We start from the raw sequence: 57,495 nt of genomic DNA, 5'->3' as shown, positions 1-57,495 counted from the left end.
ATAATAGCTATGTTATATAAGGGGTGAATGATAAGGGCAAACCACCATGAGTCACCGTGCAATTCTTGTGAACTCCGCTTTAGAACTCCCATATTGTTAAGGAAGGATTAACCCTATCCATTCCAGGTCCGCTATCGTCCTTTATAGTCATGGGACATTTCCCTTCTCAGTTTCCTCAAGCTCTCTAACCTTACTCTTGGGGCACTCACTAGCGAGGGCGAAAGGCTAGAACAGCATATCCCATTCCTGGTCAACCTCCTCTTATTCTGGGAAGACCCATCCCGACCCAACAGATAATATTTCTCATAATCTCGTTGCTGCCCATTGCAATACTCAAACCCTTGCATATCTGATAGCTATTCTCGAAGTAACCCTTAAGCGGTGCCCATTTGGAATCCTTTAGTGTCCCATAATGTCCCATGATTTGACAGCCGGTATTGGTAAGGTGCTCATTTAGCTCGGTGACCAAGACCTTAGCGGTGCAGGCCGGAGTTGCAACGTCTTCAATAGTTGTAACTGTCATCTGCTTCCACAGCACATGTAGAGAAAGGCTGCGGGCTACCTCCATTTCGACTGCTAACTCCCCCATTCTATTCCGGACAAGGGGGTCTTCAGCCAGGATTCTACCATCCCATTGTTTCTCCCCGCAAAATTCCGCTAAATCATCAAAGATGCGTCTCAGCCCGGAAGTCAGCATAACCATAGATCGCTCGTAGTTCGAGGTGATTTGGGAAACAGTCCAACCATTGTTCTCCTCACCAACGAGGTTACGTACCGGAACCCTCACATTATCGAAAAAGACCTCGTTGAACAGGTGGGCACTGTTCATACTGAGTATAGGACGTACCGAAATGCCTGGCGTCTTCATATCGACAAGGATAAATGAAAGCCCCCGCCCCCTTCGGTGAATCTCGGGATCAAACCCGGTCCTGAAAACTCCAAAACCCCAATCGGCATGGTGGGCCCCACTGCTCCAAGTCTTTTGCCCATTTATTATATAGTAGTCCCCCTCCCTTACGGCGCTGGTGGTGAGGGACGCAAGGTCCGAGCCTGCATTGGGCTCGCTCCACAACTGAGCCCAAAATAGCTCTCCCCGTGCCATGGGAAGCAAGTATTCTTTCTTCTGCTCATGCGTCCCCCAGAATACAAGGGTCGGGGCGAGCATAAGTATGCCCATTGGGTCGACCCCTGCCCCAAGATTATATCCCTGCACATCGCTGAAGATATACTGCTCCGTCAGGGGGGCATCCACCCCTCCATATTCCTTGGGCCATGGACGGGAGAGCCACCCCTTATCTCCAAGCTTCCTGGCCATCTCCTTAAAGAAGCCCCAACATTCTTCGCTGAAAATAGCCTCCATCGATGCGCCCCATTGACTTGGGGCATCCTTCATCTCCCTCTTGAAGAAATCATCAAGTTCCTTCCTTAATGCCTCTTCCTCCGGGGTAAACTGGAAGTCCATCCTTTAACCTCCTTGACTAAGCTATGACGCCATGTCCTCTCAGTTTAGCAATTTCCTCTTTGCTGTAACCTAGTAGGGAGATAAGTATCTCTTCAGTATGCTCACCCAACCTGGGGGCGGGGGTCCTTATTATGGAAGGTGTCTCCGAAAGCTTGAACGGAATCCCAACCACTTTAACCTTGCCAAAATCAGGGTCATTTAGCTCGAGCAGCATATCCCTTGAGCGAAGCTGGGGGTCTTCCTCCACTTCCTCCAGGGTGAGAACTTTGGCACAGGGAACTCCCGCCTCCACCATCGCATCTACGATTTCATCCCTCGTGTGGTTACTGGTCCAACCCTCTATTATAGAGCTGGCAGCTTCATCATTCTGCGCCCGACTAAGTATGTTAGCAAACCTTTCGTCTTCCACCATCTGTTTTTCCCCTATTACATCTGCTGCTGCTGCCCACTGTTTCTCTTGAAGGAAGGAGTTCACTACATACCCATCCTTACACTTGAAGCTACCCAGTAAGCACCTTGGCGGGTGGCAAGACATGTCTATTATGAAATTGGGTAGGCCTTCCCAGACAATCTTCAAGTGTTCCAAGTAGTTCTGGCTAAAGATAGCATCGTTCATTGATAGGTCGATATATTGTCCCTGCCCGGTTTTCTGTCGATAGAGTAAAGCAATCATAACCCCCAATACCCCGTAAACAGATGATACAATGTCGGCAAATATAGGGGGCGCTACCTCGGGATGCTCGCGTAGAGTGTGCATACCCGATGTGGCTTGAACGCCACCATCATATCCTATATCCCTGGAATAAGGCCCGGTTTGTCCATACGCTGTTTGCGACAAATATACAAGCCTTGGGTTGACCTTCCTTAGGCTCTCGTAATCAAGACCTAGCGTGGCCATTGTCCCCGGCCTGAAAGTCTCTACCAGCACATCTGCCTTGGCTGCCAATTCCTTGAATATATCCTTGCCATTTTTATACTTCAGGTTCAAGGCCACACTCTTTTTATCGTGGTTTACCAGCGAAGACAGGGGCAGCACTCCCGGTTCAATTGAAACTATTGACCTCATAAATGATCCCGTTACGGGTTCGACCATAATTACCTCTGCCCCAAAGCTTGCTAAGATCCTGGTGCCGTAGGCACCCGCTATGAACCCTGATAAATCGAGTACTCGCACATCTTCTAGTGCCATTGCCATTGCTTTCCGCCTATATAACCTCTTGCTCTCTCAGTCTGACTATCTCCTCCTTGCTGTAACCTAATAAGGTGGTAAGTATCTCTTCGGTGTGCTCACCCAATTTGGGGGCTGGTGATTCTATGCCGCCAGGTGTCTCTGAAAGCTTTATTGGCACGCCGGGTATCTTGAACTTGCCGAGGTCAGCACACTCCACTTCAACCAACATCTCTCTGGCATTAAGCTGCGGATCTTCTTTCAATTCATCCTCGGTAATTACTGGTTCGCAAGGTACTCCCGCCTCATCCATTATCCTCTTCACTTCATCACTGCTCCTAGCAGCTACCCAATGTTCTGCAATGCGAGCACCCTCTTCACTGTGCCGTGCGCGCAGCATCAGACTACCATACCTCTTTTTATCCATAAGCTCGTTACTTCCGATTGCATCCACGAATCCCTCCCAGTGCTCCTCCTTAAGGGGCGCAATAAATAGGTAATTTTCATCCCTGGTCTTATAGAAGCCATAAATAAGTTTGGGATATTGTCCGTGGGGGTAGACGCCAGCTATGGAGTTCAGTGTAAACTCATCTACATGACCCTTTAGGCAATTGTAACTTGTAGCCAGAAAGTTAGTTGAATACATCACATCCTGGCAGGATAGGTCAATGTGCTGCCCTATGCCGGTCTGCTGCCTGTAGTATAGTGCCAATAGAACGGCAAGAGCGGCATAAACCGGTGATGTCAAGTCTGAGATGGGTAGGAACTGCATTTTTGGAGGAGGGTCATAATAGCATAGCATCCCTCCCATCGCTTGGGCTATGATATCGAATCCTCTAATCTGGTGATAGGGTCCGGTTTGACCATATATGGCTATGGAGAGGTATATTATGCCGGGATTGATCTTCTTCAAGGTTTGGTAATCGATACCCAGCTCCTTTGTGACCCCTGGGCGGAAGGCTTCAACGAATATATCTGCCTTTTTAACCAACGCCATAAGTATTTGCTTGCCCTTTTCAGTTTTCAAGTTCAGGCGGATTCCCTTCTTATTGCGGTTTGAAATGGAAAGCTGTCTCTCTGCCCCGGGCATAAGATTACTATATGATCTAAAAAACTCCCCTTCCGGTGGCTCAACCTTGATAACTGTAGCTCCCATATCAGACAAGAACATGGTTGATCTGGGTCCTACCTCATACATGGAGTCATCTAATACAACTATACCTTCCAATGGCTTTGCCATGTTCTAATCCCTTTCCAAAGCGATCTATTTTATAGCTTCACTTGACCTAAGTTTATCAATTGCTTGCCTGTTGTAGCCGAGCTCCAAAAGGATTTCCTCGGTGTGTTCACCGCGGTGAGGAGGCGGCCGTCTTATGGCTCCGGGCGTCTCCGACAACTTTATAGGGATTCCCACTTGCTTCACTTTGCCCAACGTGGGATGGTTAATCTCAACAACCATATCGCGCTCAGTAGAAAACAAAAATCAGTGGTGAATCTCAAGGGTGCCTGCATTACTAACAGCCCTATTTAAAATTCTGCCAAAGCTTCAGGGGGAAACCCAGGGAATGGATCAGTATATGGGTAGCGTGCTGGTGTTGGGACTCCACCCAGTTCCCAGGCACGACGACCATCCCGGTAATCCTCCCTTTCCATAATGACTGCCGTTCCTTGACCCCAGCCACCACATATAGATGAACAGCCATATCTGGACCTCGTGCGGTTAATTTCATAAGCAGTAGTTCCAAGCACTCGCATCCCGCTTGCACCTATAGCGTGTCCAATGCAACATGCGCATCCATTAACATTCACCTTCTCCGGGTCTATGCCCAAATCTTTGCATAGTGCTAGAGGGACAGTGACAAATGCCTCGTTGGACTGCCACACATCTATTTCATCCACCGATAAATTCGACCTCTCTAGAGCCTTCCTCGTCGCTTTGATAGCGCTATATCCCATTAGCCCTGGTTCACATGCTACATGGGCCATCTCCTTTATGGTACACATTGGCACCAATCCCAATTCCTTCGCTTTCTCTTTGGACATGTATACACCGAATGCGGCCGCATCATTCTCAGTAGATGCACTGGCAGCAGTTATAACCCCATCGGCCGAATAGAGTGGCGGCAGGCTGCGTATCTTCTCAATGCTTGAATCAGGTCTCACAGTTTCATCATAATCAACAGTCTGTATAGTCCCACCCGCTGTTTTCGCCTCCATTGGGATTATCTCGTTTTTAAACCGACCTTCTCGATGAGCCGCCGCGGCCCTCATATTGCTTCGCAATGCCCATTGGTCATGGTCCTCCCTGGTAAGGTTATAGTCTTTCGCCAGCCTTTCAGCAGTTAGACCCATACCTACCAATATACTGATATCAACCATGCTGAATAGCTTTGGATTTGGCCAGTAGCGCTCCCTACCAAACTTCTCCAGCATTGCGGCTATATCGGAGTCAGGAGTGATTGTAGGAATGGGAAAGCTAGAGCAGCTCTCTATCCCACCGGCGATATAAATATCTCCGTAGCCCAACATAATTTCCATTGTGGCAATCATCCCGGTGGTCATGCCGGAAGTACAAGCCCGGTCAACAGTCAGACCAGGTGTGTCATAACCACAGGTCATTAAGGCCATTGCTCTACCCATATTACCCTGTATGTAACTCAGGTTTGGTGAGCCCGAGTATATGCCGTCAATTGTGCTACGGTCTATGTTTGTTCTCCGTATTAAATCCTCTATTACAACTATGCCCAAATCATCGGAACGGCAAGCATCGAAAAACCCTGGCTTTCCCTTTGCTGCTCCTCTTCCTTCTGGAGTTCGTGCATAGTCTACCAGTACTACTTCTCTTGTCTTCATATTATGTTTCGCCATTCCCTTTCAGCTAAATCTAACAAAGACTCATGAGATAGGTTAAATACTGCACTGCCAGCGCGGAACAGTCTGTGGGTTGTAATCACATACTGCTGGCACAAACGGCATTTGAGCTTCTTTCTCCACCTCCAAATTAGACCTGCATCACACTACCCTAACTTTTTATTAATCCTGAATCCAAACCGTCGAGTTCCCCTCATACGGGTGATCGCTTGGGGTAAAGACAGAATGCTGAACCTGCTCATCCTGCTTTAGAATTTCGGCTATATTTTACCATCAGGGTCTAATGCCCGGCCACAGTTGCTGGGCTACCCTTTCATGGTGGAGATCAGTATCCCCAAAGATTACGTCTGCTGCTTTAGCTCTCCTGTAGTAAAGCCCTATATCGTGGTCTCTGGTCATTCCAATGGCACCGTGAATTTGCACTGCCCTTTCGGTAACGAACTTATATGCCTCATTAGCCCAGGCTTTAGCTGCTGAGACCTCTACAGTGCATGGCATACCCTGTTGAACCATCCAGGATGCCCTATAGGTCATGCCCTTAGCTGTAAGGGTGCGGGCGGTCATGTTGGCTAGGTAGTGCTGAATAACCTGGAAAGAAGCGATAGCCTTCCCATATTGCACCCTTTCCTTTGCGTATTCGGTGGTCATATCCACTACCGCCTCCATCGCACCCACCGACTCGGCGCATTTTAACACAGCAGCCTGCTCCAAGATTCTATCTACTATCTTCCAACCTCTGCCTTCCTCTCCCAAGATATCCCCTGGGTGTACCCTGACGTCACTGAAAGAAACCTCACATTGCTTATCACGAGCTATAGTGGGCATTACTTCTATCCTTATCCCAGGGCTTTCAGCATCCACTAGGAATAGCGTGATCCCTTCCTTGGGGTCCGCTTTCTCGGCAGTCCTGGCCACTACCGAGAGGTAATCTGCCACCCCGGCATCGTTTACAAAAAGCTTGATGCCATTGATAACATAACCGCCTTCCTGAAGCTCTGCCTTTACTCTGATCGACGATGGCTCATAACTGGCAGAGGATTCAATAAGAGCCAGGGACATAATAGTCTCTCCACGAGCTATGCGGGGAAGGAACTTCTGCTTCTGCTCCTCATTTCCATATTGGAGTATGAGCAGAGCACCAAGAACCACTGTAGAAAAAAGAGGAGATGGGAAAATGTTCCTTCCTATCTCCTCGAAGAGGACCACAAGGCTTGTGAACTCCGATCCAGAACCCCCATATTGTTCAGGAATGATTAACCCAATCCATCCCAGGTCCGCTACCTTTCTCCATAGTTCTGGATCGTGTCCCTTCTCACTTTCCTCAAGCTCTCTAACCTTACTCTTGGGGCACTCACTAGCTAGGAAATCTCTTGCCGCAGCCCGAAACATTTTCTGCTCTTCACTGAAGTCTAGGTTCATTTCTTCACCCTTATTTAGTTGATACTGCTCTCTATCCTCTCATTTGTAAAAATAGATTTAAGTTTGTTCAGCTTAGCTTGTGTGGTAGCGTAGCTCTTTTCACATTACTTGTCAATGGAACTAATTGACAAATTGATTGTAATGTGATATTACGGTCACATCAAGAATAATCGTTCTATTCCTCGCAATCTAGTTTGCCAATTTTTCGCTCTGCTTTCGCTAAGGGGCAGACCATCGTGCAATATATGGGTGCAGTTAAGCAGCAAAGGCGTTATAAAACCAAGCTTTTTAAGTTTATGAACTACCAAGGAGTGGTCGTCTCGGTGGATATATAGCTGATTCAATATTGATTCTGTTGTCTGAGGGGGATTATTATGTATAAGGAAGAAAACATAAGATTGGAGGTAGGGAAATGGCTATATTCCCGTCAAAGGAATGGGTAGAGGGGGTGTTGGAGCTCGCAAAGAGAAGCGAGGAGTACAAAGAAGCGTCAAAGGATTGGGAAGGTGACTTCCTGTGTATCATCGAGTGCGACGACGAGTTTATGGGGGATCTGAGTAGAAAAGAGGTAATTGAAGGCTTCATGAGCTTCTTGAATATGATACCCGAAGAGAGCCGAAAGAAGTACAAAGGCTCTCCTATGGGCGATTTCATGGAAAAGAAGCTGGGCATATCGTTGGATGCTTCCCTCACAAGGTTGGACCTAAATGAACTGGTGGCAAGAATCTCAAAGCTATCTGCTGAGGATTTGAGCAATGCGGCCCTGTATTTCTGGGCGGATTTCTGGCATGGCAGCATCAGAGACATGATTGGTGTGGCTCCGGGTGAGCACGAGGATGCCGCTTTCAAGCTCTCTGGGAAGTACAGCTCCTGGAAGCTGCTGGTTTCAGGGCAGCAGGATACTATGAGACTGGTAATGAGCAACCGCTTGCAGCTCGAAGGCGATATGCAGTACATGATGAAGCGGATGAAAGCGGTGGTAGCGTTAACCAAAGAGGTGCTTGCTGGAGTTCCGATCGACTAATTTGACTGAGCGATAGAAGAGAGGTTACTCTGAACGTGAGGAGGGAGCCCCATGTACTTTGAAATAGACCCCCTAATCACAGAGGACAAGGGGTTGTCATTACTAAGACGGGAAACACATAGATTCGCTGAAGAGGTAATGAGGCCTGCTGCGGCGGCATTAGATAGTATGTCCGACCCGGCCAAGGTGATAGAAGAAGACTCACCATATTGGGATGTCTTAAAACAGATGAAGAGGTTGGGGTATCACAAGATCTTCATAGACCCGGACTACGGTGGTCTGGGATTGAGTGCAACGGAAGCTCATATAATTCTGGAAGAGCTCGGCTGGGGAAGTGTGGGGCTGACAACGGCGATAGGCGTGGATCAGGTCCCGCCTGGAGTGGCTTCGATATTTGGCATGGGAGATGTAATTGAAAAAGTGGTGAAGCCCTTTGTAGAAGATACAGAAGCCGAATACCACAGCTGCTGGGGTATGACCGAGCCCGAGTGTGGCTCAGATTACATCTTTCTTTGTGAAGAAAGCTTTCTTCCTCATGTAAGAGAGCTTCATCCCGGCCAAGTTAGAGCTGTGAAAGATGGCGATGGGTGGATCATAAACGGGCCCAAATCAAGCTGGATATCTTCAGCCCCTGCAGCGACACATGTAGGTCTCCACGTTACCCTGCCGCCTCATGATTGTCTTTCCAATGGGGCGTTTTGCATTGTCTCGCTTGATCAAGAGGGTGTGACCAAGGGGAAACCTATCGACAAGCTTGGGCTGAGGGACTCTCCACAAGGAGATCTCGCTTTTGATAATGTGCATATTCCGGATGACTACATGATCATCAGGCCCCCCTTCTATGAATACCGCGTAGGCCAGATAATCTGCGTAACGAGCTGTTTCATGGCGGCAGCATTTACCGGCCTAGCCCGGGCTGCCTTCGAGGAGGCACTGAAGTACTCCAAGGACAGGGTTCAGGGCGGCAAACCGCTATGCGAGCACCAATCGGTCAAGCAAAAGCTCTACCGGATGTTCGAAATGGTCGAGAGCTCTAGGTACTACACGAGAAAGGTAATGGAGCACGTCTGGAGCAAGATCTATATCGAGAAAACATTTGATGCTTCTTCCCGACATGCTCTTTCCGCACAAATATATGGCACAAATGCAGCCTTCGAGGTGGCTCATGAAGCTTTGCAGCTCCACGGAGGATACGGTCTCACCAAGGACTTTCTCATCGAAAAGCTCTTCAGGGATGCGCGGGCTTCATTAATAATGGATGGAGCCAACGATATCTTAAGCATTGCAGCTGCATATAACATTGTCGATGAGTATAAGAGTTAATCCCTCATATGTTCTCACATGGGATAACCCAATAAACAAGGAGGTATATCAAGATGGTTTTAAAAATAGGTGTGTCCACCCCTTTCGATGCTCCACTCTATGATTTGAACCCCGAGAGAGGTATTGAGTACAGAAATTGCGAGGCGCTAGCTGCCGTTTTTCTGATCGATGGAAAGGTGGATGATATTCTGCCGGAGGGGCTTGAGCCATACAGTGATCCTCCCCAAGGCGCGATATGGATATCCAGGTACCCTTTCAGCACTGTAGGAACATACAATGAGCACATTTCGATGATCATAGTAAGAGACGTACATGGAGAAATGGGATACTACATCCCCTATATCTATGTGACCAATGACGCTGCTATGGCCGCCGGAAGGGAGTGGGCGGGAGCGCCCAAGAAGATGGCGGATATAAGTCTTGAGAATGAATATGACCTTATACAGGGAACCCTGGAGCGGCCATCAGGTAAAAGGCTGATCACCTTTACCTTCAAGCCAGTAGAGCGGGCAGGTGGCAGTGTAGTAGATGCGTACATCCCGTATCCAATCCCCTTACTGTCCGTCAGACATGTTCCTTTTGTGAAGAATCCTAGCGGGGGTCTAACGCATCTTACGCAGTTGATAAGCTGGTATGCGGAGGTGGACTTCCACAAGGATCCCAAGGGGGAGAAAGCGGTATGGATTGGCCCGGCATCTATTACTTATGACTCACCCTCTCTGTCTGATCCTGTCCACAAACTCAAGATTGATGAGGTATTGGCTGGTCTCTACTTTCAGTTTGACATGAAGCTGAACGTTAAAGAGGTGCAGAAAGAGTACTAGAGAACTTTGCAGGGCTCGTTTTTTCTACGGCAGGGGTAGAATGTACAGTTTGAAGGTATCACATCTCAGGATAGAAAAGGGTGGATGCTGTGCTACCACAGTAGCTCTCTTCACAGTTCTGCCTCCGGATAACTGACGATTACCTCAGGATGATCATTCGGGGTGCACCTTTGTCCAAAGTGTTCAATAAACGATCATATCCATATAGAATCCTCAGCTTCTATTCACGCTTAAATCATGCATCTTGACTACTGATGGTTATGGTCTTAATATTAGATAGCAGAAAAAGAAGTCGCAGGATGTGAAAAAGGAGTGCTTGCTTAGTCAATTTTTCGGCGCAAATAAGTTACTCAAACTGCCGAAATCAGCTACGGATTTTGCGGGTGTAACTCAGCGGTAGAGTACTTGCTTCCCAAGCAAGGGGTCGTGGGTTCGAATCCCATCACCCGCTCCAGCTAGTAAAACAGGGGATTTTTAAGAAGAAGTCCCCTTTTTATTTTCCACCCAGGCAAGGAGTCGATAATTGTATATTTTACGACTCCTTGCCTCGCCTCATTTTCTTAACATCATACCGAGCTCACATGAACATCACAGAAATTGCAGAAACCTGCCTGTAACAAGGCATGGGGTCGAAAACTCGTTTTTCGTCCTCTGTAGATATAAAAAGTAGACTCGCCAATTTCTGATTATGGTGTTGCGGGTTCGAAGCGCATATGGCAATTTGCGATTATGGGAGGATCAGGGGATATGGAGAGAGGTGCTCCCTGAATTATGGACATTTCAAACTTGGATTTGGAATAAACCAACCACGATGTATATCGTGTACGTTAGGATACAAGGTTCAGGTTATTAGTCTTGACTTGCTTCCACCGAGAGGATGTCTGCCCTTTTCCTATATATCATAGTAATTCCGTCTGTTGTGCTTCTCAGTACTTTTGCCATCCTTTGCCTTGGCGTAGTCCGCGGACATAAGCCGCTTGGCCCGCATGTAGTAGACTATCTTCTAAGATGCTGATTAGACGGACGCCAACCGTGGGTAACGGCTGAAACCACGGTTCATCAATCTTTTGGTCAAGGTCAGTTATTGATAGAGTAAGGAAGTACTGTTTTGAGCGTTCTAGTACCGCGCGATGGTAGTCAAGTAGCGTCTGAATATCGGGAGATTCAAACGCTGCCACCTGCCCCGGTGTGTGACCGAATCCAATATCCTGAAGGTCAGCTGATCGATTGAACTTGGCGTACCATTTCTCCTCGATCCACAATTGCTCCTTCCCCATCAAAGAAGCCATTTGGGCATCATGCTGACGCGTCAGATGCCAAGTCAACCAGCCAATGCTATTGCAATCCTGGTGGGGCTGCCAGTTCAATTCGTCCTTATTAAGTCCGTCAAGCACATTCTCGAGGAACTCGAGCACACGCCCATAACCGTCAGCCAGCAGATCGTACCATTCCATTGATACCTCCTTTTCTCGCTACATTAGTTAGGATATGTGACAGCTTCATTGGTTGCAATTGTGCAACCGTGTCCCATTATATTAAAGGGTAGAAATAATAGCGAGAGGTTTTAACCGCCTACGCTATTTGGGGTGCATGATCTGGTTGTGTCGGCGCTATCCCCATAAAGGCCCGCCACGATAAACCTAATAGGCTTATTGGTCAGGAAGAAAGCCATAGCACATCACCACAGAGCCCTGCAGTTGGGGCGCGGCTTGAAAAAACGGCAAATTCTTGTTTTTCCTTACCCAGGATGGTATCTTCGCCATGGCCGGGATAGACCAGTGTATCATCGGGTAGGGTAAAGAGTTTTTCAGTGATCGAATTAACGATCTGCTCAAAGGCTGCGGGTGTCCCCGTCTTACCCGGGCCCCCAGGGAAAAGGGTATCACCGGAGAAGAGGTGCTTCCCAGTGAGCAGGCACAGGCTGCCCGCTGAATGGCCAGGGGTATGCAGCACCTTTAAGCTCACCATGCCGAAGTTCACAACATCGCTATCATCCAAGGTGAGGTCAGGTGGTGCAGGAAGAACTGCTGCTTCTAAAGGGTGAATGGCTATAGGGGCCTTGAGCTTATCCCTCACCTCGCTAAAAGCTCCTAAGTGATCGGGATGGGTATGTGTAATTATTACGTATGTTACCCGCATGTCCTTCGTTTGGGCTAGAATCCTAGAAGCCTCTCCTGGGGTATCTATGATCACAGCCTCCCCACTTATAGGGCAAACCACAATGTAGCAATTCGTGCCGAAGGGTTGGATCTCCAGCTTCTTGATTCGAACTTCTCCGTTGTACTGCCAGCTCATTTCACTGCCCAAGTCGTCATAGCCGACAGTGTAACTATAAGACACAAAGGCCATACTGTCAAAAAGCTAATTGGCATAAAAGTGTAGAGATGCTATACTCGAAGGGCGATGGGCTATTCCATTGTGCTGGAGAGTTTCACCGATTTGGAAAAGACGTGGCGCGAGCTTCTGGCGGCTTGCGCCACAAATCATATCTTTCTAATACCCCAATGGCAGAGGGCATGGTGGCAGGCCTTTGGCAACGGGAGCGAACTATTGCTCCTCTCGGTGAAGCGGGATACAGAGCTTATTGGTATCGTTCCCTTGATGCGCCATGGTGAGAATATATCCTTCATCGGCAGTAGTGATGTTTGCGACTACATGGATTTCATAGTTCGACGAGATGAGGAAGACACCGTTTTTTCGCAGCTCTTGGATTATCTTGAACCCATGAATTGGAACGTTATCGATCTCCGGTCATTGCTTCCCAACTCACTCGCCCTGCGCTATTTTGCCTTCCTGGCGAAACAGAGGAACTATCTGGTCGAGGTGACGAAGGAAGATGTCAGCCCTCAGGTTTTCCTTCCTTCAAGCTGGGAGAAGTACCTATCTCAGCTGGAGAGGAAAGATCGCCACGAGCTCAGACGCAAGCTGCGGCGCCTCGAACGAGCGAAGTCGGCCCGTTTCTATACTATCCTTAAACAAGAGCAGCTGCGCCAGGCTTTGGAGGGTTTCTTTGAGTTGTTTAAAATAAGCGGAGATGCTAAGGCGGGGTTCATGTCCGACCAGAGGAGGGGCTTCTTTGAAACAATGGCACACTCTTTATCAGAGGAAGGCCACATCAGATTGTCCTTCCTCGAGTTAGGAGGGATTCCAGTGGCCTCTGCACTATGCTTCGACTATGAGAATGAGCTTTATCTATATAACAGTGGGTACAATCGAGACTATGCTTCCTATAGCGTGGGCTTGATAGTCAAAGTATTCTGTATCAAAGAGGGCATCTCTGAGGGAAAGAAGCGCTTCGATTTTCTCCGGGGTGCCGAGCCCTATAAATATGACCTCGGTGGCCAGGATGTGCCTTTATATCGCTGTTTGATTTCGAGGGGCTGACTCTATGCGAATCGCAAAGATATGTGTTAACCGCTGCCCGCTGAGGCCTTTGGGAGGCAAGGATACTGGAGGTATGCACCTTTACATACGAGAGCTCAGCCAGGAACTGGGGAGGCTGGGAGTGGAGGTGGATATATTCACCCGCTGGCATGACGACAGTGAGTCTGAGGTGGTGGAGATAGGCGAGAAGGCTCGTCTCATCCATATAGCGGCTGGTGAGCAGGAGGATATATTGAAGACGGATATCTATAATATTCTTCCCCAGTTCTCCATGAATCTCATCCGTTATATAGAGAGCGAAGGTTTAGTATACGACCTGTTGCACAGTCACTACTGGCTCTCGGCGTTGGCGGCGGAGCAACTCCAGGCTCAACTCATGATACCGCACGTTGCCACATTCCATACGTTAGGGGAAGTTAAGAATCGGGCTCGGCCTGCTGAAATGGAGCCAGAGCTGCGCATCAAAGCGGAAAGAAAGGCAATAGCGACAGCAGACTGTATAATCGCCGTTAGCCCCGATGAGAAGGATAACCTGATATCTATCTATGGCGCACAGCCTGACAATGTCAAGGTCATCCCTTGTGGAGTTGACCTTGGGCTTTTTCAACCCATGGATAAAGAAAAGGTGCTATGCGAGCTGGGTCTTTCAGAACACTCCAATATCCTACTTTACGTGGGCAGGATCGAGCCCTTCAAGGGAATCGATACCCTTCTACGTGCCATGGCACGCCTTGAGGACAATAAAGACCTGCGTTTTCTCATCGTGGGAGGAGATTCAGATAGCGATGGCGAATTGGTGCGTCTGCGTTCCCTGGCCAGTAAGCTGGGAATTGAAGGAAGGGTTATCTTTTGGGGTGCGGTGGAGCATGAAAAAATGCCAATATTTTACAATGCTGCCCATGCCTGCGTTATTGCCTCATATTATGAGAGCTTTAGTCTAGTGGCTGTTGAGGCTTTGGCTTGCGGCACACCGGTGGTAGCCCCGAGAGTGGGTGGCCTGGCGACAATTATCAAGGATGGGGAGGCAGGATATCTCATTGACGAGTTCTCGAGTGAGGTCTTTGCCCAGCGCTTGGAATGGCTACTGGGCGACAAAGAGCTCAGGCGGCGGATGGGAAATGCGGCACGCCCGTCAGTAATTGATTATGCTTGGTCTATAGTGGCACGTCAGGTTCTCGGCGTCTATGAAGAGCTAATAACCACAAAGGTTCCTTTGATACCATAGCGTTACCCCCTTTTTTTGGAATCCCACAGACTGGTAAAGGCGCTTGGCGCTTTGGTTCCTGCTATCCACCAGAAGCTCTAGCTCCTTCTTTCCGCATTTCTTAAGATGCTTGATTCCAGCCACTAGTATCGCTTTACCCAACCCTTGATCTCGATAAATGGGATTGATACCCATCATTCGTATGTATCCCTTTTTCTTATCGATAGGGTGATCCATCATCCAGCAATAGCCCACCTTGCTTTGGCCCTCACAGATAAACAGGATACCATCAGGACGACACCAACCTGTGTTTACAAGGTAACGGATCTCTTCTACTGTATTAGGGCGAAATCCCCAGCTACCTGTGAATACGCGGTTCTGAAGCAAGCACAGGCTTTCCTCATCACCAGGGCGGAAGTGGCGAAGCTCGAAGCCGCTTGGAATCTGGAGCGCTCCTACTCCATATTCGGTTAGGCTCATCTGCCAGTGACGACGCGTCACTCGAAAGCCTCTTTTTCGAACGAAGTGCTCACCAGGCTGCACCCCTTGAGCTATAGGGATATGGATAACCTTCGCCCCCAGCTTGCGGCCATGATCTATATCACTTTCTAGTAGCCTGCTGCCTATCCCCCGACCACGGTATGTCGATCTAACGGCAATGTCGAGGATTACCCTGCCGATTTCCAGTTCACGCACCATATCGGCATAGCCAACTATAAGGCTATCTATTTCTGCGAGAATCAAGTCCTCATCCCAGTTATACCCCGGTTGCTCCAGGCGCTGCTTGAATTGTGCCACAGAGGTAGATTTACCTAACCCATCTACCTCATCTATCTCGTTGACTAGCTGAACATAGGGGATTAGGTCATGGGTATGGAAGTTGCGGATAGTAAACAATTATCTGCCTTTATCGGTTCAAACAGTAGTCTGTTTCATTGTAGCTTATGGATTGCTGTGATACAATCCGGAAGAACGTCTGGGGAGGAAGTTCCTCAATGGAAGTATCGGTGATCAAAGTGATGGTAGTCAGCCCTCATCCCGATGACGCAGAGATCGGTGCTGGGGGAACCATAGCCTCCTGGGTTAAGCAAGGGCGAGAGGTATTCTATGTCGTCTGCACCAACGGCGACAAAGGGAGCTCAGATCCAAATATGACCTCGGAGACCCTGGCTAAAATCAGGCAGCAGGAGCAGATGGAAGCCGCCAAAATACTAGGTGTAAGCGAAGTTATATTTCTCGGCTACCCTGATGGAGGTTTGGAAGATACCCCCGCTTTTCGAGGGGAAATGGTGCGACTAATTAGAAAGCATCGTCCCGATGTCGTGCTAACAACTGACCCCTACCGTAAATACTGGTGGCACCGGGACCATCGTATTACCGGGACTGTCACAATGGATGCCATCTTCCCCTACGCCCGCGATCACCTATCCTATCCAGAGCATATAGCTGAGGGGCTGACACCGCACAGGGTAAGTGAGATCTACTTCTGGGGTTCGGAGGAGCCTGATACCTTTATCGACATCGGCGAAACCTTCTCTATCAAGCTGGCTGCTCTTAGCTGCCACGTCAGTCAGATAGGCCAACATGCCGAGATGTTAAAGCAGCGAATCGAGGAGAGGGATTCAAAGATAGGGCAAAACCAAGGGGTTCCAGTAGCAGAGGCATTCCGCAGGGTCGAATTACTATACTAGGGCCGCGGTAAGCTATCCTACTGGCTACGCAGGACACAAGAGGTGGTGGAAAGGGTGGAGGGGTGATGCGGGTTTACATCACACAGACATCACACATATTGTGTAAAATGCCGTTAAGTCATAGAATATCCTTAGTCGAGGGTCTTGGTGGTGACTCATTGACTAGTCAGTATATAGGAGCCAGAGAGACACCAAGGCAGGGTATTGAAACGGGGATTTTTCCTCAATCTACGTTTGTGAACTGCCCCCGGTAATTCCCAAGCAAGGGGTCGTGGGTTCGAATCCCATCACCCGCTCCAGAAATCAAATACAAAATAGTTATCCACTGTTAACAGAAATTGTTAACAAATTCCTCTGCTCAAAGGAATCACAACTAAGACAAAGCACCAAACAGCTTTATGAGTATTGCCTCACTAATTTCGCTTACAGCTACAGTTTAAACCCCGAAGGTATTAACCAATTCTTAAGTCGACCTCAGCTAGGAAATGGTAAGTTTGTTTACTAACGAGTGATTAAAATGCTCCTCCGCAGGCTCGAAGATAAAACAGGGATTCGTTATAACCCTCACAGCTTCAGAAGGGGCTTTGCCTGTAGACTTCATAGAAAAGGTTTAGCAAGGCTTGGTGGTTGGGAATCCCTACAGATGGTGCAGAGATACACGGCATCTATAAGCTTTGAGGATTGCCTTACGCATTATAGAGAGAAGTTGGGATAAATCGTGTTTAAGGCCTGGAGATGGTGCAGCGATATGCCAGGTCGGTTACATTTGAGGATAGCTTGAGGTTTTACAGGGCGCCATTGGGGTGAAATTTGGTCTAATAGTAACTATGTATCTGAAGTACACCATTTTTATGGGGGTATTACACTAGGGGACATATTCGTATGCTTGTCGTATTAATTGCATCGCATAGTTGAGCTGGTCTTCCTGGATAATATTAAATTGAGTATTTAATTTGCCATATCTCCAACTTGTAGGGATCTGTGATGACCATCTTTTAGGGTCTCCAATTCTCTTATCGCCCATTTTGATGTAAATAACAAGTCGATTATTCTTAGACTGAGGTAATATCGTAGCGAATGTAGAGGTTTTTCGATAATCAATGTACCAACCACCGACTTTTTCACGGACTTCATCGCCAAGTTCCAAGATTCTATTGCGTAACTCATAAAATATACCTTTCAATTCGGGCGAAGCTTTCTCGATAATATCCTCAATAGTTTTCTCTACTACCTCTTCTTTTGGTGGTTCTGCCCCTTTGGGGAGCTTTATTTTTCTAGGTACTGTAACATCTTCAATGCTGAGGAGATTCCCATAGAAAGAATACCTCATAAGTTCTACTGAAGGTAATACCATATCAGTTGCAGACAACTCTTTAATGTCATAACTCTTTGCTATTATCAATAGCCTTGGCGCAGAGGACCAGTTGACTTTTATAGGTCCAAATTTCTCTTTTGCCAATAGCTCGTATGTTTTGCGGTTTTGTGTTAGCCACTGTAGATAGAATAAACCTTGTATTATCGCTCCAGGGTCGTGACCCCACTTGTATTCAATTACGACGGGAACATTGTGCTCATCTATACCCAAACTATCTATACGCCCATTGGGAATGGGGAATTGGCTCGCTATCAGACGAACACCTGTAATCTCTTCTAGATTCTTATCGAATAGTGTTTGAAGTTCTGCTTCGTTAGAAAATTCCTTCGTCTGAATAGTTTTGGCTTTTCCCTGGTCAATGTTAAACAGTGGCATCCAATTAACTCCTTTTAGAGTTTATCAACATTGAGCGTTGCTTGCGGGTGTGATAATACTTCTTATAGCTTTGGCTGTCAATGCTGTGGTTAAAAGAGAAGGGGCCACCCATTATCGGGTAGCCTGCGTGACGTGGTTAGCCTAGCTAATTGCAAAACCTAATACGAACTTCGAGGCCTATTAAATTATGATTCTATTTGTAGAGTGCTATAATAGTCCCAGAGAAATCCCGATTTCAAGTTATATAGACGATTAGTGAAGATCATGTGGGAATTTGCGAATGATAAGAGAATGCCAAAATCAGGCTTAGGGAAGTTCTGGGATTGTTATAACTACTTGAAGGTAATGCTATTCGGTTATATTAAACATTAATTTGAGTTGGTAGACTGGTCTAACCAGCTAGTACAAAATGGTAAGGGTGATAATATCTACAGCGAACTACGAAAGCGCTGGAACGAGATAGTAAATAATCCCAATTTGAAGCAGCACTTCCCGAGACTGAATGGTGTGTTTTATGAGGCCTTATTTTATTACTGTGTAATAAAGCAGGTTTGCTTATATAGACAGGGCACTTGGTTTGTTCTACAGGGATGGATGGAAATGCCACAGGAAGGCCCCATCGATTTGGAAATTGTACCAATTTTTGAAGTTGTTCCGAGGTTGCTTATAGTAGATGGCAAGCGTGTAGCTCCTCAAGTGAATGCGGATTTTCTTATACTGTATCCCAGTAAGGAAAATCGAACACCAGTCTGGTTAATTGACGTTAAATCAAGTAAATCCTTCTTAAATAGTATTAAAGAACTTGAGAAATTAGAATGGCAATTTACAGGAGCAAATTACTACGGTGGAAACTTCCAAGTAGCGTATCCAAAATCAGATCATGCATATCCCAAACACCTTAATGATTGGATAGTGATACCTAAAGGTGCCCAGACTGTCGATGAGCTAGTAAGACAATCTATGCAACCTCATAATAAATAACGCCACTAGAACAACCGAAGTATTGACCGTTACTATGATAAGCTCGAACTATAAAGATTAGAATTAATAAATTATGGCGTTGGTGTTTATGAAATGGATGATGAACTAACGAAACAGGAACGAGAACGCTTTAGTCCACTAGGAGTTGGCATCCTCTGGTTTGGAATAGGAGCTACGTTACTGGCACGTGGCGAACTGGATATTTACAGTATAGTGTTGGCATGGATTGCATTATCATTTGCAATAATCCTCATGTCGGCTGTTCTGTGTTATCATTTCGCAAATTGGTTAAATAATTGGCGCTACAGAACAAGAGTATCACTGATATCATTAGAAATATTCTTATTAGCTTTCATTATTAGTTGGATAGGAGGCTTTTCAGAAGTTGAGGGCATTATATTTCATTCTTTATTCTGGATTGGGTTAGCGTGGTTCGCAGTAATTCTATTGGTTTTTGTTAGTCAAGCGTCCCATAGGTACCGTTCGCTAGTATTAGTTTTACTCATTTGTCTCACTATTATCGGTACAGTAATCCTATTTGACGAAAAATGGCAGGGAGGTGTCTTCTTAATTATTATCACTCTATTGGCCTTTCCCGTTGCTATAGGGAGGTGGAGGATATGGGATACTTTTACTCTTTAAACTAATCTCTATGACATTGGTTGAAGTTTAAAGAGTCGCAGGGATGTTAGGCTCAATGATGAGGGCAGGCAGTAGTAAATGGGTAGTAAAAGTATAGTCATCGAGATATCAGTCCATCAATCCGCTGCTCCAATCACACACGAGTTGGCAGTTTAGAGCCATACCCTAGGCTAAGTTTGCCATGCGATTCTTTTTAGCATTCCTATGGCGCAAATTCTCCAGATGAAAAAACTAGATAGACGAGGATTAAGCTTGTCGAGCTTTTAATATGGTGGGGAATAGTCAAAGATGTGGTTAATTACAACAGGAAGCGGGATTTTGGGTCTAGTTTACCCGGTCTTATCTACCGCGGAAAAAAACTCCCAAATATGGCTTTTCCAATAAGGGGCTCTCAGCGAGCCTCAGGGCTAGATTGATGTTGTCGGGATCGTGGAGCCATGGCTTCTCTTTTGACGAATCTGGCAACTCCACCGGTTCTCCCTCTCTCAGGTAGCTTGCTCTCTCTTTCAGTAGGCTGAATAGAAACGGAGGATCGAAGGTAGCACAGGGAGTCAGCACGAGGATGAAGGAAAACCCTTTGTGTTTAATCCCTTCACCTATTAGCCCGGCGAGATGGGGGACATTGGTAGCAATTCCCTGGGCAATAAAGCTTGACAGCGTGGAAACATTGTAGCTTAGCATATCTAGCATTGGGTCTACTGGCGGATAGAGTTGCCAGGATAGAAACGGACTTTCACCCCTTTCCAGATGAGGAGTGGTAGGGCTGATCTGGCCTTTGGTCAGGGCGTACACAAAGTTATTGACCATGATACAGGTTATATCGATGTTCCTCCTTACCACATGGGGAAGATGTCCTGCTCCAATACTGAATAAATCACCATCCCCGCCTATAGCTAGCACTGTTAGTTCAGGACTGGCCAGTTTTGCTCCCTGTGCAATTGGCACCGCCCGCCCGTGGAGAGCATTGATGCCGTAACTGTCAACATAAGCGGGGATCCTTGATGAACAACCGATACCGGAAACAATGAGAGTTTTATGTTTGGGTATCCCAAGGTCAGGCAGCACTATTCTGGTGAGGGCGCTAAGTATGCCGAAATTACCGCAGCCCCGGCACCAGACGGGCTTCAATTTTGTCCTGTAGTCAGCGGTTTTCCTCACCTGGTTAACTCCGTTATGGGACCAGCCAGCTCTTTCCGCCGGAAGGTTTGACCGCCGGCTCTGGCGTAAATTTCGGTTGACTTGGGTAAATCTAGTTGAGAGCGGAGGTAACGATGAAGTTGCCCAGAGTAATTCATCTCTATCACCAGCATTTTCTCTGTCGATTTTATGAACCCCTTGACTCTCTCCGGTAGGGGGTGAATTAGCTCGGGAATGCATATCTTAATCGTGTCCTGTAGTCCCAGGTCTTTAACTGTTTCCAGAACCACCTGGGCGGAGGAGCCCCAGGTTATTACTCCCCTGCTTGATTCTTCTTTTCCTAAAACCTTTACCAGCTCATCCCGGTGGCAGAGTGGTATGAGCTTGCTCCACCTTTTTAGGTGCATTATTTGATTGGTCTCGAAATCGAAAGATGGTTCGCCCTTCTCGTTGTGAGCCAGGCCAGTGGTTTGATATGCCAGTCCTTCACTACCAACATCTGCCATGGGTGAAATAGAGTCCTCGGTTAATCTATAGCGATAATATTCATCAAGGGTGTTTGTGGCACGTTTTGCGCTCTCGGCGGGGTAGTATTTTCTTAAAAACTCATCGCTTGTGGAAATAAAGGTTTGTCCTAGATACTGGTCGGAGAGGAGAATAACCGGTGTCTGAAATTGCTGGGCGATGTTGATGCTCTCTATAGCTAAGCGGTAACATCCCTCCATGTCGTAGGGAGCAATAACTACCCTTGGGGCGTCACCATGACCACCGTAGATGGCATGGTTGAGGTCTGATTGCTCGGACCTGGAGGGTATTCCCGTGGACGGTCCACAACGCTGAACATCGATAATCACCAACGGTATCTCAGCGGCTGTGGCTAAGCCCAGCATCTCGGTCATGAGGTCAAATCCTGGACCGCTGGTGGCGGTCATTGCTTTTGCACCGGTTAGTGAAGCCCCGAGAGCCATCCCGGATGAAGCGATTTCATCCTCCGCCTGAAGAAAAACACCCTTTCCAAGGGAGAGCTCCAGCTGCATTTCATTCATAATTTCTGCTGCCGGTGTGATGGGATAGCCAAAGAATACCCGGCAACCGGCACGGATCGCTGCTCGCGCCATGGCGGCATTACCATGCATAATCAGCTTGGTGGAATTATCCCGTGCTGGTGATAATCGTAGCTCGGGAAAAGAGAAATCGGTAAATAGTTGCCCTCCCGCTTCGAGAGCCGGTATATTCTGCTTCAATAGTTTCAGCTCTTCATCCTCATCAATCGCTATCTTCACCTGGTCTTCGTCAAGGGCCAGTATTCTAAGTAATACGCCGAGCGCCACGATATTTTTATCTATGGTGGAGCCGGTTACCTCGTGACTTCTCTTGGAAAAATCGACCTGATAGGAAGTCTCAGGTAAATTGAATTCGGTTGAGGGATTATTTTCGAAAAGTACCAGGCTTTCTCCTTTTAGTTCCAGCTCGTGCTCAAACTCCAGATATTTTTCCCAGTTAAAACATACCAAGATATCCAGACTGTCTTCGGGTAGGGAGAGACATCTACCATCGAGACCTAGTTTTACCGCTGAGCCTCCACCCCTGATCTGGGCTCCATAATAGCGGGGCATCTGGCTGAAGTACCCTTGCCAGGCAGCAAGCCTTTGCAGCAGGCTGCCCAGCACCACTACTCCATCGCCGCCAGCGCCCACGATTCCGATGGTTAAACTATCTCTCATCCGTCTGCTTTTGTGCTACCCTGCTACGGTAGGCCCTTACAATATCATGACGGCGTAAAACTCCAAGCAAGCGACCCGGGTCCTGGGGATCAACGACGGGTATACGCCCGTAATCTTTCTCGCTAGCCTGTAATACCTCATAAAGGGTTTGGTCCGGGTAAGCTACTATTGGTGCTTGAGTGGCAACTTCGCCTACCGGACGGTCAGTATTCCCACTCTGTATTGAACGTTCTAGGTCTGCCAGTGTAACCACGCCAAACAGACGCCCCTCATCGTCAAGAATGGGGAAACCATGATGACCTGTGTTGCGAGCCAGGTTAGTTACTTCCTTCAGTGCCATGATGGAAGAAATTGTGGGGAAATCGCGGGTCATTACCTCTTTTACCCTGACTATCTTCATCACATCAGCTAGCTCTTCGCGGCGAATCTTCAATTCCTCCTAGCTGTTATTCACTGTGAACCTTCGATCCACCTTGCCTCCGACCTCTTTAACTACCATGTTGGAATACTGCTTGCGGTAATCTATACTAATGTAATTCATAGCACCCTCCTTCCTGTTTTTCTCTGTTACGGTTAGAGCCTTGGAAGCGGTACTACGCTCTCAAGTTGCCTCTTCAGGAAAATCCATATGTTGGATAAAATAGTGGTTGAAGTCGAGACGGGTGGACAGCTCGATATGCTCAATGGAGTTCGAAAGCTGGTTAGCCATTTGCCAGTAATTCTTGGATAAGAGTACCATGGAAGCCCCCGTGCTAGCAGCGTTGCCGAGAGATGTGATTAAGTCGGGATCGAACCCGGGAATTAGGCCAATGCGCACCGCGCTGTAAGGGTCGACATAATTTCCAAGGGCACCTGCCAGGTACACACGCTGGATGTCCTTAGTTTCGATACTCATTTCATCCATTAAGGTTTTTATGCCGGCAGCAATAGCCGCCTTGGCGAGCTGAAGCTCGCGGACGTCTTTTTGAGTGAGGTAGATAGGCTTTTGTTCGTAGCCTTCATCTGCCGAGGCGATTAGAAAATGATTGACCCCGGAGTGATGGATTACTCTTGAACTCAAGCCCTCGGCTTCTCCTTCCTCGTGCCGGCGAATGAGGCCCTCATGATCTATGATGCCTAAATCTAGGAGCAGGGCGACCAATCCAACTAATCCACTCCCACAGATGCCTTTGGGAGTGATATTGCCAATGACCTGATAATTAAGATTACCTTCATCCAGCCTAACAGCTTCAATCGCCCCGGCCTTGGCGATCATTCCGTGGGAAATTCTGGCACCCTCTAAGGCGGGACCAGCAGCAGCTGAGCACGTCATCAGTCTATTGCGATTTCCCAGGAAGATTTCTCCATTGGTGCCAAGGTCCAGCCCGAGTATGACTTCATCTTCCTGCTCCCAAGCGCCCGAGGCAAGAATGACACTGATCAAATCACCGCCAATGTAACCGGATCTCGTGGGCATAACGTAGAATAGGGCCTCGGGATGTAATTGTAGGCCAACCTCCGCTGCTTTCAAAACCAGACCGTCGGTTAAAACCGGGGAGAAAGGTGCCTCGGCAATCCGTGAAGGGTTCAGGTTCAGCAGTAAATGCTGCATAGTAGTGTTACCCGCTGCGACGGCAATAAAGATGTCGTCTCTTTCGAGCCCAGCAGTTCTTAAAAGGCGTGCTGTAATCATATTCAGATCGTTGATGAGAAGATTATGAAACCTTTTCAGTCCGTATGTGTGATCTATTATGTAATGAAGACGACTTATTACGTTTGTGCCATACTTCATCTGACTATTGAGCAATGAAACAACGGAAGCTTCAACCCCGTCTGCTAAGTTGATTAGCTTGCCTACCAGTGTACTGGTGCCCAGGTCGAAGACCAACCCAAAGTGACAGTCCACTTCCTCCCAGCTCTGCCAAGCAATCAAGTGGTTTCCATGAAGCACTGCTGCTCCGTGGAAATCGGTTTCTGCTAACATCCGCGGTAATGTGCGTAGACAATGGAGCGAGGCTCCCATGTCGTCATATTCGGGACCCATTGCCATTTTGATCATATCCAAATCTGAAAGCCCCTCATTCTGGAGTTCGGGAGGCAAGGTAACCAGACGTTTGGTGATAAGTGGCAATGGATGTAAAAAGGGCCGGTGGCCTGACTTGAGAATCTGATAAGATTCTGCGTTAGAGACAGCTTCCCCTGTGTGGATTACTAAGTCCTTGTTCACCTGGGTGCGGCAGGCGAGGCGGATTCCTTGTGCAAGCTCTTCATCATCAAGGAGCTCTTCTTCCTCATTGGATGGCGGACCTATCGCTGAGATGACTCTAATTTTACATTTGCCGCATTTTCCCAGTCCGCCGCACTCTCCAGCTAGCTCTATATCCGCCTCCTGCAATGCATTCCAGACGGTCTCACCCTGACGAACCTTAAGCCAGAGGTCATCAGGTAAGACGTTTAACCAGATATACGCTATTTTTTGTTTCCTGGATGGAGCGGGTGTAATAGCAGGTCGCTTTTCCTTAACCAGTTTTTTATTCTGAGTCTTTTCCATATTCACTGCTCACTTAGGTTGGCGATCTTTTTTAAGTACAATCATAAGGCTTCGATCTTTAATAAGTACACGCTAGATTATCTCGATGAGTTTCTTTTCCAGAGACGAATAATCCGCATCGCTAGTCTCCAGAAATAGCGACAGGAATTCAGCTATTTCGCTTGCCCTGGGCGCCAGATCCGGGTCCGAGGGCTGCCGAACATAGAGCAATCTCTGGTAGTGTTCAAAACAACATTTTCGCATCTCCTCATCATGAAGCTCAAGCGGTTTAATGCAATACTCCTCGAAGTTAAGGATAAGGTCTTTCTCAAGGAAATAGGTGCCTGCGATCTCTTCAATGAGCTGACGGAATCGCTCACTGCCGAGAAGCATTTCATAGCAGTAATGCCCGGGCACTTTGATAGCGCCGTGCTGTTGGCAGAAGACTTCGATACCAGGGAAACAATTCCCATAGAGGCATATGATCTTCTCATTCCTTTTTTGGGCGGAAGCGATCTTTTTATTCAGGCGTTCCTTTAGATATTGTGGCCTCAGATGAAGATTGGAGGGTAAATAGGTCGAGCGTAGATGGGGGTATCTGTAATCAAGCTGGAGATGCTCCATAGCTGGCTTGAAGACGGCACAGGTAATAATGCGTGTGATGATTGAGGTTTTATGGGAAATCTTCGTTATTTTCATGCTATAGAAGTCGGCTACCGGGAAAGGCCTTTTTTATCTCTGAGATCAAATCCAGGTCCAGAAGCCCTTCCTGGTGCTCCTCCAGGATGGTTTGTACCAGGTCATGGGCCCGGCTCAACATATCCGGTCGGCCCCTTTCCTCCCAGATATCCAGGTTACACCGCACACTTAGATTAGGATAGAAGAATTCGTCCATCATATGATCGATGGTGTGGTCTTCGGTTACGAAGTCCCCGCCGGGTCCCACTTTCTCTATAACATCGAAGCCCATAGTATCTTGGTTCACCTTAATACCCGCTAGTATGCGGCGGATCATGCCGATAATCTCGTTATCGATTACATATTGTTCATAAGAGATTGAATTACCCGAATCCAGCATTCCGGCTGCTAGGTGAATGTAGTCTGCTCCTGTCAGGGCCACTGTCAAATTGGAAAAATGCTTCTCAAAGCCAGCCTGGATGTCGGGCCTTTTGGCCTCGGTGATTCCGCCCGAGGCGTAAATGGGCAGGTTATAAAGCTTTGCCAGTTGGACCGCAGCAGCGTTCATCAAACCCATTTCTGCAGAGCCAATGGTTAGTTCCATGGTGCGTAAATCCATTGCCATAGGCACAGCGCCATAGAGAACATGGGCTCCGGGAGAGAGTACCTGGGTGATGGCCACACCGGCGAGCGATTCTGCATGCATTTGGGAAAGGGTCCCTGCTAGGGTAGCGGGCGAGGTAGCACCAGCCATTGGTGCTGGCGCACAGGTTGCGGGAATGCCGTGGGTGGTGCAGAAATTGAGAATTCTTAATGTGTTGGAATCAATGGAGAGGGGACTTATAGTATTGGTAATCACAGAAACGAAGGGCTTCTCGCGGAGTTTGGTCTCTCCCCCGGCGATGATACTAGCAAGTTTCCACATCTGCTTGGTGCCGTGCAAATCATCGCAACCCCCCATTACGTGCTTGGTGGTATGGTTGAAAGCGTTATAGAAATCGAGCAGGTGGTAGTTTACCGGTTTTACATCATGTGCCTGGCAGGAGATTATATATGAATGAATATTATCCAGGTGATCCACCAGGGCGGCGGTGTTTGCTACATCCCTCAACATGGTGAGACGGTAGCCGCCGGTTGCCATATCGAGAATGCGGAATACCCGCCCCCCGTTGGCGAAGTAGACGTTGCCTTCCCCCAGGTGAAGGTCGTTCCTGCCGTCTCGAGAGTACAGGGTAAAGCGGGAGGGGGCCTGCCTTAAGAACCCATCAAGCCAGTCCTGCTCAAAGCGAACCCTCTGGTTGTCATAATCGACCCGGGCCCCTGCCTTCTTCATTACGTTGAGAAAGGTATTATCATTAACCCTGATCCCGACGCGTTCCAGTATCCGGCGTCCCGTCCGGTCGATCTGCTTCACATCTTCAAGGGTAAGCGGCTGGAATGATGGCAAACTTGTTCCCATAGTTGCTATCCACATCATCGCCCGTATAAGATGCGATCGATTCCTCCTAATACTTCATCGGTTTTAGGCTCCACTTGATGTTCTGAGAGGATCCTTTTGACCTCGATATTGCAACGCTTATACAGGTCCATTGCTCCTGCCTCTACCCAGGAATCATAGCGGGAGCGGTCCAGAAGCTTGGGCAGAAACTGAGCCTGCATGAAATGTTCAAAGGTGTGATCGTCCATGAGGAAGATGGAGCCGGGACCCCCGCTTGTCACCCTTTCTATTACCTCTAGGGCAAGGGTTTGCTCACTTACAGGAATTCCCCGGGTGAAAAAGCGGCTCATGGCAACAAGTTCGTCAGCCATGGTAATCATCTCCAGCGAGGAGGTACTCCCGTATTCTAGGAAACCAACATCGTGGATTAGATTGGCTCGAGAAAGCATGGCACTTATGATAGAAAACATGGCTTCGGCCCCTGCCTGTGCATCCATGATTTTAGCATCCGAAGCCCCGGCAAAAGCCCAGATGGGCAGCCCATAGATTTCATCGCGCATGTCGGCAAGGGCGGCCTGTGTGAGGCTCCACTCGGGGCAACCATATGATACCACGGTGGACTTCATATCCAGAACGCTGACGTTGGGGCCAAAGAGGAATGGGGAGCCTTTGCCAGCTAGCTGATGTACGACGAGTCCTACCAGGTTTTCCGCTATACCTAAAGCCATGGCTCCGGCAAGTGTGACCGGGGCTCCGCCTCCGGCATTAGATCCGGAGGGAAGGCAAATAGGTATCTTTTTTTTAGCACAGAAAATGAGCTTTTCCATAACGTTCTGGGGAAAGCGCAGGGGGCTGATGGCCTCTGAGTAATTGAGTAAAAACGGCTTCTCTTGGAGCTTAGTTTCACCACCCACCACCCGGCAGGCGATGTCGTAAATCTTGGCGAGGTCTCGGCCACTATCGGCGATGAATACTATGGGCTTGTTGGTGTTTTTGACCATCTCGGCAAAGACATAAAGGTAAATATCCTCGACTGGGACATCCTCGGGGTTGGCCATGGACATGGCAAAAGCCATATTCTCCAGCCCGTCCACCAGCCTGGCGAAATTGGTAGCATCTTTCAGGACCGTCCGGCGACGCTCGCCGGTTTCCAAATCCAGAGTGAAGGTAGCGTCTGAACCGGTGCCATAGAAAGTATTACCGTCCGCGAGTGGCATCGTTTTGTTCCCCTTCTGGTCATACAGGTCGATCTGTTTGGGGGCTGAACTCAGGGCCTGTTCAAAGATATAAGCGGGCAGCTTAACCCAATCGGCGGAAATCTGGCAGCCGGCATCGGCGAGCATTTCCAGTGCGCCGGGGTGCTCCATCTTGAATCCGGTCTTTTCCAGGATCTCTAGAGCGGCAGCGTGGATTGCCATCGCCTGTTCACGGTTCAAGACCTTGAGCCGTGGTTGAAAGGTGGGAACATCCATCGGTTTTTACTCCTTTATGAAGGTAACAATTACAAAAATCTTCAAGAAATGCCCAGCAGGTCTTTGGCTTTGCTTACGGCCGAACCGGCATCGGATGCGTAAGAGTCTGCCTTGATCTCATGGGCGTACTTATCAGTAACCGGTGCTCCCCCAATCATAATCTTAACTTTAGCCCTGATACCGGCTTTCTTTAGTGCATCGATAGTCTTAGGCATCGATGGCATGGTGGTGGAGAGCAATGCCGACATGGCAACGATGTCCGGCTCGACCTCTTTCGCCTTCTGGACAAAGCTATCGGGGGAGACATCTACACCCAGGTCGGTGATGGTGAATCCGGCGCCCTCCAGCATCATGGAAACCAGGTTCTTGCCGATGTCATGCAGGTCGCCCTTGACGGTCCCGATCAGCACCTTCCCCTTGGAGATGACATCACCTTCCTTAAAGAAAGGCTGGAGCACTTTCATGCACTCCTGCATTGTCTTTGCGGAGCGCAGCATCTGGGGGACGAATATAAGCCCCTTACTATATCTCTCGCCCACCTCGTCCATGGCGGTAATTAGCCCGTTATCGAGGATGCTCCGAGCACTGTCGCCGGCATCCAGAGAGCTCTGAGTCTCCGCCGCAGCAGCCTTCATATCTCCCTTGATTATAGATTCCATGAGTGTCTTGTATTCACCCATTTTCAGCCTCCTTAGATAAGTTTCGTTTAAGTATAATTTATCCTCCGCTAATAAGACCACTTTGGTAGGCGTTAATGAAGTTTTCGCAGTATTCATCCCGGCCCAGAAGCATCTCAACTGCCAGCAGGGTTGCCATGAGCTGCTTGTCGGTAGGGTCTAAAATGGCGGCAGACAGACCATAGGATATACAAAGGGCCAGGAAGTTGCGGTTGATCAGGCGGCGTTCGGGAAGGCCGAAAGAGACATTGGAGAGTCCACAGACGGTATTAACGCCGGGAAATTGGTTCATGATTTTGCTGATGGCTCCCAGAGTGGCGATGCCCATGTGAGTCTCCACAGCAACCGGCTGCACCAGCGGGTCCACATAAATCCTCTCAAGGGGAATCCCCTCATCGGTGAGCTTACCTATAAGCTCCTCGCCGACCTGGACTCTCTCTTCCACGGTGGTGGGCATAAACGTTTTTGACATACAGAGGGCAACCACGTGGCAGGGCTGAGAAGTGATTATAGGAAGGACGTTTTGAAAGCGGGCCTCTTCCAGTGAGATGGAATTTATCATCGGTTCGCCCCTGTGGCATTTGATCGCTTCAGAAAGAGCCTTGGGATTTGGACTGTCCAGGCACAGGGGCAGGTCCACTTCACTTTGTACTGTCTTGACCAGCCAGCAGAGGCAATCAGCCTCTTGATCCAGAAAAGTGCCGGCGTTGACATCGATGTAATGTGCCCCGGCTTTGGCCTGATCCCGGGCCACCCTGGTGATAAATGCGGTGTCCCGTTTCCTAACAGCTCCCGCGATGCTCTTCCTGCTGGTGTTGATCTTCTCTCCAACGATGATCACCGTTTGTCCTCTCTTCTTAAGAATAACAAGGAGTAATACTGGAGATAGATAGCGGCTCTTTACTATACTAGAATAGCACGAATCGCGTCCTGTAACAAATCCAGATGTTTACTCTTGGGAGTGTCCATATCGGTTCCGTCAGGCTGGATGATAACCGCCCCCATATATACAGGCAAAGATAAAAGGAGTATCCATGTTACTACAGATGGCCGGAGTTATGCAATGAGAATAGCAGGAATCGCCATAGTGCTTGTGTTAGGCCCTGCCTTTCAATTTGCCAGATGCACACTAAGGTAAAGGAAGAGAAAGTGGTGTGTAATTTGGAAATTAGAAATTTGAACTTGTTAAGATATTAGTAATTAGTATACAACCTTTCTTTTTAGGGTTGAAATTCGAAATATGAAATCGTAACCGGTGGCGTTCTTGTTAATAAAGAGAGGGCACCACGTTATCTGAACAGCAGAAGTGGTAGGAATAGACATTAGATGTTGGTCTAGATTTCCTCGACTGCCAGCGGGTACTTCGACATTATCTCGCAGCCGGTTGCTGTTATGAGGATTGGGTTCTCATAACGGAACCCAATGTTTTCCTCTGGGCAGGCATATTGCATGGCACAAATAATCATTTCCCCAGACTGATACCTGTGGTCCGGGTTGGTCCAATAGGGAAACGGGCCATCGTTGAGGCCGATACGCCATTCATCTCCTGCCATCCCGATCCCGTGCTCGAAGCCGGGCACCATGTAATCAGCAAACCCCCGTTCCTCGCAGAAATCGAGCATCTCATCGGCGAGTGCAGATGGACTTATGCCCGGGCGGTAGGTCGCAAGGCAAAGGTTTACCAGGTCAACGAAGTTCCGGGCATGCCATTTCTGGCGCTTGGTTACTGGTGCCAGCAGGTAGTTATGCGCATGGTCGCCCAGTGCCAGCTTAAACATAGCGTGCAGGTCAACCGTCAGTGGTTCCCCCGGCTGGAGATTCCTTCTCGATGCGGGGGTACAGGCTCCTGCTGCCAGTCCGGTACGGTACCCGGAGGCAATTTCGTTGCCACCGGTGAAAGACCATTCCCATTCACTCCCGGACTTCCTCATTGCATATGCGGCCAGTCCGGCAATCTCGGTCTCCGTCATTCCTTTGTAGCCGCCGTCTTTTATGGCTTTGTAAACCTCCTGATGCCCGGTATCAACGATGCGGGATGCTTCCCTGAAGCGATTGATAGTTCCTTCGTCTTTAATCAGTGATAGCCGGTCTACGATGTCGTGGATATTACGAAACCGGGCCTCCGGAAGGGCACCCTTCAAGCATTCATACTCATACTGGGTGATATGCCCCTCGGGGAGATAGGTGCCCATACCGCTTTCAATGCCAATCACTCCGCCATTGCTGCTGAGATGCGGCTCTATCAGGCTGGACAGCAGGGTAATCTGGTCCTGACCCCCCATAGGGCCGTATCCGATAACATGCTCCTCATCCAGCCAGGAGTCATCGGCTACCCTGGAGGCATCGATAACGAAGGTTAAGGCTATGGGCAGGCCCTCCGGTGGGATCACCACGTATGAGCGCCAGGGGCAAAAAGCACCCAGGGTCCAGGATAGGGTTCTCAGCCTCGATCCCAAATAGACATCAATTCCCTCGTTGGCCATCTCCGCCTGGATATCCTTGATCCTCTTGGCGAAGTCGATATAATATGGGTCGTTGTTGGGTGTGGTCTTCTTAGGCATTGCTCCCTCCGCGTGTTACTGCTTCAATACTCTGTGGGTATGGTGGCTATCACCTCGTTCAGCCGGTCAACAAGCGGTGACAATCGCAGCGCTTTTACCAGGGGTCCTTTGAGTTTCATCTTTCCAGACATAAGCGCTGCCCTCGCCTTGAGCTCTCCCCGAGAAATCCTGGCAAATAGCTCGTAATCTGCGGTAATGGTAAACTCAGCCCGGGTCAATTCACCCTCCCTGATAGAAACATCGGTTACAACACCATCGACAATCTCGTAGTAGACTGCCCGGTCCTTTCCATCAGGGCAACTGGTATTTACTGTCAACATGGATGAGGTGATATGCTTCATCCGCTCTGGGCTAAGTTTCTCGTTGACACGCCTGCAGACTTCCTCTGCCCACTCCGGACTTAAGTACTTGTACTTCTCCGCTCCCATAACTATTCCTCCCTATACAACCAAACACTCTCCCGTGTCACGATGAAATAGCGTGAAATATAGGCATATGTCCAGGCGCTATTTTATCACAAGGGAAAGCGAAATTGTCACTGTTCACTACTATGAACTTCTTCAATGCTGTCGGGTCTCGATTCAGAACGTATGTGATATGCAAATATATCGGTTGCTAACTGTTTACATAATGTTAAATATTCAAAGCCTTTAACACATTCATATAACCTCCAGAATGGCGACTGATGTTGATAGTAGCCGTCAGGTAACGTTAACTTGATAACCAAGGCGGAAGCTGCTAAAGTTTGGCGGACGGCGACAGGGGGGAGAAGCGCGGTCATGGGGAAATCGCCAGAACCTTTATATCGTGATAGAGGCCATAGGTATGGAGCATACAGAAGGTAGGTTCTCAGGGTGCAGAGGACTTACCCTTTACTATCGGTGCTGGTTGCCGGAGACGGAAGCGAAGTCGATCTTGCTGGTGGTGCACGGCTGGGCCGAGCACAGCGGGCGATATACAAACCTGGTCGATCACCTCGTACCAAAGGGCTATGCTATCTATGCCCACGACCATCGAGGTCATGGCATGTCAGAGGGCAGGCGGGGCTACGTTGAGCGGTTCTCAGACTATCTGGATGACCTCGAAACATTTATCCGAATAGTAAAAAATGAATATGCTGACACGAAGATTTTCCTTGTTGGCCACAGCATGGGAGCTACGGTAGCCACTGCCTATACGGCTACGGGCACTCATCAACAGGATCTGGCCGGGCTCATCCTTTCTGGAGTGGGTGTTAAGCCTGGCCAAAGCCTGTCATCTGCGCTGATTCCACTGGCTCGATTAATGTCCATTTTAACTCCAAAGGTGGGTGTGATGGTTCTTGACGCCTCTGCCATTAGCCAGGATAGGGCTGTCGTGGATGCATACATAAATGACCCGCTGGTCTACCGGGGTAAGATCACATGCCGCTTTGGCGCAGAGATGCTTAATACGTTACAAGAGCTACCGTCTGAGATGTCGCAGATTAACATACCCATATTGATTATGCATGGGACCGCTGATCGCCTGTGTGATCCTGATGGTAGCCAACTGTTGTACGAGCGGGTTAGCTCGAAGGACAAGACACTTAAGCTCTATGAGGGTTTCTACCACGAGATTTTCAACGAGCCGGGGCACAAGCAGGTGCTGGCCGACATGGGAGCGTGGCTAGATACTCGAATTTGAACTGGCCCAAAACCCTGAATGGTCAGCAGACTGATATATAAGCTCATATAATATGCTACATTACCGGCTCAGGTAAATACTTCCTAAGTCATGGAAATACTCATAAAGAAGGCCCGGGAGGATACCAATAGAGCGATGAAGCAGTATATCCTTTCGATAGACCAGGGAACCACCGGCACAACTGCCCTCTTAATCGGTCGGGATGGCAGCGTAAAGGGGCGTGGATATGCGGAGGTTAAACAGTACTATCCACAGCCGGGTTGGGTAGAGCAGGACCCCATGGAAATATGGCAGAGAACCCTTCAGGCAATAGAGGAGGCAAAGGGAAGCGCCGGTGCTAGCGATGCACACATCGCAGCTATCGGGATTGCCAACCAGCGCGAGACCACCCTGCTGATAAACAGGGAGACAGGCGAAGCTATAGGGCGCGCTATTGTATGGCAGTGCCGCCGCACCGCGCCCAGGTGCGACGAGCTGAGAGGTCAATCGCTGGCTGAGATGATCCGTGCCAAGACAGGCCTGGTAGTAGACGCGTACTTCTCCGGAACCAAGCTGGAGTGGATGTTGAATAATGTTCAGGGCGTGCGTAAACTCGCTGAACAGGGGAAAGCGCTATTTGCAACTGTTGATACCTGGCTAATATGGAAGCTTAGCGGCGGGTCGGTTCACGCCACCGATATTTCAAACGCGTCGCGGACAATGCTCTTCAACATCCATACCCTTGATTGGGACGATGACCTACTCCAACTATTCGGGGTCCCTCGAACCATGCTGCCGAGGGTTCAACCTTCCAGTGGTGTATTTGGCTATACCCGCGGCGATATTCCGGTGGCTGGCGTAGCTGGTGACCAGCAAGCGGCGCTTTTCGGCCAGGCCTGTTTTGAACCTGGTATGGTCAAGGTCACCCTGGGTACCGGTGCCTTCGTGCTGATGAACACTGGAAAGGATCCAGCACATTCCAAACACGGCTTGATAACCACCATAGCGTGGGGAATAGAAGACAATGTGGAGTATGCTCTAGAGGGCAGCATTTTTATTGCCGGAGCCGTTATTAAGTGGCTGAGGGATGAACTGGGGCTGATCGTCGATGCGGCGGAATCGGAGCGGTTGGCAGATGAAGTTGAGGACACAGGTGGGGTCTATTTCGTCCCTGCCTTCGTAGGCTTGGGTGCACCTCACTGGGATATGTACGCCAGAGGAACTATCATAGGTTTGACCAGAGGCACTCGCAAGTGTCACTTGGTGAGAGCGGCACTGGAGTCTATAGCTTACCAGGTGTGCGACGTGGTAAAGGCAATGACATCTGACTCAAGGCTGAGACCAACCGAGATTCGCGTGGATGGTGGAGCAGCCGCAAACGATTTCCTGGCCCAGTTCCAGGCCGATATGCTTGGTGTGAAGCTATTGCGTCCACTGACAGTGGAGACTACAGCACTGGGCGCAGCGTATCTTGCTGGTCTGGCGGTGGGGTTTTGGAGAGATCGTGACGAGGTAGCCTCGCTCTGGACCGCTGGTCAGCTCTTCACGCCTTCAATGGAACGGGAAAGGCGGAAGGCTCTTTACCGGGGCTGGCTGAGGGCTCTGAAGCGGTCTAAGCGATGGGTAAAATAAAGGATAAACTTTAAATGTCCAGCCGCTACTGCTTGGGTTCTGTCTTCATCTGTTGAGTTACTTTCTTCGGTTGAATCTTGTAGTAGGAATTACGTTGACAGTTCTCCATGCAGAGCCTGCAATTATTGCACCTTTGGGAGATACGTTCGATGGTGCCATCTTGCTTGCTAATCATGGCTCCAACGGGGCATGCATCAGCGCAGTAGGCAAAGCTGCACCGACTGCAGTACTTCCTCTTCCAGTGAAACCAGTAGAACTCGAAGTAAATGTGATAAAGCAGCAGTATGATAGCGGAGAAGAAAGCGATATCATGAATGAATAAGGACACATTGAATACGCTGGATGGTACTATCTCTTTCAGAAACCACTGTAACGTTCCAGTCGTTACGACGATGATAAAACCAATCGATATTAATAACTTGTGTTTCCTCTTCCAGCTATTAATAGATGGTGTCGTAGAGGCCTTTCTGCTCCAGACTGCGGCTTCTTTAAGCCACTGTAGCGCGGCACCGCGGTTCACTAATGTATAGATTATAGGTGCGCTCACAATGGTGACTGCAGCGATGCGGTGGATAAGACGGGTCCAGCTACCGGCGGCTAATGCTGAGAAAGTGGGTGTGTATATAATCAAGCCGGTAGCTAATAGTGTAAAAAAGGCTCCTGCTACGACCCAGTGTAATATTCGACGGTTGTTTCTTGAATTTTTTACACGTACATTATCGTCATTCATGTTATACACCCGGCTAATATAGCGTTAAGAATCATCCTGCTTCTCCGCAGTCGCGACAGCTGGCGAGCCAGAGCCAGAGAATTGGGCAGGCGTGAGTGCATCACGTTCCCTCCCTGACCATAGTTCTGGCCCGCAATTAGCGAATTCCTTTTCTGCGCCGCAGAACTGGCACATGCCTTTGCTGGTAGGGCCATCGGCAGGCTCGATTATCCAGTAGTGGCAACAATTGCCTTTGCTAGCCGGTTCTTGGGGCGCAGTCTCCAGTCTTTTTACCATCACGCATCCCCTGTTTGATATCCAAATTTATTCTAGGTCAGGGGATGACGACTGTATGCGACTTTTATCGCATAGAGGCAGCGATGAGATGATAGGATAGGCACGGGGCAACCCAAAGGGGGAGTATGAAAAGGAGGATAGCGGGAGTTGCCAGCGCTACTCGATAACTATTTCAAGGGGCCAGCGTATGGCTCCGGTGGGGCAGACGTCTTCGCACTGAGAACACCAATGATTGCAGGAGCTGCACTTTTCTTTCCCTATTATATTTACAACGTTATCGACCAATACCAGGACTTTGCACTGGCATACGCCAACACATAAACCACACCCATCACACTTGTCCCTGTCGATCACCGGCATTTCAACCACTCTCTCAGTTTTCCTCCGTGATCATCATATCACCAGAGCTGACTGGCGGAATGCGACTTTTATCTCAAGAATATGCGTCCACCATGTCTTTAAGGGCTTCTTGATCGGTAATTACGATGCGGTGGCGTTCCAACCTGATCGCCCCTTCATCTTCCAGGGCTTTGAGCGACCTGCCGACTACCTCGCGGACGGTGCCCGCCATGGCTGCCATCTCCTGCTGGGTGAGCCGCGGCAGGGGGCCGTCTCCATCTCTGGCGTGTTCCAGGAGTATCTTGGCTACCCTACCAATAACTGGTCTGAAGGACAGGTCCTCGACCAGTGACGCAAGGATGCGTACTTTTCCTGCCAGGACCTTATTGACATTAAGGGCTACCTGCGGGTGATCCCGGAGGATAACCTCCAGTTCACCCCTTCTTATTCCATAAAGAACCACCGACCCCATCGCCTGGGCACTGGTGAGGTTTGGGCCACCATCGAAGATGGAAACATCATTGATGGACTCTCCGGGGCGCACGATGCGCAGGATCTGCTCTTTACCCTCGGCTGAGCTCTTGAACACCTTCACCGCGCCGGAGGCTACAAAATATAATACCTCAGCGGGCCCCCCCTCGATCAGGACCAACTCCCCTCGCTGCAAGGTTTTCTCAAAGATTAATTCCTTGATCGAATCGAATTCAGCGGGGCTGAGCCCCGAAAAGTGGGGGATGGACTGTAAAAACTCTACTGGAACAGCCATATCTCTTCACCGTGGTCGCCGCGGTGGCACCCGATGAATCATTATACCAGCCATTGGGGGGTGAGGATAGTGCTCATCCTGCCCATTAACGTCGGGGGATTCATCCATCGTGGAGGGGGTGCCGGTAACTTAATCATCTTTAGCGGTTTCAGATACCTTCTTCATGGTTTCGTATGCCTTTATCACCTCTTCTACTGATGCCTCGTCTTCGAGGGTAGTGAGGTCGCCCGGGCTCTGACCCATGGCTATTGCCTTGAGAACGCGACGCATGATTTTGCCGCTCCTCGTCTTAGGAAGCGACTCCACGAAGTAGACCTCCTCAGGGGTAGCGATAGGCCCGACGAGAGTACGCAGGTGCTTGCCGATCTCCTTCTTCAGATCAGGTGAGGGCGAAACGTCAGCTTTGAGGGTAATAAAGAGGACAATAGCATCCCCTTTTATCTCATCCGGTTTGCTGGCTACGGCAGCCTCAGCCACAGCGGGATGTGATATGGCGGCATCTTCCAATTCCGCTGTGCCGATACGATGTCCCGCCACCTTGAGCACCTCATCGGCTCTACCCAGGAGCCAGAAATAGCCATCCTCGTCCCGCATAGCGAAGTCGCCGGTATAGTATGACCCGGGAAAGCGTGACCAGTAGGTATCCTTATAACGCTGCGGGTCGCCATATATATCGAGAAGCATGCCGGGCCAGGGCTTCCTTATTATTAGCAGTCCCGTCTGATTTGGTGGAAGCTCGTTTCCCTCGGGATCAACAACGGCTGCATCGATTCCTGGTAATGGGAAAGCTGCAGAGCCCGGCTTAAGGGGCATTGACTCAATCCCCGGTGTAGGTGATAGCATTGTGCCCCCGGTCTCCGTTTGCCACCAGGTATCAACGATGGGACATCTCTCTTGACCTATGTTGTTGTAATACCAGTACCACGCCTCCGGGTTTATCGGCTCGCCGACACTACCCAGAAGCTCAAGGCTGGAGAAGTCGTGTTTCTGCAGCATCTCCTCGCCATGGCGCATAAACATGCGTATTGCCGTTGGTGACGTGTAGAAAATGCTGACGCCGTACTTTTCCACGATATCCCACCACCTGTCCACAGTGGGGAAGTCAGGAGCCCCGTCGTACAGGACAATGGCTGCGCCATGGGAAAGGGGAGCATACACGATGGAGCTGTGGCCGGTTACCCATCCCACATCGGCGGTGCACCAGTAGACCGACTCCTCCTTTATATCGAAAACCCACTTATATGCCGAGTGGTTGTAGACAAGGTAGCCTCCCGTGCCATGTATTACACCTTTGGGCTTTCCCGTTGTCCCTGAGGTGTAGAGTATATATAGCGGATGAGTAGACTCCATCGGCTCGGGCTTAACCATCCTATCGGCCTCGTCCAGCAGGTCTGAAAGGTAGAAGTCCCTTCCTCTCTGCATAGGAACCGTCTCCCCTGTTCTTTTAACCACGACTATCTTCTCAATGACAGGCGACAATTTAGCCGCCTCATCGACTATCTCCTTGAGCCCAAGGAGCTTGCCGCGGCGGTAGGCGCCATCGGAGGTGATGATCACTTTTGCCCCTATGTCGTTGACCCTGTCCGCTATGGATTGGGAGCTGAATCCCGAGAAGATCACCGTATGCACAGCACCTATGCGGGCGCAGGCGAGCATGAATATAGGGAGTTCGGGTACCATGGAGAGATAGAGGGCGACCGCATCCCCCTTCTTGACGCCGAGATTCTTCAGCATCGAGGCGCAACGGTTGACTTCCCGAAAGAGGGTGGAATAGCTCAGCACCCTGGTCTCTCCCTTCTCCCCTTCCCAGTATATCGCCACCTTGCTCCTGCGCCATGTCTGTACATGGCGGTCAACGCACTGATAGCTGGCGTTGAGCATACCTCCGACAAACCAGCGCCCGTACGGTGGCTCCCAGTCAAGGACGCGATCCCATGTCTTGTACCAGTCCAGCTTTCGCGCCTCCTCGGCCCAGAATCCCTCAGGGTCCTCTAGTGAGCGCTGGTGGATTTCTGCATAGCGCTTTGATGGCCACATACGCGCACCTGTAGGTAGAGAGCTGGCGCTGTCTGATCCGCGATCATCAATCATGTACTTCCTCCTTAATTATTCGGATATTGGGTCACCAAGGCAAATATTTTCACGAACAAGCGTGCTCGAATCTAATTGATATTAAGAACGTGGTCGATGCTGTCTGGTCAGGCCTGACTTTCAGCTTCTAGTCCTATTTCACCAGGCTGCTTACTGGAGAAATCAAACTCGCGTTTCTTCCTGGAGTTGAGCCCCCGTTCCAGGTCCTCCTCCTTTAGATGATAGCCAAATTGGACCGCACTCAGGTTTTCCTCCCTGTATTTAAGGGGGAGCACGTTGGCCAACTCCTCTTCAGATATTTTAACATCTACCAGGGCCATTAAGCGTCCCAGTGCAATCATGTTGCCGAAGATCTCTCTGCCGAATTGCTCTATTCCCAGCCTGCTGAAGGGGATTTCCTCATCGGTGCAGAGTCCCGTCTGGCACACCGTCTTTACTGCGTGAAGTCCCTCTGCCTTGTTGGAGAGTTTAAGCAGGATATCGGCATCTTGAATCACCGGGTTGGCGATGGGCTCTTTATCGAAGGTGAGGTAGGCTACGCTCATAGCGCCTCTTACTGCTGAGTCGTAATCATAGAGCAGGCTTACCTCGTAACCGAGGTTGGCCAGCAGTGTTGCCAGGCTATGAGATATCACCCGCACTCCCTGACCCCCCTCTCCTGAGATGAAGACCTTTACCATTGCGGACTCCTTTCTACCCGCGGCGGACGATCCCGATTTCCTCGGGACTCAGGGTCTCGGTACCGTCAGGTGCCCTTTTATATGTTCTGCGGAAGTGCTGCAGCATTTCATACGATGAGTTGAACCCCAGCCGGCGCCCGTTGTTCTCAATGCAGTGGCAGGCGATATCTATAAAGGCAAAGCCTGGCCAGGCAATCGCCTCCTTCATGCAGTTGCGGAGGTGGAGTTGATGGTATACAGTTGTCTTGGCGTAGAAGTACCTAGAACCGGCTTTCATCAGGTTCTGTAGATTTACCGGATCATAGGCAGCGCCGGCAGGTGAACTCACCGTTTTGGTGTCGCGGGGAGTTGTCGGCCCCGCCTGACCTCCGGTGAGGGCGTAGACATTATTATTATTACAGAGCAAGGTCAGGTCCGGGTTACGCCGGGTAGCATGCAGCAGGTGGTTGCCGCCGATGCTGGCCAGATCGCCGTCTCCGGAGACCACTATCACCTTGAGATCCGGGTTCACCAGCTTCACAGCCTCAGCAACGGGCAGCGTGCGGCCATGTAAGGTATATACTCCATCGACATTCATGTAGCCGGCAAGCCTGCCGGTGCAGCCCACTCCGGATATAACCGTGCTGTTAGTATAATTAAGTCCCAGTTCATCCATCACCATCGCCAACTGGATCATTATTTGCCCCAGCCCACAGCCAGGACACCAACTGGTGGGCAAAGTGTCCAGTTTAATAAGATCCTTGAACATCAAGACACCTCCCGTTCAAGCTTTTCCCGCAAGCCTTGCTTGGCCAGCTCCAGGTTGATCCTCCCGCCGAGTAGCGGTACGTGGATCACATTTCTCTTAAGCTCCCGCTCCACCAGACAGGCATACTGGCCATCGTTGGCTTCGATGACCGCAACCTTCTCGTAGCCCTGAGCATGGTTACGAAGCTCATCGCCGAGCATAGGGAACATGCGTATCGGCCGAAATAGCGCGAAGGTGGAACCGAGCGGGGCAACCACCCGCGACACGATACCGTACGAAATGAGTAGCGTATCGCTCGCCGGGTTTCCGCTGAACTCGTAGTCACTATAGTGGGCTGCCACCTTTTCATGTCGGGCCTTGACTTTGGTAAGCCATTCTCGATACACCCCGGCATCGGCAGTTCGCGGGTTACCTTCCTCATCGTGGGCCAGGCCGGTAAAATACCGCTTCCCGGTCCCCAGAGGTGGCCTGGTACGCGGGATAACGTCTAACTTAATGACATCGAGGTCGACCACCTCGTTCAGATGTCCCACAAAGGCGTCGCTGAGCAGGACAACGGGCGACAGCGATTCTTCTGCGGCGTTAAACGCAGTGATGGCATAACGATAGCACTCGGCAACTGAGTTGGGATAGAAAGCCAGGGGATAGTAGTCACCGCTGCTACCATAATTTGTCTGCACAATATCCTGCTGTGCTGGCATGGTGGGCATCCCCGTGGCTGGCCCCACCCGTTGAATATTTAGAAATACCGTCGGCACCTCCACCTCGTGAGCGTAGCCGATTGCCTCCTGCATCAGGGTGAAGCCTGGACCGGAAGTTGCGGTAAAAGACTTGGCACCGGCCAGCGAAGCGCCGATAATGGCATTGGCGGCAGCCAGTTCGTCCTCGCTCTGGATGAACCTAAAGTTTGGATCCTTGACAGACTGTTCCGCGGCCATGACCAGGACCTCTGTTGATGGGCTAATGGGGTAGCCAGCGAAGAAGCTTGCGCCTGCCTTTAGGGTGCCGAGGAAGAATGCTTCATTGCCCTGAACCAGGTGCTTCATCATTGTCCCTCCTGGGACCTGGGCTTGATTACCTCGATGGCTAGGTCGGGACAGAGTCTCTGGCAAAGGCCGGTTCGGTCACAACGGCCTTCTATCTCCATGATGGCATCGTCCTTTAGCTCCAGTGCCTGCCTGGGACAGGCCTCCACACAGATGTGACAACGCTTGCACCAGAAGGCATTCCATCGGATATTGTCATACTCGATCAACTTGGGTGATGCGGTAGTCACGGGGTGATTTCCTCCTTTCAGCTTCCTATGGGCCTACGGCAACTAAAATAGGCGATCTTGGCGTCTCTCCTCCTCACGTTTTCCCTCCCGCTATGGCCAAGGAAGGATCATCAGTGGATAGGATATTTAGTATCTGCAATGCCCGCTCCTGGGCTGCTTCCCAAAGTTGGCAACAGCTAGGTGGCATTTCCCTGAGGAGAAAGGAGCGAAGTTCCGCTGCCATCTCAGCAGCCCGGGCACGGCGATGATCTTCATGAAGCGCTTTATATCCCTGTAACTTTCGCGGGCCTTCGCTGCCTCCCTCGGCAAAATGCCAGTCTTTGAAGGCCACGCCACAGCCCACCCGAAATAGCATACTGCCCAAAGGTGTGGCTACCGGGGGAATGCCGCACCCGATGGCGAGCCTGGTCTCCGCCTGCTCCTCACTCTCGTATTCTACCATTATGTGTCCGCCGGGCGGGATAAGGTCAGAGAGATAATGAAAAAGGCGTTCTATTTCAGCATCCGAGAGTATAACCTCTCGTTCCGTGTGAATAATATTTTTTACCAGCTTTATCACCTCAACCCAGTTATAGCTGGGATAGGGACCGGAGTGGTGCAGCGCTAGTAATAGAGGCTGACTTGTGTTACCGAACTGATCCCGCAAGTTTATTCGAAAATAGTGCGCACCCACGCGATTCTTGGGCCCAAGCTCTATTTCCATAGTGGCCCCGCCAAGCGGTTTGCCCTCAAGCCTGGCTAAGGGATGATGGCTTCCCTTGGCAGTAGTCCATATATTCACTTTGGGCTCCTCTCACCGAGAAATCACGCGGAGGAGGGCAAGGTAAAGCGGTGTACCGTGAAATATTCTTTCGATCTCCTCAGCCACTCATATTCCTCTTCCAGCAGATCCAGGTGCCCTTGCTCAACCTTGGAGAGCTTCTCAAACATGGCCTTGCCACTTGGATCTGGGGTATTTTTAGCAAGACCGGTGTAAAATGAAGTCGCCTGTCTCTCTGCAGCTATGGCTTGCTTTAGAATATCCAGTTCCGGGGCATCCTCAGTAAGCTTAAACTTGACCTCTGAGGCTGAAGGAAATTCCGTGCATTCGATAGGATGAGATATATCACCATATTCGCAATAACCTTCTTCCGAAAGCCACGTTCCATCTTCCTTAACCTTTTCCCATTGCTTCTCCAGTATGTTTATATGTCCCCTCTCCTCCGATGCCAGCCATGATAACATCTTCCTACCGCTCTCATTGGCAGTCTTGGCAGCAGCATCGCTATAGTAGCGGTGGGCCTCCCTTTCTCTTTTAATAGCCAGGCTTAGTGCTTCCTGTTCGTTCATCGCCTTTATCCTCCTTAAAACTTTCTTGCAGACGGTATCTTCTCATACTCAGGGAATTAGTGACCACACTTACTGAACTGAAGGCCATTGCTGCTCCGGCGATTATTGGATTGAGTAAAAATCCGGTGAAGGGATATAGTATCCCGGCGGCGATCGGGATACCTGTGGTATTGTAGATAAAAGCCCAAAGGAGGTTCTGCTTGATCTTACGCATAGTATAACAGCTCAGGTCCAGGGTTCGAACTACGTCTCGAAGGTCATCTCTCACTAGAACTATGCCTCCCGACTCGATAGCTATATCGGTACCCGATCCGATAGCGATACCGACATCAGCCTGAACCAAAGCCGGTGCGTCGTTAACACCATCGCCAACCATAGCTACTGAATGTCCCTGCTCCTGGAGCCTCTTTATCTCAGCGGCTTTATCCTGGGGCAAAACCTCTGCCAGCACCCGATCGATACCCAGGTTGTGGGCGATACTTTCCGCACTCCCCCGATTATCTCCGGTGATCATGATCACCTGCTTCCCTCGGCGCTTGAGCCCAGCAACTGTCTCGGCGGCAAAATCCTTTGCTGTATCCGCAACTGCAATTATCCCAATAACCCTGCCCTCCGTTGCTACCAGCACCACTGTTTTTCCTTCTTCCTCCAGTTGTCTTATCCTTTCCTCCGCAGCCGACGTATCTATGCCTTTGTCAGCGAGTAGCTTCCTGTTTGCCACAAGAATGGATGTACCGTTATATCTTGCCTCCACACCCTTGCCCGGTATAGCGAGGAAGCTCTCTACCTCTGGAATAGCTATTTCCCTTTCCTCAGCCTTGCTAACGATGGCCTCGCTGAGATGGTGCTCCGAGCGCTTCTCAGCCGCGGCAGCCAGCTTCAGGACGTCATCGGTGGATTGAGGATTGGAGAGCGGGATTATATCCGTGACCTCGGGCTTGCCTCTGGTCAGTGTTCCTGTCTTATCGAATACGATGGTATCTACCTGGCAGGCCCACTCCAGAGTCTCTGCGTCCCTGATGAGGATGCCATTCTCTGCCCCAAGACCAGTTCCTACTATTACCGCTGTAGGCGTAGCCAGGCCAAGGGCACAGGGGCAGGCAATAATAAGTACCGCGATAAAGGCGGTGAGGCCAAAGACCAGCCCGGACCCCGATAGATACCAGGCGAGAAAGGTAACCACGCCAATAGTCAAAACAGCGGGGACAAAATAGGCCGATACCCTATCGGCCAGCCGCTGTACCGGGGCTTTACTTCCCTGGGCCTCCTCTACTAGCCTCACGATCTGGGCCAGCGCGGTGTTTTTGCCCACTTTGGTGGCTTTGAACTTGATCCATCCGCCCTTATTCATCGTGCCGCCGATAACCTCGTCACCGATGTTCTTCTCTACCGGGATGCTCTCACCGGTTAAGAGCGATTGGTCAACTGAAGAGCTTCCATCCAGAATTACCCCGTCTACTGGGACGCTACCCCCTGGCTTTACGATTACCGCATCCCCCATGATGACTTCCTCCACTGGGATCTCTTGCTCCCGCTCATCTCTAACCACCAGTGCTGTTTTGGGCTGTAGTTCGAGAAGCTTGCGGATAGAAGCCGAGGTTCTCCCCTTGGCAAGGGCCTCGAGTAGCCTGCCGAGCAGGATAAACGCGATAAGCATCCCCGCTATTTCATAGTAAAGGTCATCTCTTCCATAATTGGGATTACCGCTCCATATCAAAATGGACGAGGCTAGGCTCCAAAGATAGGCGGTGCCGGTGCCCAGGGCGATGAGAGTATCCATACTGGCACTGCGGTTCTTCACCACCGTCCTGAGCCCCACAGTGTAAAACTGGTAACCGGCGGCCACAATAGGGGTTGCGAGCAGCAATTGGATCAGGGCCATACTCCCATCGGTAAGGGAGGGAAGGGGCAGCCCCACATGGTGGCCCATAGCAAAGTAAAGTAGGGGGAGAGCGAAAATTGCCGCCACCAGGAGCTTTATTTTAAGGGTCTTTATATCACGCTGCCGCGCCTCTTTCTCGCGGTCAACGGTAGTCTCTGCCACAGGGGTATAGCCAGCGTCCTTTATTGCTTTTTTAATAGCTTCTGGGGTAGTCAATGCCGGGTCGAAGGCTATTATTGCCCTTTCATTGGTGAAAAGCTGGCTGGAGAGTATACCCTTGATCCCCTTGAGCGCTGCCTCGACGGTGCCCACGCAGTGAGCATTATCCATGCCGATCACCTTGAGATTGAGCGTCTCGGCTTCTTCCTTGATCACGCTGTAGCCTGCCTTTTCGACCGCCTGCTCCAATTCCTGAGTAGTCGCTTTCGCTGGGTCGTATTCCACGTACGCCCTCTCAGTGGCAAAGTTCACCGCAGTTTTGGAGACCCCGGTTACTTTTTTCAGAGAATACTCTATGGTAACTGCGCAGGCGGCACAGTGCATGCCCTTTATATATAGGGTGGCTCTCTCTAAATGATGTTTGAGCGCTTCTTGCTCCTCGGAAGGCTTTGGCTCGTTAGATATAGGCTCTAGCAAGCCCTTTTGGGAGAGAAATTTATCTCGGCAGCCCGGGCTACAGAAGTAGTAAGTCTCGCCCTCGTACTGTAGCCGAAGCCCGGTTTTCTCATCTACCTCCATCCCGCATATCGGGTCTTTTGCCATAATACTGATTCCTCACTGCAAATCTAATCTATAAACCTTGATCTTGTTACCAAAAACATTCCCACTTCATAGGTTTTCATTACCTCATATTGTCCTGCAACCTTGTTACCCTTGCTCTTGTCGCTGCGCGATAGCCTAAGTTGCAGATAATAGCCACCCGCATTTTAATGGCGCTAGCTCTACAAATATTTCAGCTTGTTATGATGAAGTCTGCGAAACTTCTCTACCTTGGGCGCAATCACGGCAAGGCAGTAAGGTTGTTCAGCGTTTTGCATGAAGTATTCTTGGTGGTAATCCTCTGCAGGATAGAAAGACCTAAATGGCGTGACCTCTGTAACAATCGGAGCATCCCAAACACTTGCCGCGTTCAATTCTTCGATTACCTGCTCAGTAATTACCTTCTGTCTATCATTATGATAGAAAATCGCAGAGCGATACTGGGTTCCTATATCCGACCCCTGTTTATTCAATGTCGTTGGGTCATGTATGGAAAAGAAAACCTCCAGCAATTCTCTAAAGGAAGTTACCTTGGGATCAAAGGTGATCTGAACCGCCTCGGCATGCCCTGTTGTTCCCCTACACACTTCACTATAAGATGGGTTTACCACAGTACCACCCGAATAGCCTGATGTCACCTGCTCCACACCATTCAATTTATCAAAAATAGCCTCAAGACACCAGAAACAGCCACCGGCGAGTGTAGCGACTTCCTTGGACATCGTAGCCTCCATCTGTGGGCTAGATTTCTGTTAATTCCATCACCCTCTCTCATCATCGGAGTAAGGGCTAGTGGCGATCGGCCAGTGATGTTAATGCCCACCTCCTGCATCACCTTTTTTCGTCTCTAATCTCGCTCGTATCCACTGGAGGGATTCTTATTTTGGTTAGGGATTTCGGATAGAAGGCATTCAGGATCAGTCTTCCTGATAGAAGAGGGTGTCGTACAATACCTCCAACCTGTATTTATGCTTCAGCTCGTCGTGGACTAACCTCTCGCAAAGGTGTTTGACCTCCTCATCACGGAGGGCGCTCATCATCCGGGAGTAGAACTCCACAGCATGCTGCTCCCGCTTCATGGCAGTAACGAGCGTGCCCTGCAAGCCGGCCCCTTCCAGCTTGTCACTGCCTGTCAGGTACTCACTTATCATCAGATTGTGTATCTTCTCCCTGCGCCACTGTCCCTTTTTCCAGTCCCTCTCTTTTAGATCTTTCAGCGTATGCGCGTGGCGACGCTCCTCTTCTGCCAGCTCTTTCATCAATGCCTTGGCCCCGGGATCGTCGGTATTGTTCTGCCCAGCTGAGTAGAACGCCTCGGCAGCAACCTCTTTGTAAACTGCTGTCTCTAGTAACTCGGTTAGTTCATCACTCATATTAAGATCCCTCATAAGGTTGATCTATCGTAGTATCGACATCTCAAGAACCTCTTTTAACGCTAAATCTCTTCGAAGATGGTATCGGCTTCACTTCGGCAAACTTTGCAGACCAGGGTTGCCTGCTTCGGGCTTTCCTTGCTTGAATCCGTGACCTTCTCTTCTTTTACCCTTAGCTCGGCTTCACATCCACATTTCTCGCAGATATAAGTCTTTTTCTCGTCATCAGGCACCATGTCCCACCTCCCTTTTCATTCTTAGTCGTGTCTCATATCCATATTTCTCGCAGACACAAGTTTTTTCTCGACATAAAGCACTATGTCTCATGGATACTTTTCGCTATTATCTTGCCGAAGTCAATACATTTCTCTATTTCGTCTTTATCGGGCACGAACTTTAATGCGAGTCCTGAGTCCATCAATCTAAATGATGGGGGCATGTTTCTCCTTACCCTCAGTTTCTCGACTTTTTAGAATATCTCGAAATTTAATTTTTAACATAATTTCGTAGAATGCTATCAAGTGAAGTTGTGCTCTTTGTGTTTTTCAGCAATAGTAGTTGCGAGACTATCCAGTGCCTTGAAATCGTCTTTTGTGGGGAAACCTTTACATAGCACCGGCTCCAGTATCTCTACCTTCAGGTTAGTGAGCATCGCGGCGAGTTGCTCAACCGCCTTGCCCCCCCAGCCGTAAGAGCCAATAACAGAGACGAAGCTCAGCTTCGGCCTCAAGGCGTTTGCCAGGAAGGTAGCATATACAACGTTTGGATGCGGACCAGCTAGCACGGTGGGGGTACCGATAATAACAGTCGCCGCATCCACCAAAGCTATTGCGAGTTTACCGATATCTGTTGCCGTCAGATCGAATTGCTTCACCGTCACGCCTCTTTGGGTTAAAGCTTCAACAAGATAGCCTACCATTTCATGGGTGCTGCCATGCATTGAGATGTAAGGCAAGACAACGATGTTTTTAGGTTCATCGAAGACCCAGCTATGATATGCTTTCAAGATGAACTCCGGTCTATCATGGATAGGCCCGTGGCTAGGAGCGATGATGTCAATTGCATAGTCCTTTATTTTTTCCAGGTTCTTCTGGATATTCGTTCGGAAGGGCATCATGATTTCCGCAAAGTATCTCTTGGCTGCTTCATAGACCTGCCCTTCGTCAGTTAAATAAAGGTCTGTTGTGGCTAGATGAGAACCCAGAAAATCACAGGTGAAAAATATTTTATCTTCTCTCAAATAGGTAAGCATTGTCTCTGGCCAATGTACCCAAGGAGCATGGATAAACTCCAGCGTTCTATCACCTAGCGAAATGGTCTCTTTATCCTCGACTGTTATAAACCTCTTCTCTGGAATCTTGAGCAGGTCAATGAGCATCCCTTTGCATTTGGGCGTAGCAATGACCTCTGCCTGAGGGTATTTCTCTAGGACTTTAGGGAGAGCACCGGAATGGTCCTGCTCTGCATGATGGGCAACAACGTAATTTATGTTCTCCACCCCAAGCTGGTTGAGGTGGTTTATCAGCACGCCCTCCATAGTGGGATCTACCGTATCAATAAGGGCAGTCTTTTTGCTGCCCTTAATTAGATATGAGTTATAGCTTGTGCCATCGGGAAGTGGTATAAGTGCGTCAAATAGCCTTCTAGCCCAGTCTATCGCACCCACTGAGTAAATATCATGTTTTATTTCTCTTACAGCCATTTTAAACCTTCCTTTTCAAAATCATTCTTACTTTACCAGCACCGGAGTTTGGACGTTCCTAATAAGTAGTATACGCTGAAAGTATAGAAAAGCGTGGCATACCTGACAAACCTGGTAGGATTCTCTACTGATTCAGTCATTCCCTCTCTATCCCCCCCCAGCTCCATATGCGGACAGCTGCGAATGTGGCTAATATGAGCATGGCTGCCCCGGACATCAGAGGCGGTCTACTATATAGCCGAATGCTAATAGGACAAGGGTAACCAATAAGACAAGCGCGTTGGCCCACAGCGCCGGTGTAAAACTGACCTCGTCCCGATAGCTTAGAGCACCCCTTATTGCCCAGATAGCGAGCGGCATGGTCACAAGGCAGAACAGCGCTGCCAGCGGCATGATCCCCACTGCCACCCAGGCCACCACCCACGCGTAGACTGCTACAGTGCCAGCCATATATAACCAAGCCGCTTTTACTCTGCCCAGGATGATGGGCAGGGTCTTTTTCCTCCCCAACTTGTCCGCCTCGACATCTGGGAACGCATTTAAAAGGTGAACGTTGAAGAACAAAATCCCAGAGGGTATGGCCGCCACCACCACATCTGCGGTATAGACTCCTGTTTGAACGAAGTAGAACATTAATATGGGCAATGTCCCTATACAGAGGCCACAAGAGACCTCTCCCATCCTCCACCTAGCTAAATGGGGAGTATAGAGCAGAACGCAAACGGCCCCCACCGCAAGGAGAGGAAGCAACAGTAAGCCCTTGTCTATAATTAAGTAGATCCATATGGGAACTGCTAGAGTAAAGCTCAGCAGACCAAATTTGAAGACGGATTCAGCCTCGAGGAGCCTGGCAGGCAGGATGCCGCTGCCGCCACTGAAAGGCGTCCTCTTAGTTTTGAGATCTACCCCGCTCCTATAATCGTAGTAGTCATTTAGAACTTGCACGCTGATATGCCATAGTAAGAGCCCGATGAAGGCAAGAAAGGCGTGGGGAAGGCTGAAGAAACCATCCCACCATGCTATGGTCGTGCCCATGAGAGCCACCGCCACTGATCCGACCAGGAACTTGGGCCGGGTTTCTATAAACCACAGCCTAGCTTGGGCCCTCACCTTCTGCAACGATTCAGCGGATAGAAACCCTGTGGCCATATTCATCCTCTTTAACACCCAACGATGATCATTTCGACCGCCACATGCAGCTGAGACGGCCTCCCTGCGGCTCAGGCCAACGTAGTAAGAAGGATTGCTTCATGAATACAGAACCCGTTGCCTCTTTGCAATGTTGCGCCTGCCTTGTGATATTCAAAGAGGTAACCCGACCACACCGGTTGCGTTTGATCTCATCTCTTACAAAACAATGGAGAACTGTAGCCCCCTATCTAACTGTTGCCAGCCTTCCAGTTTCACATGATCTACACCCACTCGCTATAGGCGGGATGTATCGCGATGGTAGAAGTAGGCAAAAAACCAGTCAAGAGCTGTGCTTAGCTTACTCTGAAATCCCGTTAGCGGCCCCAGATATGAGAGCATCTGCTCTAGATATAAGATTCGCCGCAGCATTCCAGCAGCGAAGCCATCGAAAGCACGACCCAATATCTGAGCCACCGCCACATTTCTACTAATATATATTATCTGTCCTTTAAACTTGTAACGGAAGGGTCGTTGACGCTCCCCCCTCATGGCGTGGAGGATGTTTCTGGCACAGGCCGGGCCTTGTCTCATAGCTACCTGGTGGGTTGCGGGATAAGGTCCCGAGCCATTCTCTTGCGCTAGATAGGCGCAATCCCCAACGACATAGAGCCCGGGTGACTCCGGGACTTCCAGGTTCTGATTCACCAGGATCCGGCCATCCCTGGCTTTATCGAGAGGCAGCGACTCAACAACAGCCGCCGGCTTCACCCCTGCTACCCAGATAACAGTGCGGGTTGGTATGACCTGGCCATCAGCAGTCTCGACACCGTCCACCCAGGCCTTACTGATGCGAGTTCTCAGCAACACCTCAACCCCTTGAGAGCGCAACCGGGTGATAGCCAACTCCCCAACCTTCGCATTCAGGCCAGATAAGACGGTGTCTTGGGACTCGACTAGGATCACCCGAACATAGGGCGTCAGGGAGGGGTAGTCCCGTATCAGCACCTTGCTCGCGAATTCCTGAATAGACACCGCCAGTTCCACCCCGGTGGGCCCACCTCCCACCACCACAAAAGTGAGCAGCTCACGTCGGGGTTGCTCATCTCCTTCCAACAGCGCCGCCTCATAGTTATCCAGAATGTGATTGTGGATGTTGATACCATCCCTCAGAGATCTGAAGGTTAGCGCATTCTTTTCGACCTCGTCCATGCCGAAGAAATTGGTGGTGCTGCCCAGGGCCACCACCAGATAGTCCCACTCCAGCTCTCCATCATCGGTGGTAACTATCTTCCTCTCTACGTCTATGCCCTGTACCCGGCTTTGCCTGAACTTAACTCGCCCGGCAGTACCTCCCTGTCTCAGCAGAGTACGCACAGGGAAAGAGATATGACCGGGCGCAACACTTCCGGTGACTACTTGATATATTAGGGGCAGAACGAAGTGATAATTCTGCTGGTCAACCAGTGTTACTTCCAGCTCCGGGGCACCAGCGGAGGCTTTTTTCAACTCCCGTGCAGCACCGACCCCCGCCGAGCCTGCGCCCAGGATTAGCACTTTCTTCTTGTATTTACTCATCGTCATTTCATACCAGACGAGATATCCAGAAATAGGCAGGATAGGTGCCGGTCTGCCAGCTTATCACACCTATGCCTGTTACACGAGACTGCTCACTCCCCGAACTTCTCCATGGTGATCAGCTTCGCCTTTTTTACTTCCTTCATCACTATGGGCAGCGAGCCCGAATGGTCCATCTCCACATGATTGGACAACACGTAATCGATGTCCTCTGGGGCAACTATCTCCTTGACCCTGGCTGCAATCTCCTCATAGAAGGGCGCCTTCACCGTATCGATGAGGGCGATCTTCTCATCGATAATGAGATAGGCATTGTAGGTGGCCCCCAGATGCGTGTAGTAGCCGTGGAAATTCCTCACATTCCAGTCGATGGCCCCCACCCAGTAGACGCCATCCGCTAGCTGTACTTTGCTCACGTATTGCCTCCTGATGCAATTAATAAGGCCGCCAAGTACCAATTAGGCGCAGTGGCAGTTCCGTTTCTGATCACCAGCTAGAGTTTCAGTCCCTCGGCCACACGCTTTCCAAACTCAGGGTCAGCCTTGACAAGGTTCTCAACCATGCGTTGTTGAATCGGCTTATCCGCCTTACTCAGAGGATCAACGATATTATCAACCAGGTGGTCTTGATCCACTTTGCTGAGTGAACGGTAGCGTTCGCCTGCCTGCTCGAAGTCATTAGTCAGGCTGATCTTTCGGCGCGTTACATTCCCTTCGATACTATACTGGCTAGTCGGGTAGGCAGGAGCCTCACTCGGCATACCGCCCGCGAGGGTGTTAGGCTCGTAGTTAACCGTTCCACCACCATAGGGCGCATACTGCATGGCTGCGTCGCGCTGGTTGTTGTTGACCGGCACCCTAGGGCGATTGGTGGGTAGTTGGAGGTAATTAGGTCCTAGCCGATGCCGCTGAGTATCTGCGTAGGAGAAGACCCTGCCTTGTAAAAGTTTGTCAGCGGAGAGCTCGATTCCTGGCACAATAGAGGCCGGACAGAAAGCAGCCTGCTCCACTTCGGCAAAGTAGTTTTCAGGATTACGATTGAGCACCATCTTGCCCACCGGCATCAGCGGAAACTTATCCTCGGGCCACGTCTTAGTAGCATCCAGCGGGTCGAAGTTATGTTTCAACTCGTCAGCTACATCCATGATCTGAACCTTCAGCTCGTACTCCACAGTTTTCCCGGAGGCTATAGTGTCATAAAGGTCGCGAGTGGCTATATCAGGATCTTCCCCGGCTAAGCGAGTCGATTCATGGCGGTCGATGGAATGAACCCCCGCCTCTGGCTTCCAGTGGTACTTTAAGTAGACATCCTTGCCTTTCGAATTCACCCACTTATATGTATTGACACCAAATCCTTCCATAGTCCGGTAGCTCTTAACTGTGCCACGGTCTGAGAAAAGCCAGGTGATCATGTGGGTCGATTCGGGGGTCAAAGAGATAAAGTCCCAAAATCGACTGTTTGCGCTGGAACTGGTGGGGATGTTTGTATCAGGAGCAGGCTTGAAGGCATGGACCATATCGGGAAACTTGATGGCGTCCCTGATAAAAAACACCGGAAGGTTATTCCCTACTAAATCGTAGTTACCTTCTTCAGTGTAGAACTTGACGGCAAAACCCCTGGGGTCACGGGCTGAATCTGCCGACCCTCGTGCACCAACCACAGTCGAGAAACGGACGAAGAGGGGCGTTTGCTTTGCCGGATCCTGCAGGAAGTTAGCACAGGTATACTTCTCCATGCTCTTATACACCTTAAAGTAGCCATGGGCCCCAGCGCCCTTGGCGTGAACTACGCGCTCCGGTATTCTCTCGCGGTCAAAGTGCGCCAGCTTCTCAATGAGATGCACGTCCTGCAGCAAAACAGGTCCACGCTCACCCACGGTCAGTGAATTCTGGTTGTCGCTGACTGGGACCCCTTGATTCGTTGTAAGACGTTTACCTTTCTTACTGTCTTTCATGACATCCTCCTTATTTCGCGAATGATGGTTTGTATGCTCTATATAGCTTTCAGTGAAATCATCTAAGCCTCCTGAGATGTTGCAGGTGGTGTAAAGACCCGCGCTGCGAGCTCCTTATCCAACATAAGCAAGGCATCGCCCTTTTTGCCCACAAGCTTTAGCTTGGCGATGATATCGTTGTCGTTGGCTTCCTCTTCGATCTGTTCGGTAACGTACCACTGTAGAAAGATATTCGTCGCGTCATCCTTCTCCTTGATCGCCAGGTCGACGAGGTCATTAATGCGCCTGGTGACGAACTGCTCGTGCTTCAGCGTTTTCTCGAACATGTCGAGGGGCGACTCGAACTCTGTCGGCGGCGCATCGATGGCCATGAGCATAACCTGCCCGCCCTGGTCATTGATGTAGTCATAGAATTTCATGGCATGCAGCATCTCTTCCTGATACTGCACCATAAACCAGTTGGCAAACCCCTTAAGCCCGATATGTGTCCTGTAGGCAGACATAGACATATAGAGGTATGCCGAATACATCTCTTTATTAAGCTGCTCATTCAGCGCTGCTTCCATTTTTTTACTCAGCATATAATTACCTCCACTTATTGTTTTTGTAGCTTCGCTCCCTAACAGGTGAGTTCGAAACCTATGCCCTTTTGCTGGGTGATACCTGCCACTACAATATCCCTGACTCCTTCACTCAGAACCTGGCTAGTTAGACAACCTTCCTGAACCGCTCTGCGGGGGCACCGCAAATGGGGCATCGGTCAGGGAGGACACCATCTGATACATAGCCGCAGACACCGCATACATAGTATTCGGTATCCACATCGGCCAGCATGTGCTCCAGCGCCTTTTCGTAGAGCTTGGCGTGTCCCCGCTCAACGTCGCGAGAGTAACTGAAGATCCTTGCCACGTGTGCATTATCTTCCTTATTAGCCTCCACGATGAACTGAGGATAGGTGCTGCTGGCGAGGTTCTCCCTTTCGAATGCGCTTTCCAGGTTCTCCTGAGTATCGGACACACCACCGAGGAGGCGGAGGTGATGGAAGGCGTGAACTCCCTCGGCCTCAGCGATAGCACGGAACAGTCTTGCCACTTGGCGGTAGCCGTCCTCCTCGGCCTTCATGGCGAAGGCGAGGTTCCTCTGGTGGGCTTGTGACTCGGCAACGAAGCCGTCCTTGAGGTTTTTAAGGGTCTTTATCCCTTTTATCCCCGGGATCTCATGGGGGACCAGCTTTTCTGCCTCCACACCGCAGAGTGGGCAACGCTCAGGTTTATCGGTGGTAAGTTCTACATGGTGACAATTGGTACATTTCCACAAGGCGCTATCCACCTCCTTTTAGGTCTACATTTCCGGTTGAAGCGCCAATGTTTGATACAGGCTCACCGTGTTATCTCTATATAGTGTAGTGAGTCCAGAATATCGTTATCCCTTGGCGATATCCAGTAACCTTAACCTTTCTGCTGGTCTAGACTTGATGCTGCAATCTCGACTAGACAACATTCCACATAAAGGATGACGTGTCTATTTCTTTTCTTCGTGTTCTTCGGCAACATGGCAGCAATCGCACTCGCACGGGCTGCTGCTGGCGCAGGGCTCGCAGCAATAGACCACGCCCTCACTCTCATAGCCAGAACCGGCGATGTGACAGCCGCATACTGGACATAACTGCTCCGCCATATTTGTTCACCTCCCTTCCTGGAATTCAATCACTCCTATAGCTTTTGAAACTCATCCTTACTGGCCCCGCAGACTGGACACTGCCAATCATCGGGCAGCTCCTCGAAAGGCGTCCCCGGCTCGATGCCGCCTTCGGCATCGCCTTGTTCGGGATCATATACGTAGCCACAAACGGTGCACTCATATTTCACTGCTGCCATACCTATCTCCTTTCTTGCCTCAATCTTTGTGATAGGAGGGAGCTGTTTTAGGTGTAGTGCCTCGCTTCACCTGATGATAATAGGCATACGTCATCGGCTCACCTTCCTGGATAGCTTCAGCGCCCACAAGCTCACCGATAAAAATAGTGTGCGTTCCCACATCCACCTCGCTAATCACCTTGGCTTCGAGGTAGGCCAGGGTGTTATCGAGGACGATGGGAGCTTTGGTCTCGCCCAGCTTATAATCTATGCCCTCAAACTTGTCCACCTCTCTGCCTGATTTGAAGCCAAAGCGTCCGATCAGGCTCAGCGGTGTGTCCTGAGACAAAATTGAAGCGGTGAAGACCCCGCTACCCTCGATGAACTCATGGGTGAGGTTTCCTTTATTGATGCACGCCGATATAATCGGCGGCTCCGAGGAGACCTGGATCACGGTGTTACAGGTCTGACCGTTTATTCTATCTCCCTTTCTGGAGCCAACGATGTACATTCCATAGCTTATCTGGTGTAAGACCTTGGTGTCCATTTCGCTCCTTAAAACTTTTATTCCTTACCATACCCTGCATCGTCGGGCCTTCTAGTCTCGATTAAAACTCGAGAAGTTCCCGATGCCGAAATCCCCGGGAGTAGTCAATTAGGTATATCTTCAGTGGAGTCACTTTAACGATTACTGAGTTTCCAGCTTTCACACTATTGAAGGCATTGTGTCTTGCCATCACAGCCTTTGGCACTTCAGTAATATTCTTGTCAGCTAATATCTCAGCCTTTCCAATGTACTGAATGCCTTTGATACCCTTATCCTCGTTAGGAATGGGTACGCGTTCCTCTATGGCTATTGCTACGCGGGGATTTACCAGAATGTTCTTCACCTTTTCAGCATCTCTTGCTGTGTTGAAATATATGTCTGTCCCGCTGTTTTTAAAGAAAACGGTGGAGGCGCTAGGTTGACCATCAGTGTTGGCGGTGGCAATGGTACATGCACGGCATTTCTCCATGTATGTTACGATCTCGTCCCTGAGAGTTACTGTCATTCCTCTCACCTCGTATCAGATTTTTAAATTTTAGGAAATGTAGGCTGAAAATTAAGCTTGGCCAGGCTCTATCAATAATTCTCGGCCATAAGCTCGTAATAGCTCTGAGGATGGTCACAGGCGGGGCACTGCTTGGGGGCTTCCATCCCTTCGTGGACATAGCCGCAATTGCGACACTTCCATTTGACAACTACATCTTTCTTAAATACCTTGTTCTCTTTCACATTCTTGAGAAGCTTTCTATAGCGAAGCTCATGCTGTTCTTCTACTTCAGCGATTTCCCAAAATACATTTGCTATCTCTTGAAAACCTTCCTGGCGAGCCACTTCCCCAGCTTCTTTGTATAGTTTGGTCCATTCCAGGTTTTCCCCGGCTGCTGCCGCTTCCAGATTTGCTGCGGTATCACCTATGACACCCGCTGGGTAAGTTGCAGTGATTTCCGCGTCTCCCCCCTGAAGGAATTGGAAGTATCGCTTAGCATGCTCTTTTTCGTTGTCTGCTGTCTCGAGGAAGATAGCGGCGATCTGTTCATACCCGGCCTCTTTTGCAACCGATGCAAAGTATGTATAACGATTCCTCGCCTGCGATTCGCCGGCAAATGACGCCAGCAGATTGTGCTCTGTCCTGCTGCCTTTAAGTTCCATTGGTTCCGCCTTTCTACTTTGATTTCTTAACATAAACTTTATATTGCCCCGATTCATCCTCAATCCCCAACAGCTCATTTCCCGTAGTACGGCACCAGGCAGGCATGTCTTCTTTAA

General features: G+C 49.7%; 58 protein-coding genes, 1 tRNA gene and 1 pseudogene (1 of these 60 cut by a window edge). 12 read left to right on the top strand and 48 right to left on the bottom strand.

Annotated elements, in window-relative coordinates; all coding sequences use genetic code 11:
• Window positions 1–250 precede the first annotated feature (250 nt).
• The 6 genes from VMX96_05985 to VMX96_05960 form a co-directional block, all read right to left on the bottom strand.
• A complete protein-coding gene (locus tag VMX96_05985; GenBank protein ID HUU63451.1) occupies window positions 251–1,462 on the bottom strand; it encodes an acyl-CoA dehydrogenase family protein in 1,212 nt (403 codons plus the stop codon).
• Between the two features lie 16 nt (window positions 1,463–1,478).
• The gene (locus VMX96_05980) at window positions 1,479–2,657 is read right to left on the bottom strand and encodes a CoA transferase (GenBank protein HUU63450.1); all 1,179 of its coding nucleotides are present in this window, start codon (window positions 2,655–2,657) and stop codon (window positions 1,479–1,481) included.
• A gap of 10 nt (window positions 2,658–2,667) precedes the next feature.
• Window positions 2,668–3,870 carry a CaiB/BaiF CoA-transferase family protein gene (locus tag VMX96_05975; GenBank protein ID HUU63449.1) on the bottom strand — a complete coding sequence of 401 codons (1,203 nt, stop codon included), beginning with the start codon at window positions 3,868–3,870 and terminating at the stop codon, window positions 2,668–2,670.
• 24 nt (window positions 3,871–3,894) lie between these two features.
• Complete coding sequence (locus VMX96_05970) at window positions 3,895–4,089, bottom strand: CoA transferase (protein ID HUU63448.1); 195 nt, start codon at window positions 4,087–4,089, stop codon at window positions 3,895–3,897.
• A gap of 68 nt (window positions 4,090–4,157) precedes the next feature.
• On the bottom strand, window positions 4,158–5,483 hold the full coding sequence (locus tag VMX96_05965; protein HUU63447.1) for a thiolase family protein: 1,326 nt from the start codon (window positions 5,481–5,483) through the stop codon (window positions 4,158–4,160).
• A 291-nt stretch (window positions 5,484–5,774) separates the two neighbouring features.
• Window positions 5,775–6,920, bottom strand: a complete 1,146-nt coding sequence (locus tag VMX96_05960; protein ID HUU63446.1) for an acyl-CoA dehydrogenase — start codon at window positions 6,918–6,920, stop codon at window positions 5,775–5,777.
• Window positions 6,921–7,332: 412 nt separating this feature from the next.
• Between VMX96_05960 and VMX96_05955 the strand changes: the two genes are divergently transcribed.
• From VMX96_05955 to VMX96_05940, 4 genes are all read left to right on the top strand, one after another.
• Complete coding sequence (locus VMX96_05955; GenBank protein HUU63445.1) at window positions 7,333–7,944, top strand: SCP2 sterol-binding domain-containing protein; 612 nt, start codon at window positions 7,333–7,335, stop codon at window positions 7,942–7,944.
• A gap of 51 nt (window positions 7,945–7,995) precedes the next feature.
• A complete protein-coding gene (locus VMX96_05950) occupies window positions 7,996–9,267 on the top strand; it encodes an acyl-CoA dehydrogenase family protein (GenBank protein HUU63444.1) in 1,272 nt (423 codons plus the stop codon).
• Between the two features lie 53 nt (window positions 9,268–9,320).
• Window positions 9,321–10,091 (top strand): acetoacetate decarboxylase family protein, encoded by a 771-nt coding sequence (locus VMX96_05945; protein HUU63443.1) that lies wholly within the window; start codon window positions 9,321–9,323, stop codon window positions 10,089–10,091.
• Between the two features lie 379 nt (window positions 10,092–10,470).
• Window positions 10,471–10,545 (top strand) — tRNA-Gly (locus VMX96_05940).
• 472 nt (window positions 10,546–11,017) lie between these two features.
• Here the strand turns inward: VMX96_05940 and VMX96_05935 are convergent.
• Both VMX96_05935 and VMX96_05930 read right to left on the bottom strand, forming a co-directional pair.
• Window positions 11,018–11,545: a DinB family protein gene (locus VMX96_05935; protein ID HUU63442.1), complete on the bottom strand. Its 528-nt coding sequence runs from the start codon at window positions 11,543–11,545 to the stop codon at window positions 11,018–11,020.
• 202 nt (window positions 11,546–11,747) lie between these two features.
• The gene (locus VMX96_05930) at window positions 11,748–12,431 is read right to left on the bottom strand and encodes an MBL fold metallo-hydrolase (protein ID HUU63441.1); all 684 of its coding nucleotides are present in this window, start codon (window positions 12,429–12,431) and stop codon (window positions 11,748–11,750) included.
• Window positions 12,432–12,494: 63 nt separating this feature from the next.
• On the opposite strand from VMX96_05930, the gene VMX96_05925 reads away from it, so the two are divergent.
• Both VMX96_05925 and VMX96_05920 read left to right on the top strand, forming a co-directional pair.
• Window positions 12,495–13,475, top strand: a complete 981-nt coding sequence (locus VMX96_05925; GenBank protein HUU63440.1) for a GNAT family N-acetyltransferase — start codon at window positions 12,495–12,497, stop codon at window positions 13,473–13,475.
• 4 nt (window positions 13,476–13,479) lie between these two features.
• Complete coding sequence (locus tag VMX96_05920) at window positions 13,480–14,700, top strand: glycosyltransferase (GenBank protein ID HUU63439.1); 1,221 nt, start codon at window positions 13,480–13,482, stop codon at window positions 14,698–14,700.
• On the opposite strand, the gene VMX96_05915 is transcribed toward VMX96_05920, so the two are convergent.
• Window positions 14,668–15,576 carry a GNAT family N-acetyltransferase gene (locus tag VMX96_05915; GenBank protein HUU63438.1) on the bottom strand — a complete coding sequence of 303 codons (909 nt, stop codon included), beginning with the start codon at window positions 15,574–15,576 and terminating at the stop codon, window positions 14,668–14,670. The genes VMX96_05920 and VMX96_05915 overlap by 33 nt on opposite strands.
• 98 nt (window positions 15,577–15,674) lie before the next feature.
• Here VMX96_05915 and VMX96_05910 point away from each other — a divergent pair, with 98 nt between their 5' ends.
• Window positions 15,675–16,370, top strand: a complete 696-nt coding sequence (locus VMX96_05910) for a PIG-L deacetylase family protein (GenBank protein HUU63437.1) — start codon at window positions 15,675–15,677, stop codon at window positions 16,368–16,370.
• 865 nt (window positions 16,371–17,235) lie between these two features.
• Here VMX96_05910 and VMX96_05905 read toward each other — a convergent pair.
• The gene (locus VMX96_05905) at window positions 17,236–18,120 is read right to left on the bottom strand and encodes a DUF5655 domain-containing protein (GenBank protein HUU63436.1); all 885 of its coding nucleotides are present in this window, start codon (window positions 18,118–18,120) and stop codon (window positions 17,236–17,238) included.
• Between the two features lie 600 nt (window positions 18,121–18,720).
• Between VMX96_05905 and VMX96_05900 the strand changes: the two genes are divergently transcribed.
• Both VMX96_05900 and VMX96_05895 read left to right on the top strand, forming a co-directional pair.
• Entirely contained in the window at window positions 18,721–19,101 is a 381-nt protein-coding gene (locus VMX96_05900; GenBank protein ID HUU63435.1) for a hypothetical protein, read from the top strand.
• 93 nt (window positions 19,102–19,194) lie between these two features.
• Window positions 19,195–19,743, top strand: coding sequence for a hypothetical protein (locus VMX96_05895; GenBank protein HUU63434.1), 549 nt, complete (start codon window positions 19,195–19,197; stop codon window positions 19,741–19,743).
• Window positions 19,744–20,082: 339 nt separating this feature from the next.
• Here the strand turns inward: VMX96_05895 and VMX96_05890 are convergent, their stop codons facing one another.
• The 11 genes from VMX96_05890 to VMX96_05840 all read right to left on the bottom strand — a co-directional run bounded on the left by VMX96_05890 (window position 20,083) and on the right by VMX96_05840 (window position 32,367).
• Window positions 20,083–20,901, bottom strand: a complete 819-nt coding sequence (locus VMX96_05890) for a thiamine pyrophosphate-dependent enzyme (protein ID HUU63433.1) — start codon at window positions 20,899–20,901, stop codon at window positions 20,083–20,085.
• The gene (locus VMX96_05885) at window positions 20,898–22,604 is read right to left on the bottom strand and encodes a 2-oxoacid:acceptor oxidoreductase subunit alpha (GenBank protein HUU63432.1); all 1,707 of its coding nucleotides are present in this window, start codon (window positions 22,602–22,604) and stop codon (window positions 20,898–20,900) included. The genes VMX96_05890 and VMX96_05885 overlap by 4 nt, the downstream gene beginning before the upstream one ends.
• A complete protein-coding gene (locus VMX96_05880) occupies window positions 22,594–23,037 on the bottom strand; it encodes a CBS domain-containing protein (GenBank protein ID HUU63431.1) in 444 nt (147 codons plus the stop codon). Before VMX96_05880 ends, VMX96_05885 begins: the two co-directional genes overlap by 11 nt.
• A gap of 168 nt (window positions 23,038–23,205) precedes the next feature.
• The gene (locus tag VMX96_05875) at window positions 23,206–25,134 is read right to left on the bottom strand and encodes an ASKHA domain-containing protein (protein HUU63430.1); all 1,929 of its coding nucleotides are present in this window, start codon (window positions 25,132–25,134) and stop codon (window positions 23,206–23,208) included.
• 72 nt (window positions 25,135–25,206) lie between these two features.
• Window positions 25,207–25,812: a DUF1638 domain-containing protein gene (locus tag VMX96_05870; protein HUU63429.1), complete on the bottom strand. Its 606-nt coding sequence runs from the start codon at window positions 25,810–25,812 to the stop codon at window positions 25,207–25,209.
• A 1-nt stretch (window position 25,813) separates the two neighbouring features.
• Complete coding sequence (locus VMX96_05865) at window positions 25,814–27,250, bottom strand: trimethylamine methyltransferase family protein (GenBank protein ID HUU63428.1); 1,437 nt, start codon at window positions 27,248–27,250, stop codon at window positions 25,814–25,816.
• Window positions 27,251–27,264: 14 nt separating this feature from the next.
• Window positions 27,265–28,701 carry a trimethylamine methyltransferase family protein gene (locus VMX96_05860; protein ID HUU63427.1) on the bottom strand — a complete coding sequence of 479 codons (1,437 nt, stop codon included), beginning with the start codon at window positions 28,699–28,701 and terminating at the stop codon, window positions 27,265–27,267.
• A gap of 41 nt (window positions 28,702–28,742) precedes the next feature.
• On the bottom strand, window positions 28,743–29,381 hold the full coding sequence (locus tag VMX96_05855) for a corrinoid protein (protein HUU63426.1): 639 nt from the start codon (window positions 29,379–29,381) through the stop codon (window positions 28,743–28,745).
• A gap of 37 nt (window positions 29,382–29,418) precedes the next feature.
• Window positions 29,419–30,219 (bottom strand): methyltetrahydrofolate cobalamin methyltransferase, encoded by an 801-nt coding sequence (locus VMX96_05850; GenBank protein HUU63425.1) that lies wholly within the window; start codon window positions 30,217–30,219, stop codon window positions 29,419–29,421.
• A gap of 493 nt (window positions 30,220–30,712) precedes the next feature.
• The gene (locus tag VMX96_05845; GenBank protein HUU63424.1) at window positions 30,713–31,939 is read right to left on the bottom strand and encodes a M24 family metallopeptidase; all 1,227 of its coding nucleotides are present in this window, start codon (window positions 31,937–31,939) and stop codon (window positions 30,713–30,715) included.
• Window positions 31,940–31,962: 23 nt separating this feature from the next.
• Window positions 31,963–32,367: an SCP2 sterol-binding domain-containing protein gene (locus tag VMX96_05840; protein ID HUU63423.1), complete on the bottom strand. Its 405-nt coding sequence runs from the start codon at window positions 32,365–32,367 to the stop codon at window positions 31,963–31,965.
• Between the two features lie 397 nt (window positions 32,368–32,764).
• Here VMX96_05840 and VMX96_05835 point away from each other — a divergent pair, with 397 nt between their 5' ends.
• Window positions 32,765–33,604 (top strand): lysophospholipase, encoded by an 840-nt coding sequence (locus VMX96_05835; protein ID HUU63422.1) that lies wholly within the window; start codon window positions 32,765–32,767, stop codon window positions 33,602–33,604.
• Between the two features lie 135 nt (window positions 33,605–33,739).
• A complete protein-coding gene (gene glpK / locus VMX96_05830; GenBank protein HUU63421.1) occupies window positions 33,740–35,215 on the top strand; it encodes a glycerol kinase GlpK in 1,476 nt (491 codons plus the stop codon).
• Between the two features lie 25 nt (window positions 35,216–35,240).
• Here glpK and VMX96_05825 read toward each other — a convergent pair whose 3' ends face one another.
• On the bottom strand, window positions 35,241–35,945 hold the full coding sequence (locus VMX96_05825; protein ID HUU63420.1) for a cytochrome b/b6 domain-containing protein: 705 nt from the start codon (window positions 35,943–35,945) through the stop codon (window positions 35,241–35,243).
• A 24-nt stretch (window positions 35,946–35,969) separates the two neighbouring features.
• Window positions 35,970–36,221 carry a hypothetical protein gene (locus tag VMX96_05820; protein HUU63419.1) on the bottom strand — a complete coding sequence of 84 codons (252 nt, stop codon included), beginning with the start codon at window positions 36,219–36,221 and terminating at the stop codon, window positions 35,970–35,972.
• Between the two features lie 147 nt (window positions 36,222–36,368).
• On the opposite strand from VMX96_05820, the gene VMX96_05815 reads away from it, so the two are divergent.
• A complete protein-coding gene (locus tag VMX96_05815) occupies window positions 36,369–36,542 on the top strand; it encodes a hypothetical protein (protein HUU63418.1) in 174 nt (57 codons plus the stop codon).
• A 112-nt stretch (window positions 36,543–36,654) separates the two neighbouring features.
• Here VMX96_05815 and VMX96_05810 read toward each other — a convergent pair whose 3' ends face one another.
• The 25 genes and pseudogenes from VMX96_05810 to VMX96_05690 all read right to left on the bottom strand — a co-directional run.
• Window positions 36,655–37,326, bottom strand: coding sequence for a Crp/Fnr family transcriptional regulator (locus VMX96_05810; protein HUU63417.1), 672 nt, complete (start codon window positions 37,324–37,326; stop codon window positions 36,655–36,657).
• Between the two features lie 129 nt (window positions 37,327–37,455).
• Window positions 37,456–39,417, bottom strand: a complete 1,962-nt coding sequence (gene acs / locus VMX96_05805; GenBank protein ID HUU63416.1) for an acetate--CoA ligase — start codon at window positions 39,415–39,417, stop codon at window positions 37,456–37,458.
• Window positions 39,418–39,524: 107 nt separating this feature from the next.
• A complete protein-coding gene (locus VMX96_05800; GenBank protein HUU63415.1) occupies window positions 39,525–40,097 on the bottom strand; it encodes a 2-oxoacid:acceptor oxidoreductase family protein in 573 nt (190 codons plus the stop codon).
• A gap of 13 nt (window positions 40,098–40,110) precedes the next feature.
• Window positions 40,111–40,845 (bottom strand): thiamine pyrophosphate-dependent enzyme, encoded by a 735-nt coding sequence (locus tag VMX96_05795; GenBank protein ID HUU63414.1) that lies wholly within the window; start codon window positions 40,843–40,845, stop codon window positions 40,111–40,113.
• Window positions 40,845–41,894 (bottom strand): 2-oxoacid:acceptor oxidoreductase subunit alpha, encoded by a 1,050-nt coding sequence (locus VMX96_05790; GenBank protein HUU63413.1) that lies wholly within the window; start codon window positions 41,892–41,894, stop codon window positions 40,845–40,847. The genes VMX96_05795 and VMX96_05790 overlap by 1 nt, the downstream gene beginning before the upstream one ends.
• Window positions 41,891–42,121 carry a 4Fe-4S binding protein gene (locus tag VMX96_05785; protein HUU63412.1) on the bottom strand — a complete coding sequence of 77 codons (231 nt, stop codon included), beginning with the start codon at window positions 42,119–42,121 and terminating at the stop codon, window positions 41,891–41,893. Before VMX96_05785 ends, VMX96_05790 begins: the two co-directional genes overlap by 4 nt.
• A gap of 73 nt (window positions 42,122–42,194) precedes the next feature.
• On the bottom strand, window positions 42,195–42,902 hold the full coding sequence (locus tag VMX96_05780) for a DUF1122 family protein (protein HUU63411.1): 708 nt from the start codon (window positions 42,900–42,902) through the stop codon (window positions 42,195–42,197).
• 23 nt (window positions 42,903–42,925) lie between these two features.
• Window positions 42,926–43,450, bottom strand: coding sequence for a ferritin family protein (locus tag VMX96_05775; GenBank protein HUU63410.1), 525 nt, complete (start codon window positions 43,448–43,450; stop codon window positions 42,926–42,928).
• Window positions 43,416–46,094: a heavy metal translocating P-type ATPase gene (locus VMX96_05770; protein ID HUU63409.1), complete on the bottom strand. Its 2,679-nt coding sequence runs from the start codon at window positions 46,092–46,094 to the stop codon at window positions 43,416–43,418. Before VMX96_05770 ends, VMX96_05775 begins: the two co-directional genes overlap by 35 nt.
• Before the next feature lie 179 nt (window positions 46,095–46,273).
• Complete coding sequence (msrA, locus tag VMX96_05765; GenBank protein HUU63408.1) at window positions 46,274–46,813, bottom strand: peptide-methionine (S)-S-oxide reductase MsrA; 540 nt, start codon at window positions 46,811–46,813, stop codon at window positions 46,274–46,276.
• Between the two features lie 195 nt (window positions 46,814–47,008).
• The gene (locus VMX96_05760) at window positions 47,009–47,464 is read right to left on the bottom strand and encodes a ferritin family protein (protein HUU63407.1); all 456 of its coding nucleotides are present in this window, start codon (window positions 47,462–47,464) and stop codon (window positions 47,009–47,011) included.
• Between the two features lie 62 nt (window positions 47,465–47,526).
• Window positions 47,527–47,700 (bottom strand): hypothetical protein, encoded by a 174-nt coding sequence (locus tag VMX96_05755; protein HUU63406.1) that lies wholly within the window; start codon window positions 47,698–47,700, stop codon window positions 47,527–47,529.
• Window positions 47,701–47,981: 281 nt separating this feature from the next.
• Window positions 47,982–49,166: an FprA family A-type flavoprotein gene (locus tag VMX96_05750; GenBank protein ID HUU63405.1), complete on the bottom strand. Its 1,185-nt coding sequence runs from the start codon at window positions 49,164–49,166 to the stop codon at window positions 47,982–47,984.
• A gap of 216 nt (window positions 49,167–49,382) precedes the next feature.
• Window positions 49,383–50,315: a prenyltransferase gene (locus tag VMX96_05745; protein HUU63404.1), complete on the bottom strand. Its 933-nt coding sequence runs from the start codon at window positions 50,313–50,315 to the stop codon at window positions 49,383–49,385.
• Between the two features lie 276 nt (window positions 50,316–50,591).
• Window positions 50,592–51,872, bottom strand: coding sequence for an NAD(P)/FAD-dependent oxidoreductase (locus tag VMX96_05740; GenBank protein HUU63403.1), 1,281 nt, complete (start codon window positions 51,870–51,872; stop codon window positions 50,592–50,594).
• Window positions 51,873–51,988: 116 nt separating this feature from the next.
• A pseudogene (locus VMX96_05735) lies at window positions 51,989–52,288 on the bottom strand (FprA family A-type flavoprotein).
• A 77-nt stretch (window positions 52,289–52,365) separates the two neighbouring features.
• A complete protein-coding gene (locus tag VMX96_05730) occupies window positions 52,366–53,826 on the bottom strand; it encodes a catalase (GenBank protein ID HUU63402.1) in 1,461 nt (486 codons plus the stop codon).
• Between the two features lie 62 nt (window positions 53,827–53,888).
• A complete protein-coding gene (locus VMX96_05725; GenBank protein HUU63401.1) occupies window positions 53,889–54,407 on the bottom strand; it encodes a ferritin in 519 nt (172 codons plus the stop codon).
• 127 nt (window positions 54,408–54,534) lie between these two features.
• Window positions 54,535–55,143 (bottom strand): ferritin family protein, encoded by a 609-nt coding sequence (locus tag VMX96_05720; GenBank protein HUU63400.1) that lies wholly within the window; start codon window positions 55,141–55,143, stop codon window positions 54,535–54,537.
• A gap of 204 nt (window positions 55,144–55,347) precedes the next feature.
• The gene (locus tag VMX96_05715; GenBank protein HUU63399.1) at window positions 55,348–55,503 is read right to left on the bottom strand and encodes a hypothetical protein; all 156 of its coding nucleotides are present in this window, start codon (window positions 55,501–55,503) and stop codon (window positions 55,348–55,350) included.
• A gap of 35 nt (window positions 55,504–55,538) precedes the next feature.
• Complete coding sequence (locus tag VMX96_05710) at window positions 55,539–55,703, bottom strand: rubredoxin (protein HUU63398.1); 165 nt, start codon at window positions 55,701–55,703, stop codon at window positions 55,539–55,541.
• A 19-nt stretch (window positions 55,704–55,722) separates the two neighbouring features.
• Window positions 55,723–56,229 carry a flavin reductase family protein gene (locus tag VMX96_05705; GenBank protein ID HUU63397.1) on the bottom strand — a complete coding sequence of 169 codons (507 nt, stop codon included), beginning with the start codon at window positions 56,227–56,229 and terminating at the stop codon, window positions 55,723–55,725.
• 61 nt (window positions 56,230–56,290) lie between these two features.
• Window positions 56,291–56,734 carry a pyridoxamine 5'-phosphate oxidase family protein gene (locus VMX96_05700; protein ID HUU63396.1) on the bottom strand — a complete coding sequence of 148 codons (444 nt, stop codon included), beginning with the start codon at window positions 56,732–56,734 and terminating at the stop codon, window positions 56,291–56,293.
• 71 nt (window positions 56,735–56,805) lie between these two features.
• The gene (locus tag VMX96_05695; protein HUU63395.1) at window positions 56,806–57,378 is read right to left on the bottom strand and encodes a rubrerythrin family protein; all 573 of its coding nucleotides are present in this window, start codon (window positions 57,376–57,378) and stop codon (window positions 56,806–56,808) included.
• A gap of 13 nt (window positions 57,379–57,391) precedes the next feature.
• A protein-coding gene (locus tag VMX96_05690) for a sulfurtransferase TusA family protein (GenBank protein HUU63394.1) crosses the window boundary here: on the bottom strand, window positions 57,392–57,495 show its 3' portion. Its footprint extends 127 nt past the window's final position; 104 of the gene's 231 nt are visible here — the last part of the coding sequence; its start codon lies off the right edge, out of view; its stop codon occupies window positions 57,392–57,394.

This window comes from Dehalococcoidia bacterium (assembly GCA_035528575.1).
Taxonomy (GTDB): Bacteria; Chloroflexota; Dehalococcoidia; order E44-bin15; family E44-bin15; genus DATKYK01.
This window is presented reverse-complemented; position numbering and strand designations above follow the sequence as displayed.

What these genes read in the sequence shown, in the direction of transcription:
- VMX96_05755 (HUU63406.1), bottom strand. Translation starts at nt 47,700, where the DNA reads ATGGTGCCTGATGACGAGAAAAAGACTTATATCTGCGAGAAATGTGGA.
- VMX96_05985 (HUU63451.1), bottom strand. Translation starts at nt 1,462, where the DNA reads ATGGACTTCCAGTTTACCCCGGAGGAAGAGGCATTAAGGAAGGAACTT.
- VMX96_05900 (HUU63435.1), top strand. Translation starts at nt 18,721, where the DNA reads ATGCCACAGGAAGGCCCCATCGATTTGGAAATTGTACCAATTTTTGAA.
- VMX96_05795 (HUU63414.1), bottom strand. Translation starts at nt 40,845, where the DNA reads ATGTTCAAGGATCTTATTAAACTGGACACTTTGCCCACCAGTTGGTGT.
- VMX96_05750 (HUU63405.1), bottom strand. Translation starts at nt 49,166, where the DNA reads ATGGCTGTAAGAGAAATAAAACATGATATTTACTCAGTGGGTGCGATA.
- VMX96_05860 (HUU63427.1), bottom strand. Translation starts at nt 28,701, where the DNA reads ATGGATGTTCCCACCTTTCAACCACGGCTCAAGGTCTTGAACCGTGAA.
- VMX96_05820 (HUU63419.1), bottom strand. Translation starts at nt 36,221, where the DNA reads ATGGTAAAAAGACTGGAGACTGCGCCCCAAGAACCGGCTAGCAAAGGC.
- VMX96_05875 (HUU63430.1), bottom strand. Translation starts at nt 25,134, where the DNA reads ATGGAAAAGACTCAGAATAAAAAACTGGTTAAGGAAAAGCGACCTGCT.
- glpK (HUU63421.1), top strand. Translation starts at nt 33,740, where the DNA reads ATGAAGCAGTATATCCTTTCGATAGACCAGGGAACCACCGGCACAACT.
- VMX96_05885 (HUU63432.1), bottom strand. Translation starts at nt 22,604, where the DNA reads ATGAGAGATAGTTTAACCATCGGAATCGTGGGCGCTGGCGGCGATGGA.
- VMX96_05730 (HUU63402.1), bottom strand. Translation starts at nt 53,826, where the DNA reads ATGAAAGACAGTAAGAAAGGTAAACGTCTTACAACGAATCAAGGGGTC.
- VMX96_05840 (HUU63423.1), bottom strand. Translation starts at nt 32,367, where the DNA reads ATGGGAGCGGAGAAGTACAAGTACTTAAGTCCGGAGTGGGCAGAGGAA.
- VMX96_05905 (HUU63436.1), bottom strand. Translation starts at nt 18,120, where the DNA reads ATGCCACTGTTTAACATTGACCAGGGAAAAGCCAAAACTATTCAGACG.
- VMX96_05925 (HUU63440.1), top strand. Translation starts at nt 12,495, where the DNA reads ATGGGCTATTCCATTGTGCTGGAGAGTTTCACCGATTTGGAAAAGACG.
- VMX96_05895 (HUU63434.1), top strand. Translation starts at nt 19,195, where the DNA reads ATGGATGATGAACTAACGAAACAGGAACGAGAACGCTTTAGTCCACTA.
- VMX96_05790 (HUU63413.1), bottom strand. Translation starts at nt 41,894, where the DNA reads ATGATGAAGCACCTGGTTCAGGGCAATGAAGCATTCTTCCTCGGCACC.
- VMX96_05770 (HUU63409.1), bottom strand. Translation starts at nt 46,094, where the DNA reads ATGGCAAAAGACCCGATATGCGGGATGGAGGTAGATGAGAAAACCGGG.
- VMX96_05910 (HUU63437.1), top strand. Translation starts at nt 15,675, where the DNA reads ATGGAAGTATCGGTGATCAAAGTGATGGTAGTCAGCCCTCATCCCGAT.
- VMX96_05715 (HUU63399.1), bottom strand. Translation starts at nt 55,503, where the DNA reads ATGGCGGAGCAGTTATGTCCAGTATGCGGCTGTCACATCGCCGGTTCT.
- VMX96_05695 (HUU63395.1), bottom strand. Translation starts at nt 57,378, where the DNA reads ATGGAACTTAAAGGCAGCAGGACAGAGCACAATCTGCTGGCGTCATTT.
- VMX96_05725 (HUU63401.1), bottom strand. Translation starts at nt 54,407, where the DNA reads ATGCTGAGTAAAAAAATGGAAGCAGCGCTGAATGAGCAGCTTAATAAA.
- VMX96_05705 (HUU63397.1), bottom strand. Translation starts at nt 56,229, where the DNA reads ATGGACACCAAGGTCTTACACCAGATAAGCTATGGAATGTACATCGTT.
- VMX96_05825 (HUU63420.1), bottom strand. Translation starts at nt 35,945, where the DNA reads ATGAATGACGATAATGTACGTGTAAAAAATTCAAGAAACAACCGTCGA.
- VMX96_05980 (HUU63450.1), bottom strand. Translation starts at nt 2,657, where the DNA reads ATGGCAATGGCACTAGAAGATGTGCGAGTACTCGATTTATCAGGGTTC.
- VMX96_05760 (HUU63407.1), bottom strand. Translation starts at nt 47,464, where the DNA reads ATGAGTGATGAACTAACCGAGTTACTAGAGACAGCAGTTTACAAAGAG.
- VMX96_05775 (HUU63410.1), bottom strand. Translation starts at nt 43,450, where the DNA reads ATGAACGAACAGGAAGCACTAAGCCTGGCTATTAAAAGAGAAAGGGAG.
- VMX96_05975 (HUU63449.1), bottom strand. Translation starts at nt 3,870, where the DNA reads ATGGCAAAGCCATTGGAAGGTATAGTTGTATTAGATGACTCCATGTAT.
- VMX96_05965 (HUU63447.1), bottom strand. Translation starts at nt 5,483, where the DNA reads ATGAAGACAAGAGAAGTAGTACTGGTAGACTATGCACGAACTCCAGAA.
- msrA (HUU63408.1), bottom strand. Translation starts at nt 46,813, where the DNA reads ATGTCCAAGGAAGTCGCTACACTCGCCGGTGGCTGTTTCTGGTGTCTT.
- VMX96_05870 (HUU63429.1), bottom strand. Translation starts at nt 25,812, where the DNA reads ATGAAAATAACGAAGATTTCCCATAAAACCTCAATCATCACACGCATT.
- VMX96_05745 (HUU63404.1), bottom strand. Translation starts at nt 50,315, where the DNA reads ATGGCCACAGGGTTTCTATCCGCTGAATCGTTGCAGAAGGTGAGGGCC.
- VMX96_05970 (HUU63448.1), bottom strand. Translation starts at nt 4,089, where the DNA reads ATGGTTGTTGAGATTAACCATCCCACGTTGGGCAAAGTGAAGCAAGTG.
- VMX96_05700 (HUU63396.1), bottom strand. Translation starts at nt 56,734, where the DNA reads ATGACAGTAACTCTCAGGGACGAGATCGTAACATACATGGAGAAATGC.
- acs (HUU63416.1), bottom strand. Translation starts at nt 39,417, where the DNA reads ATGATTGATGATCGCGGATCAGACAGCGCCAGCTCTCTACCTACAGGT.
- VMX96_05945 (HUU63443.1), top strand. Translation starts at nt 9,321, where the DNA reads ATGGTTTTAAAAATAGGTGTGTCCACCCCTTTCGATGCTCCACTCTAT.
- VMX96_05800 (HUU63415.1), bottom strand. Translation starts at nt 40,097, where the DNA reads ATGGTAAAGGTCTTCATCTCAGGAGAGGGGGGTCAGGGAGTGCGGGTG.
- VMX96_05855 (HUU63426.1), bottom strand. Translation starts at nt 29,381, where the DNA reads ATGGGTGAATACAAGACACTCATGGAATCTATAATCAAGGGAGATATG.
- VMX96_05955 (HUU63445.1), top strand. Translation starts at nt 7,333, where the DNA reads ATGGCTATATTCCCGTCAAAGGAATGGGTAGAGGGGGTGTTGGAGCTC.
- VMX96_05960 (HUU63446.1), bottom strand. Translation starts at nt 6,920, where the DNA reads ATGAACCTAGACTTCAGTGAAGAGCAGAAAATGTTTCGGGCTGCGGCA.
- VMX96_05710 (HUU63398.1), bottom strand. Translation starts at nt 55,703, where the DNA reads ATGGCAGCAGTGAAATATGAGTGCACCGTTTGTGGCTACGTATATGAT.
- VMX96_05935 (HUU63442.1), bottom strand. Translation starts at nt 11,545, where the DNA reads ATGGAATGGTACGATCTGCTGGCTGACGGTTATGGGCGTGTGCTCGAG.
- VMX96_05950 (HUU63444.1), top strand. Translation starts at nt 7,996, where the DNA reads ATGTACTTTGAAATAGACCCCCTAATCACAGAGGACAAGGGGTTGTCA.
- VMX96_05920 (HUU63439.1), top strand. Translation starts at nt 13,480, where the DNA reads ATGCGAATCGCAAAGATATGTGTTAACCGCTGCCCGCTGAGGCCTTTG.
- VMX96_05810 (HUU63417.1), bottom strand. Translation starts at nt 37,326, where the DNA reads ATGGCTGTTCCAGTAGAGTTTTTACAGTCCATCCCCCACTTTTCGGGG.
- VMX96_05835 (HUU63422.1), top strand. Translation starts at nt 32,765, where the DNA reads ATGGAGCATACAGAAGGTAGGTTCTCAGGGTGCAGAGGACTTACCCTT.
- VMX96_05845 (HUU63424.1), bottom strand. Translation starts at nt 31,939, where the DNA reads ATGCCTAAGAAGACCACACCCAACAACGACCCATATTATATCGACTTC.
- VMX96_05865 (HUU63428.1), bottom strand. Translation starts at nt 27,250, where the DNA reads ATGGGAACAAGTTTGCCATCATTCCAGCCGCTTACCCTTGAAGATGTG.
- VMX96_05740 (HUU63403.1), bottom strand. Translation starts at nt 51,872, where the DNA reads ATGAGTAAATACAAGAAGAAAGTGCTAATCCTGGGCGCAGGCTCGGCG.